Origin of the sequence: Pseudomonas sp. CCC3.1, from assembly GCF_034347405.1 — a bacterium.
Classification (GTDB): Bacteria; Pseudomonadota; Gammaproteobacteria; order Pseudomonadales; family Pseudomonadaceae; genus Aquipseudomonas.
Genome location: NZ_CP133778.1, coordinates 1,206,861 through 1,264,531, shown reverse-complemented (window position 1 = coordinate 1,264,531; position 57,671 = coordinate 1,206,861). Strand labels below are relative to the sequence as shown.

Below are 57,671 nucleotides of genomic sequence, written 5' to 3'. Positions count from 1 at the left end.
TCGCTGAACGGCATGTGAGTCAGCCAGTGCGGCAGGCTATCGGCAAGGCCAGCGCCTTTAAGGGCATCAACCGTACCGAAGATCAACGACACCAGCATTACCGGGCCTACGATGCGCGTCTGCACATTCCACCAGCCTTTGCAGAAGCTCAAGGCCACCAGCACGATGCACGGCGGATAGATCGCGGTCAGCAGCGGGATGGAGAACGCAATCAGCTTGGTCAAGCCAAGGTTCGACACCACCAGCGAGAACACAGCAAGGATAATCACCAGCGCCTTGTAGGACAGCGGCAAGACTTTGCTGAAGTATTCTGCGCACGCACAGGTCAGGCCTACCGCCGTTACCAGGCAAGCCAAGGCAATCAGCACGGCCAGGAAACCACTGCCGAGCGAGCCAAAGGTGTGCTGAACATAGGCGTGCAACACGGCCGCGCCGTTGGTTGCACCGGCGGCCACTTCATGGCTGCCCGAACCCAGGCGGAACAGACTGACATACACCAGGGCCAGGCCCACGCCGGCGATCAGGCCGGCAATGATCGCGTAGCGGGTGATCAACTTCGGTGACTCAACGCCACGGGAGCGGATCGCGTTCACGATCACGATGCCAAACACCAATGCGCCCAAAGTATCCATGGTCAGGTAACCATTGATGAACCCTTGCGAGAACGGCGATGCCACGTATTCAGGGGTCGCTACGCCGATATCACCGGCAGGCAAGGCGAATGCCGCGATACCGAGAATCGCCAGAGCGATGATTTTAAGCGGCGCCAGGAAACGCCCGACGGTGTCCAGCAAGCGGCCCGGATACAGCGAAACAAAGAACACGATCAGGAAGTACACCGAACTGTACAAGAACAGCGCCAGCGGGCTTTCGCCGGTCAGCGGGGCCAGCCCCACTTCAAACGACACAGTCGCTGTCCGCGGGGTGGCGAACAGAGGGCCAACGGCCAGGTAGGCCACAGCCGCCAACAAGCCGCCTGCAACTTTACCGATCGGGCTGCTCAGTGCATCCATACCGCCGCCGACTTTCGCCAAGGCAACAACAGTGACAACCGGTAGGCCCACAGCCGTAATCAAAAAGCCCAGCGCAGCGATCCAGACATTGGGGCCGGATTGCAAACCAACGATTGGCGGAAAAATGATATTGCCAGCCCCAACGAACAGGGCAAAGGTCATAAACCCAAGTGCCAGAATGTCCTGGCCTTTCAAAACTTTCATTACGGAAATACCACACTATTAAATCGGGATTTAGAGGGGAATTTCCCGTGCGGATATGGGAAATGTTGTCGGTCTGAATAAGTCCGACCCGTCTAGCGCGTGGCTTCCTTGTGGGACGCACACGCAGAAAAGCAGAATGGCGGCAAGATTACCGAGTTTTTAAGATAAGCGCACTGTTACAGGGCGGTCTGTCCGATGAACGAACGCAGTTGTCGCGTGGATGACATCGAAAAATGCTTTGGTGTGATTTTCCTACATTGGTCTTCCCAAATTAATGTAGGAGTTGGCGATCCCAAAACGCACAAAGGCCACCCGAAGGTGGCCTTTGTCTGGTGTAGCGATCAGTTAAGCGCGAGGCTTACTTGATTGCCCAGCCAGTCAGCTCGGACAGAGCCTTGCCGATGTCTGCCAGCGAACGCACGGTTTTAACGCCTGCGTCTTCCAGAGCAGCAAACTTCTCGTCTGCAGTGCCCTTGCCGCCAGAGATGATTGCGCCCGCATGGCCCATGCGCTTGCCAGCAGGGGCAGTCACACCAGCGATGTAGGAAACAACTGGCTTAGTCACGTGTGCCTTGATATAGGCAGCCGCTTCTTCTTCAGCCGAACCGCCGATCTCACCGATCATGACGATCGCTTCGGTCTTCGGGTCTTCCTGGAACAACTTCAGGATGTCGATGAAGTTAGAACCCGGGATCGGGTCACCACCGATACCTACGCACGTCGACTGACCGAAACCAGCATCAGTAGTCTGCTTGACCGCTTCGTAAGTCAGGGTGCCGGAACGCGACACGATGCCTACTTTGCCTGGCAAGTGAATGTGACCTGGCATGATGCCGATCTTGCATTCGCCTGGGGTGATAACGCCTGGGCAGTTAGGGCCGATCAGGGTAACACCCAGCTCGTCGCACTTAACTTTAGCGTCCAGCATGTCCAGGGTAGGAATGCCTTCAGTGATGCAAACGATCAGCTTGATGCCGCCGAACGCTGCTTCAAGGATGGAGTCCTTGCAGAAAGGAGCCGGTACGTAGATAACGCTGGCAGTTGCGCCAGTGGCCGCTACGGCTTCTTTTACAGTGTTGAAAACAGGCAGGTCCAGGTGAGTGGTGCCGCCTTTGCCCGGAGTCACGCCACCGACCATCTTGGTGCCGTATTCAATGGCTTGCTGGGTGTGGAAGCTGCCCTGCGAGCCAGTGATGCCTTGGCAGATAACTTTGGTGTCTTTATTGATCAGGACGCTCATTACTTGCCCTCCGCAGCTTTAACTACTTGTTGAGCAGCGTCGGTCAAGCTGGTAGCAGCGATGATGTTCAAGCCGCTTTCTGCCAGTACTTTAGCGCCCAGTTCAGCGTTGTTGCCTTCAAGGCGCACAACCACCGGGATTTTAACGCCGACTTCTTTCACTGCACCGATGATGCCTTCGGCAATCATGTCGCAACGAACGATGCCGCCGAAGATGTTGACCAATACTGCAGCGACATTGCTGTCGGACAGGATGATCTTGAACGCTTCGGTAACGCGTTCTTTGGTAGCACCGCCGCCAACGTCGAGGAAGTTGGCTGGCTTGCCGCCATGCAGGTTAACGATGTCCATGGTGCCCATGGCCAGACCAGCGCCGTTCACCATGCAGCCGATGTTGCCTTCCAGGGCTACGTAGTTCAGTTCGAACTTGGCAGCGTGCGCTTCGCGCGGATCGTCTTGCGACGGATCGTGGAAAGTTTTCAGCTTAGGCTGACGGTACATGGCGTTTGCGTCGATGTTGATTTTCGCATCGAGGCAGTGCAGATCGCCGTCAGTCTTGATAACCAGCGGGTTTACTTCCAGCAGGGCCAGATCGTGGTCCTGGAACAGTTTGGCCAGACCAACGAAGATCTTGGCGAACTGGGAAACTTGCTTGCCTTCCAGACCCAGCTGGAAAGCCAACTCGCGACCCTGGAATGGCTGAGCGCCAACCAGTGGATCGATCGTTGCTTTCAGAATTTTTTCTGGTGTGTCGTGTGCGATCTTCTCGATGTCCACGCCACCTTCGGTGGAAGCCATGAACACGATACGACGGCTTGAACGGTCAACGACAGCGCCCAGGTACAGCTCTTTAGCGATATCAGTGCACGATTCAACCAGGATCTTGGTGACCGGCTGACCATTGGCATCAGTCTGGTAAGTCACCAGACGCTTGCCCAACCACTGTTGTGCAAATGCTTTAGCGTCTTCTTTGCTGCGAACCAGCTTAACGCCGCCCGCTTTACCGCGACCGCCTGCGTGAACCTGGGCTTTTACAACCCATTCGGTCCCGCCGATTTTGTCGCAAGCTTCTGCCGCCGCTTCCGGGGTATCTACTGCATAACCCTTGGATACTGGCAGGCCGTACTCAGCGAACAGCTGCTTACCCTGATACTCGTGAAGATTCATGCTTTTTACCGTCTTCGTTAGGTACTGCGCATTCGGCGCTGCACTTTAATTAGTGCCGCACCACCTGTGACTGCTGCTTGTGCTGCTTTGACAAACCCGATTCGCGCAGAGCGTGAATCGGGCATGGTTCAAACAAGACAAGACTGCGTCCGGCGGAAGTTCCGCGGTGAGGCTTGCTAGCAAGGCTCACGACGGGCAAACCGCCGTGGTTTCTTATTGTCTGGTCTTAACGTTTCTTACGGTTGGCGATGTGAATGGCGCCGCCATTCACTGCCAGCGCTGCTTCGTGCAACGCTTCGGACAGGGTTGGATGGGAGAAAACCATCATGCCCAGATCCTCGGCACTGGTGCCGAATTCCATACCGATTGCGCCTTGCTGTACCAGCTCTGCTGCGCTCGGGCCAATCACGTGGACGCCCAATACGCGGTCAGTTTTGGCATCAGCAATGACTTTTACAAAGCCACCGGTGTCGTTTGCTGCCATGGCACGGCCACTGGCTGCGAACGGGAAGGTGCCGACGTTAACTTCAACGCCTTCAGCTTTCAAGACCTGTTCGGTTTTACCGACCCACGCGATCTCCGGGTGAGTGTAAATAACCGATGGAATCAGGTCGTAGTTCATCTCGGTCTTGTGACCTTTGATGCGCTCAACAACCATGATGCCTTCTTCGGAAGCCTTGTGCGCCAGCATCATGCCACGAACCACGTCACCGATAGCGTAAACGCCCGGTACGCTGGTCGCGCAATGATCGTCAACAAACACGAAACCGCGCTCGTCGATGGTCACGCCGCTGTCAGCTGCCAGCAGTTCGGTGGTCACTGGACGACGGCCGACCGCAACGATCAGCTTGTCGAAAGTGATGGTCTGTTCGCCGTTGGCGTCGGTGTAGGTCACAACGACTTCTTCGCCGTTCACCTTGGAGCCGGTCACGCGAGCGCCCAGCTTGATGTCCAGACCTTGTTTGGTCAGGGTTTTGTAGGCTTCTTTGGACACGGCAGCGTCAGCCGCCATCAGGAACGTGTCCAGCGCTTCCAGAACCGTTACCTGAGCGCCCAGACGGGACCATACCGAACCCAGTTCCAGACCGATCACGCCAGCGCCGATAACGCCCAGACGCTTAGGTACAGACTGGAATTCCAGTGCGCCGGTCGAATCAACGATCACGTTGTTATCAACTGGAGCCGGTGGAATGTCGATTGGACGCGAACCGGAAGCCAGAATCACGTTCTCGGCTTCGATGATTTCAACGCTGCCGTCTGGCTTGGTCAGTTCAACACGCTTGCCGGCCAGCAGTTTGCCGTGGCCTTGCAGGGAAGTAACGCCGTTAGCCTTGAACAGGGTAGCAACACCGGAGGTCAGGCCTTTAACGATGTTGGCTTTACGGCCAACCATCGCTGGCACGTCCATGTTCACTTCACCGGTGGTGATGCCGTGGATAGCGAACGCATCCTTGGCTTCGTGATACTTCCAGGAGCTGTCCAGCAGCGCCTTGGATGGAATGCAACCAACGTTCAGGCAAGTACCGCCCAATGCCAGTTTGCCTTCCTTGTCGGTGTATTTTTCGATGCAAGCAGTGGAAAGACCCAGTTGCGCGGCCTTGATGGCAGCAACGTAGCCGCCAGGGCCGGCACCAATCACTACAACGTCAAATTTCTGAGACATGGGGAAAGAATCCTCTTTAGCTACAAGCTTTGAGCAGCAAGCTGCAAGTTAAAAGCAAAACCACATCAATGGCAGTGTTCAACTCACAGCTTGTCGCTGTTTCCTATGAAGTGAGTCTCAAGTCAAGCTGCTGTAACTTGCAGCTTGTCGCCTGAAACTCGCAGCTGCCTCTCTTAAATATCCAGAAGCAAGCGTGCTGGGTCTTCCAGCAGGTTTTTGATTGCGACCAGGAAACTTACAGCTTCTTTGCCGTCGATCAAGCGGTGATCGTAAGACAGAGCCAAATACATCATCGGACGGATTACTACCTGACCGTTGACTGCCATTGGACGCTGAAGGATGTTGTGCATGCCCAGGATCGCGGCTTGCGGCGGGTTAACGATCGGGGTCGACATCATCGAACCGAAAGTACCACCGTTGGTGATGGTGAACGTGCCGCCGGTCATTTCGTCGATCGACAGTTTGCCGTCACGGGCTTTCTTGCCGTAGGCAGCGATGCCGCCTTCGATTTCAGCCAGGCTCATCAGCTCTGCGTTACGCAGGACTGGAACCACCAGGCCACGGTCGCTGGACACTGCAACACCGATGTCAGCGTAGCCGTGGTAAACGATGTCAGTGCCGTCGATCGACGCGTTCACAGCCGGGAAGCGCTTCAGCGATTCAGTTGCAGCTTTAACGAAGAACGACATGAAGCCCAGGCGTACGCCGTTGTGGGACTTCTCGAACAGATCCTTGTACTTCGAACGCAGTGCCATGATTTCGGTCATGTCAACTTCGTTGAAGGTCGTCAGCATCGCCATGTTCGACTGAGCTTCTACCAGACGCTTGGCCACAGTAGCGCGAACGCGGGTCATCGGAACGCGTTTTTCAACACGGTCGCCAGCAGCGAACACCGGTGCCGCTGCGGCAGGAGCAGCAGGCTTGGCAGGTGCAGCAGCCGGAGCGGCTTTCTTGGCAGCAACAGCCGCTACCACGTCTTCTTTGGTGACACGACCGCCTTTGCCAGTGCCGGCAACGGAAGCGATGTTGATGCCGTTTTCTTCAGCGATCTTGCGAGCAGCAGGCGCTGCCACCGGATCGTCTTCGCCATCAGCAGTCGGGGCAGCAGCTTGAGCAACCGGTGCAGCAGCGGCGGCCGGAGCGGCAGCAGCGCCGCCTTCAACGATGGAGCCCAGGACTTCGTCAGACAGAACGGTGTCGCCTTCGTTCTTGACGATAGCGCCCAGCACGCCGTCAGCAGTTGCCAGAACTTCCAGCACGACTTTGTCGGTTTCGATATCAACGATCAGGTCGTCACGCTTTACAGCGTCGCCTGGTTGCTTGTGCCAGGTGGCAACGGTGCCATCGGCAACCGACTCCGGAAATGTTGGGGCTTTGATCTCGATAGCCATGTTCTTTGGTTCCTTAAATTCGGTTTCAGTGCGCGAAGGCGTTAAACAGTGAACGCGTCTTGCAACAGTTTGGCCTGTTGCTCGGCGTGCATCGATGCGTAACCACAAGCAGGTGCAGCAGAAGCGTCACGGCCCGCGTACTCAAGTACGAGAGATTTATCGTGACCGCCAATGATGCGGCGCATGTGATGCTGGCTGCAGTACCAGGCACCCTGGTTCATCGGCTCTTCCTGACACCAGACAATGTGTTTGGCGTTTTTGTACGGGGCCAGGACTTCAATCAAGTCGTCCTCAGGGAATGGGTACAGCTGCTCAAGACGCACGATGGCGATGTCATCACGACCTTCGGCACGGCGTTTTTCCAACAGGTCGTAGTAGACCTTGCCGCTACACAGCACGATACGACCGACGTTGGCCGGATCTTGTGCATCGATTTCTGGAATAACGGTCTGGAACGAACCTTCGGCCAGATCTTCCAGTGTCGAGATTGCCAATTTGTGACGCAGCAACGACTTCGGTGTCAGAACTACCAGCGGCTTGCGCAGCGGGCGGATGACCTGACGGCGCAGCAGGTGGTAGATCTGCGCTGGCGTGGTAGGCACGCACACCTGAATGTTGTGCTCGGCGCACAGTTGCAGGTAACGCTCAAGACGTGCAGAGGAGTGCTCTGGGCCCTGACCTTCGTAGCCGTGTGGCAACAGCATGGTCAGACCGCACAGACGGCCCCACTTGTGCTCGCCGCTGGTGATGAACTGGTCGATAACAACCTGAGCACCGTTGGCGAAGTCGCCGAACTGGGCTTCCCAGATAACCAGCGCGTTTGGCGTGGTTGTCGAGTAGCCATATTCAAACGCCAATACCGCTTCTTCGGACAGCAGCGAGTCGTACAGGTCAAAGCGAGGCTGACCTTCGTACAAGTGCTGCAGCGGAATGTAGGTGCTGGCATCTTTCTGGTTGTGCAACACAGCGTGACGGTGCGAGAACGTACCGCGGCCGATGTCTTGACCGGTCATGCGAATCGGGTGACCTTCGAATGCTAGGGTCGCGTATGCCATGGTTTCGGCATAACCCCAGTTGATCGGCAGGCCGCCGGCTTGCATTTTTTGACGGTCTTCGTAGATCTTCGACACCTGGCGCTGCATGACGAAGCCTTCTGGAATTTCCAGCAGCTTGGCCGACAGTTCTTGCAGGGTCTTGAGATCGAAACGCGTGTCGTGGCGCGCAGTCCAGGCGTGGCCCAGGTACGGACGCCAGTCAACGAACAGTTCTTTGTTCGGCTCTTTGACCAGACTTTTCACAACATGCAGACCGTTGTCCAGCGCGTTGCGGTATTCGTCGATCTTGGCCTGAACGCGATCTGCGTCAACCACGCTTTCGTGTGTCAGACGCTCGGCATACAGCTCACGGGTGGTGCGCTGTTTGGCGATTTGCTGATACATCAACGGCTGAGTACCGTTTGGCTCGTCGGCCTCGTTGTGACCGCGACGGCGGTAGCAGAACAGGTCGATCACGACGTCACGCTTGAACTGCATGCGGTAGTCGATAGCCAACTGGGTCACGAACAATACGGCTTCCGGATCATCACCATTTACATGGAGGATCGGCGCCTGGATCATTTTCGCGACGTCGGTGCAGTACTCGGTCGAACGGGAGTCTTCCGGATTGCTGATGGTGAAGCCAACCTGGTTGTTGATCACCAGGTGAACGGTACCGCCAGTCTTGAAGCCGCGTGTTTGCGACATCTGGAAGGTTTCCATGACCACGCCCTGACCTGCGAATGCAGCGTCACCGTGGATGGAAATAGGCAGCACTTTTTCGCCAGTGGTGTCGTTACGACGGTCTTGGCGGGCACGTACCGAACCTTCAACCACTGGAGAAACGATTTCCAGGTGGGAAGGGTTAAACGCCATCGCCAGGTGAACTTCGCCACCCGAGGTCATGACGTTGGAGGAGAAGCCCTGGTGGTATTTAACGTCACCGGAACCCAGCTCGATCTTCTTCTTGCCTTCGAACTCGTCGAACAGGTCGCGCGGGTTTTTACCGAAGGTGTTGACCAGTACGTTCAGACGACCACGGTGGGCCATGCCGATAACGATTTCTTTGGTGCCGTAGTTGCCCGAACGCTGGATCAGCTCGTCCAGCAAAGGAATCAGGCTCTCGCCGCCTTCCAGGCCGAAACGTTTAGTGCCCGGGTACTTGGTGCCCAAGTACTTTTCCAGACCTTCAGCCGCAGTCACGCGCTCAAGCAGATGGCTCTTGATGTCAGCTGAGTAGGTCGGACGGCCACGTACGCTTTCGAGACGCTGTTCAAACCAGTGGCGTTGCTCGGAATCGACGATGTGCGTGAACTCGGCGCCAATGGTGCGGCAATATGTCTGCTGCAACGCTTCGAGAATTTCGCGTAGGCTCGCTTCCTCTTTGCCGATATACAGGTCGCCGGCACGGAAGGTCGTATCAAGATCGGCATTGGTCAAGCCGTAATGATTGATCGACAGGTCTGCAGGTGCAGGACGCTGCCACAGCCCCAGCGGATCAAGCTGGGCTGCCTGGTGGCCGCGCATCCGATAGGCCTGGATCAATCGCAGCACTTCAACCTGCTTCTTCTCGTGCTCACTGCTCACGCTCCCGGCAGATACCGGTTGAGCACGGCGCTGGTTCTTTGCCAGCAGCACGAAATGGTCGCGGATTGTGGAGTGCGAAACATCGTTGGCAGAGTTGCCGTCAGTAGGCAACGTCTGAAATTTGGTGCGCCATTCTTCTGGCACAGCGTTAGGGTCGTGCAGGTAGAGCTCATAGAGCTCTTCCACATAGGCAGCGTTACCACCTGAAAGATAGCCGCTGTTCCACATGCGCTGCATCACGCTTTCTTGCATGCTTGGTCACCCTCGGTTAGGGGACACCATCGGCGAAAACACCACAGCACACTTGAGAAAGTCCGAATACAGCGACTAAAACAAGCCACTTAGGATCACGCTGATAGTCCGGGTACCAGCCCGGATGCCCCTGCTGGTCTCATTTCTTCAAAATAAGAGCCGCAACTTTGTGAGCTGCTGCTCAGGTTATAACTACGGCGCCGGTTGAAGCCTGCGCCGTAGCATCTACGGGTATAGCGGTGTTGCGTTACAGCTTTGAATCACACGCCGCTTTGCAGCAGCATGCTACGCACGTGACCGATGGCCTTAGTCGGGTTCAGGCCCTTCGGACACACGTTGACGCAGTTCATGATCCCGCGGCAGCGGAATACGCTGAACGGGTCATCCAGTGAAGCCAGACGCTCGCTGGTCTTGGTGTCACGGCTGTCAGCCAGGAAACGATAGGCTTGCAGCAGCGCAGCAGGGCCCAGGAACTTGTCCGGGTTCCACCAGAAGGACGGACACGAAGTCGAGCAGCACGCGCACAGGATGCACTCGTACAGACCGTCGAGCTTTTCACGCTCTTCTGGCGATTGCAGACGCTCAATGGCCGGAGCCGGCGTATCGTTCTGCAGGAACGGCTTCACCTTCTCGTATTGCTTGTAGAAGATGCTCATATCGACGACCAGGTCACGGATAACCGGCAAACCTGGCAGAGGACGAACGATCAACTTGTTACCTTTTACAACGGAGGACAGCGGCGTTACGCACGCCAGGCCGTTCTTACCGTTGATGTTCATGCCGTCGGAGCCGCAAACGCCCTCACGGCAAGAGCGACGATAGGAGAAACCTTCGTCCTGCTCTTTGATCAGGGCCAGTACGTCCAGCACCATCAGGTCTTTACCGTGGGTATTAACCTGAAACTCTTGCATGAACGGCGCGGAGTCTTGATCCGGGTTGTAGCGATAAACACTGACTTTCAACATATCGGCCACCCTTAGTAAGTCCGAATCATAGGTTCAAAGGTCGGAACGGTTTTCGGCGAGAAGTTCACCGCACGCTTGGCTACGCGCTTGTCACCCGGGAAGTACAGGGTGTGGCACAGCCAGTTAACGTCGTCACGATCTTCGAAGTCTTCACGGGCGTGAGCACCGCGCGATTCTTTACGAACTTCAGCAGCGATTGCAGTCGCTTCAGCCACTTCGAGCAGGTTTTGCAGCTCAAGGGCTTCGATACGGGCCGTGTTGAATGCCTGGCTCTTATCGTTGATTTTCACGTTAGCGATACGCTTGCGCAGATCAGCCAGCTGGGCAATGCCCTTCTGCATGTATTCGCCAGTACGGAATACACCGAAGTAGTTCTGCATGCAGCTTTGCAGCTCTTTACGCAGGGTTGCTACGTCTTCGCCATCTGTACGCGAGTTCAGGCCATCCAGACGCGCCAGAGCAGCGTCGATGTCGGATTGACGTGGACGCGCGTAATCAACGCCTTCTTTCAGGGTCTGCTCAAGGAACAGGCCGGCTGCACGGCCGAATACCACCAGGTCGAGCAACGAGTTGCCGCCCAGACGGTTGGCACCGTGAACCGATACGCACGCCACTTCTCCTACTGCGAACAGGCCAGGGATGATCTGGTCGTTGCCGTCGGCGTCCTGAGTGATTGCCTGGCCATGAATGTTGGTGGCAACGCCGCCCATCATATAGTGGCAAGTTGGAACAACCGGGATCGGCGCCAAGGCCGGATCGACGTGAGCGAAGGTCTTGGACAGCTCCATGATGCCTGGCAGACGGCTGTGCAGAACTTCTTCACCCAGGTGATCAAGTTTCAGCATTACGTGGTCGCCATCTGGACCGCAACCGTTGCCCGCGATGATTTCTTTAACCATCGAGCGCGCAACAACGTCACGACCCGCAAGGTCTTTGGCGTTCGGAGCGTAACGCTCCATGAAACGCTCGCCGTGCTTGTTGATCAGGTATCCACCTTCACCACGGCAACCTTCAGTAACCAGTACACCGGCGCCGGCAATACCGGTTGGGTGGAACTGCCACATTTCGATGTCTTGCACCGGTACGCCTGCACGCAGGGCCATGCCGATACCGTCACCGGTGTTGATCAGGGCGTTGGTCGTCGAGGAGTAGATACGGCCTGCACCGCCAGTCGCCAATACGGTGGCGTTAGCACGAACGTACGAAGTCTCGCCGGTTTCGATGCAGATAACGATCATGCCGACGAAATCGCCCGCTTCGTTCTTCACCAGATCGACGCCGTAGTATTCGTTGAGGAATACAGTGCCCGCCTTGAGGTTAGCCTGGTACAGGGTGTGCAGCAGTGCGTGACCGGTACGGTCAGCAGCAGCGCAAGTACGCGCAGCCTGGCCACCTTTACCAAAGTCCTTGGACTGACCGCCGAAAGGACGCTGGTAGATACGGCCTTGCTCGGTACGGGAGAACGGCAGACCCATGTGCTCAAGTTCAAACACGGCTTCCGGGCCTACGGAACACATGTATTCGATAGCGTCCTGGTCACCGATATAGTCGGAACCCTTGACGGTATCGTACATGTGCCAGCGCCAGTCATCGTTTGGATCCGCGGACGCGATCGCGCAGGTGATACCACCCTGAGCCGATACGGTGTGGGAACGAGTCGGGAAAACCTTGGTGATTACGGCAGTCTTGTGACCGCCCTGAGCCAGCTGCAGCGCAGCGCGCATGCCAGCACCGCCGCCGCCAATGATAATGGCGTCGAACGAAAGTGTATTAACTGTGTTAGCCATGAATCAGATACCCCAAAGAATCTGCACACCCCAGACGAAGTAAGCGAACATTGCAACGCCGCAGACTGCCTGGAAGAGGAAACGTACTGCTGTCGCGGACTTGCCCAGCGCCATTGGCGTCAGGTAGTCAGTCGCGATGGTCCACATGCCGACCCAGGCGTGAGCGCCCAGAGCAACCAGGGCCAGCAGGCTGAAGATACGCATCCAGTTGCTTGCGAACAGTTCGTGCCATTGGGCGTAGCCAATGCCAGGGTTCGCAACGAGGTATCCGATCAGGAAAATGAAGTAAGCCGCTAGAACGACCGCAGAGACACGTTGTGCCATCCAGTCATAGAGGCCCGAACGCGACAGGTTCGTAACGCTGGTTACCATATCCAAACTCCCGCCAGAACAATCATCACCACAGAAATGACGATTACGATTTTTGAGCCCAGCTTGCCGCCTTCCAGCGTCTCACCGATGCCCATATCCATGATCAAGTGGCGCACACCGGCAACCAAGTGATACAGCAAGGCAGATAGCAGGCCCCATGCAATGAATTTGGCCAGCGGGCTGGTCAAGCATGCCTTCACCTCAGCAAAACCTTCTTCTGAACCCAGGGATTTGCTCAATGCATAAAGCATGAAGCCCAGGCCGAGAAAAAGAATGATGCCCGATACGCGGTGCAGAAACGACGTAACGCCGGTGATGGGGAGTTTGATGGTCCTTAGGTCTAGGTTTACAGGTCGTTGGCTATTCACGGCTTTTTTCACACTGAAGAGCCCCTAACAATCAGGGCAAGTTTGTTGGGATGCGCACTGGTCAGGTACCCACCACCCGGGAGTGACGACCCCCATCTAAACAGGCCCAAAAGCCTCTGGCGGTCGGCTGCCGAGTATAGACAGTTAGGTTACTAATGACAACGCAATCACCTCCCCCCTAATAGCTCATTGCGCTTGCGCTATAAAAGGCGTAAATGGCAGGGATAATCGCCCAAAATGACTCCCCAAAGCCTTGTACAGCAAGACTTTAGGCAAATTGACATTCAAATTTATCTCACTATAGTGGTGCGGGCCCTGCGTGGGGGGTCTGTCTGATGATTTCAAGCATAAATAGGAGGCCACATGGCTGACAAAAAAGCGCAGTTGATCATCGAGGGCGCAGCCCCCGTCGAGCTGCCCATTTTAACTGGCACCGTTGGTCCCGATGTAATCGATGTGCGAGGCCTGACGGCCACGGGCCGGTTCACATTTGACCCTGGTTTCATGTCGACCGCGTCCTGCGAGTCGAAGATCACCTATATTGATGGTGACAACGGGATCCTGCTGCATCGCGGCTACCCGATCGAACAACTGGCTGAACACTCTGACTACCTCGAAACTGCCTACCTGCTGCTGAATGGCGAACTGCCGACCGTAGAACAGAAGGCTCAGTTTGTCAGCACCGTAAAAAACCACACCATGGTTCACGAACAGTTGAAGACGTTCTTCAACGGCTTCCGTCGTGACGCCCACCCGATGGCGGTCATGTGCGGTGTAGTTGGCGCACTCTCGGCCTTCTACCACGACTCCCTGGACATCAATAACCCGCAGCATCGCGAAATTTCCGCGATCCGTCTGGTTGCCAAGATGCCAACCCTGGCGGCAATGGTTTACAAGTACTCCATGGGGCAACCCATGATGTACCCGCGTAACGACCTGAGCTACGCCGAAAACTTCCTGCACATGATGTTCAACACACCGTGCGAGATCAAACCGATCAGCCCGGTGCTGGCCAAGGCCATGGATAAGATCTTTATCCTGCACGCCGACCACGAACAGAATGCCTCGACGTCCACTGTACGTCTGGCAGGTTCTTCGGGGGCCAACCCGTTCGCCTGTATCGCTGCGGGCATCGCGGCACTGTGGGGCCCTGCTCACGGCGGCGCCAACGAAGCTGTTCTGACCATGCTCGACGAAATTGGCGATGTGTCCAACATCGACACGTTCATCGCCAAGGCCAAGGACAAGAACGATCCATTCAAACTGATGGGCTTTGGTCACCGCGTTTATAAAAACCGCGACCCACGCGCCACAGTGATGAAAAAAACCTGCGACGAAGTGCTTAAAGAGCTGGGAATCAAAAACGACCCGCAACTCGAACTGGCCATGCGCCTCGAAGAGATCGCGCTGACCGACCCGTACTTCATCGAGCGCTCGCTGTACCCGAACGTCGACTTCTACTCGGGAATCATCCTCAAGGCGATCGGCATTCCAACCAGCATGTTCACCGTAATCTTCGCCCTGGCGCGGACAGTCGGCTGGATCTCGCACTGGAAAGAAATGCTCTCCAGCCCGTACAAGATTGGCCGCCCGCGCCAGCTGTACACCGGCTACGAGTCGCGTGACATCACCAAGCTTGAAGACCGCAAGTAAGACCCGTCATTCCACGATAGTGTCTTAGCTGCACCGAATACGGCCTCTATTTAATAGAGGCCGTATTTTTTTGCGCCCACAAAAACCAAGCCAATTTCGTAGCAGTTGTCGAGCCTGCGAGGCTACGTCCGATTGCGAAGCAGTCGTAAAGTCATACGCTGCGGTGTATCAGTTCAACCTAGCATTAGCGTTTGCGACTGCTGCGCAGCCGGACGTAGCCTCGCAGGCTCGGCAACTGCTACGGGTTTTGCAGTTGCCATAAATGTCGCAGTAAATAAAAAATCCCCCTGCCTCACGACAGGGGGATCTCATTAAACAGACCGCTTCTAAACTTGCAGCTAAAAACTTGCCGCTGCTTTAGTGATCCACCGCCCCACTCGCCCCAAGACCCGTCTGCGAACGCACAAACTGCGGGAAGAACAGCGCACGCTCTTTCTCTGCCGCCTTGGATTTGTCAGTGATCGAGAAGAACCAGATACCCACAAACGCAATGATCATGGAGAACAGTGCCGGGTATTCGTAAGGGAAGATCGCCTTTTCATGGTGCAGGATCTGTACCCAAATGGTTGGGCCCAGAACCATCAAGCCAACAGCGCTTATCAGACCCAACCAGCCACCAATCATGGCACCGCGTGTGGTCAGGTTTTTCCAGTACATGGAAAGCAGCAGTACCGGGAAGTTGCAGCTCGCCGCAATGGAGAACGCAAGGCCCACCATAAACGCGATGTTTTGGCTTTCAAACAGAATGCCCAGACCAATCGCCAGCACGCCGAGCGCAACGGTGGTGATTTTGGAGACGCGAATTTCTTCTTTGTCGTTGGCCTTGCCCTTCTTGATCACACTGGCATACAAGTCGTGAGAAACCGCCGATGCACCCGCCAGCGTCAGACCCGCAACCACCGCCAGAATCGTGGCGAAGGCTACCGCGGAGATAAAGCCCAGGAAGATACTGCCGCCCACCGCGTCCGCCAAATGCACGGCCGCCATGTTGTTACCACCCAGCAAAGCGCCTGCTGCGTCTTTGAAGTCCGGGTTGGTGCTCACCAGAATGATCGCGCCGAAACCGATGATGAACGTCAGGATGTAGAAGTAGCCGATAAAGCCAGTGGCATAGAACACGCTCTTACGGGCTTCTTTCGCATCACTCACGGTGAAGAAGCGCATCAGAATGTGCGGCAGGCCAGCAGTACCAAACATCAACGCCAAGCCTAGGGAGAATGCCGAAATCGGATCCTTCACCAAACCGCCAGGGCTCATGATCGCTTCACCTTTAGGGTGAATTTTGACCGCTTCGGCAAACAGCGAGTTGAAATCAAAGTTCACGTGTTTCATGACCATCACAGCCATGAACGTCGCGCCGGACAGCAACAACACGGCCTTGATGATCTGCACCCATGTGGTTGCCAGCATGCCGCCGAACAACACGTACAGGCACATCAGGATGCCCACCAAAATCACCGCAACGTGGTAATCCAGACCGAACAGCAACTGAATGAGCTTGCCCGCGCCTACCATTTGCGCGATCAGGTAAAACGCCACCACCACCAGCGAACCGCAGGCAGACAGCGAGCGGATCTGGGTTTGACCCAAGCGGTATGAGGCGACGTCAGCAAAGGTGTACTTGCCCAGATTACGCAGACGCTCTGCGATCAGGAACAAGATGATCGGCCAGCCCACCAGGAAGCCGATCGAATAGATCAGGCCATCGTAGCCAGAGGTGTAAACCAGCGCGGAAATACCCAAGAAGGACGCGGCAGACATATAGTCGCCGGCAATCGCCAGGCCATTCTGAAAGCCAGTGATCTTGCCGCCCGCTGCATAGTAGTCCGCCGCCGACTTATTACGCTTTGATGCCCAGTAAGTGATGCAGAGGGTCGCGCCTACAAACACGACGAACATGATGATCGCCGAGATATTAAGCGGTTGTTTTTGCACTTCACCAGTCAGGGCATCAGCCGCCCAGACCGCCGGTGCAAAGGCAGCAATGCCCAGTGTTGCCAATAGACGCCCGATCATTGCCCCGCCTCCTTGAGAATCGCATTGTTCAGCTCATCAAACTCGCCATTGGCCCGACGTACATAGATACCGGTCAGAACAAAGGCCGAAAGAATCAGCCCCACACCGATCGGAATACCCCAGGTAATAGACGAAGTCGGGCTTAACTTAGCCCCCATGATGTGCGACCCATAAGCAATTAACAGGATAAAGGCGGCATATAACCCGAGCATGATTGCCGAGAGAATCCAGGCGAATCGTTCTCTTTTTTTGACCAGCTCCTTAAAACGCGGGCTGTTTTGAATCGAGAGGTAGATGCTGTCGTTCATTATTTTTGTCCTCGCAGCACAGATGAGATGGAACGGTTTCACTATTAGGGGGCTTGAAAATCTAAGCCAGACGACTTTAGTAGTAGAACCCAGACCCCTCTGCAGCCCGCGTATTATCTAGTCTGCGCGGACGATGACATCATTGCGCCAGTGCCAAAAACAGAAAAACCGCCTGTCAAAAAAACCAGGCGGTTCTGTGTGCTGCGAGCTAGACACGTCGCGATTATTTAGCGGTCCACTCGGCGACACGCTCAGGGTGTTTGGCAACCCAATCCTTAGCGGCGGCTTCGGGCTTCGCGCCCTCTTGAATAGCCAGCATGACTTCACCAATTTCGTCTTTTGAAGCCCAAGAAAAATGCTTCAAGAAGGCAGCCACTTCAGGCGCTTTCTTATTCAATTCCTCACTGCCGATGCTATTAACCGTTTCTGCGGCTCCAAATACACCCTTAGGGTCATCCAGGAAGCGCAACTTCCACTTGGCGAACATCCAGTGCGGCACCCACCCAGTGACCACAATGGGTTCATTTTTAGCATAAGCACGTCCAAGTTCAGACGTCATCGCAGCCCCGGAACTCGCCTGCAACTTGTAATCCAGGCCGTAGTCCTTAATAGCCTCATCCGCTTTCAACATCACGCCTGAACCGGCATCAATCCCGACTATTTTATTTTTAAAGCCTTTATCGTCTTTCAAATCGGCAATCGATTTCGCCGCCACATACTCCGGCACGATCAAACCAATTTTTGCGTCTTTAAAGTTGGGCCCGTAATCAACCACTTTGTCTTTGTTCTTGGCCCAGTATTCGCCGTGAGTCACTGGCAACCAAGCCGACAACATCGCATCGAGCTTGCCGGTAGCAACGCCCTGCCACATGATCCCGGTGGCAACCGGCATCAGTTTCACCCCATAACCCAGCTTCTGCTTAATAACCTCTGCGGCCACAAACGTCGTGGCCACGCTGTCAGACCAGCCATCTACATAGCCAATGTTGAGGGTCGGCTTGCTCTCTGCACTTGCCAAACCTGCACTCATCGCCAGCACCAAGGCAGCTCCCGCGCTCAAGAGTCGTCGCATCTTCATCTTTGATTCCCCACAGTGCCGGGCCCGACGAGTGCCGGACCACATCAGGATTTCAGGGTTTTATCGACACCCCGTCATAACATGCACCCTGATCATCAACCTCGCCCGCTTAGCGTCCTGCTCTGACGACGACGCTCAGGCAGCCACGAGCGACATCATCAACAACTCCACGCCCGTTGCTCGCGCGGCCGCCCAAACTTTGCATGTCAAAATTATACGGAGCCGCTACCCCTCGCTCATTGCAGGTAAGATGCGCGGCTTTGTTCTTATACGGCCTGACCATGTCTGCGACTGCCCGATTTGCTGTGCTGCCTTATCTCTTCGCCTGCTTACTGGGCGTGTTTGCCATTGCCGGTTTTTGGTATGGGCTGGGTCGGCCAGTAATACTGCCCGATGCCGCCACCCCCACCCATAAACTGCAATGTGCGTCCTACACACCGTTCGATAAGGACCAATCCCCGTTCGACCAGCCTTTTGTGCCGCGCATTGAACGCATGGATGCAGATCTGGCGTTGCTGGCGACGCGCTTTCAATGCATTCGCACGTATTCGCAGACAGGCCTCGAAGCCTTGCCGGAGCTCGCACGCAAACATGGTCTGAAAATCATGAGCGGCATCTGGGTTAACGGTAATGAGGCCGACACCCAAAAAGAAATCAGCGCCCTGGTCGCATCCGCCAACGCCAACTCAGACGTCGTCAGCGCGGTGATCGTCGGTAACGAGACCTTGCTGCGCAAAGAAATCACCGCTTCGAAGCTGGTCGAATTGATCAAGCAAGTTAAAAGCCAGGTCAAACAACCTGTGACCTACGCCGATGTTTGGGAGTTCTGGTTGCAACACCCGGAGGTCGCATCGGCAGTGGACTTTCTGACCATTCACCTGCTGCCTTATTGGGAAGATGATCCGGCAGGTATCGAGCGTGCCCTTAACCATGTCGCAGAAATACGCCAGGTGTTTGGTCTTAAGTTCGCGCCCAAAGACATTTTGATCGGCGAAACCGGCTGGCCAAGCGAAGGCCGTCAGCGCGAAACCGCCCTGCCGAGCCGGGTCAATGAAGCTAGATTCATTCGCGGCTTTGTCACCCTCGCCGAACAAAACGACTGGAAGTACAACCTGATCGAAGCCTTCGACCAACCCTGGAAACGCGCCAGTGAAGGTGCTGTTGGTGGTTACTGGGGACTGTTCGATGCCGACCGCCAAGACAAAGGCATTCTTGCCGGCCCGGTCTCCAATCTGCCGCACTGGCCCGCCTGGTTAGGTGTGGGCGTAGCCCTGTTTCTCGGCACCCTGATCATCGGCGGACGCGTACGCACCACACGCTCCGCCCTGCTGCTGCCCGCTCTGGGCGCCGTAGCAGGATGCAGCATCGTGGCTTGGGCCGAATTGGCCTCGGTGACCAGCCGCTTCGTCGGAGAATGGACATGGGCCGGTGTATTGATAGCGCTTAATCTGATCGTACTCGCCCACGGCGCGTTGGCGCTGGGGCAAAAAGAGGGCTGGCGTGGACGCCTGTTTAACCTGCTGGAGCGCCGTGGCGGCGGGTGGTTGGCAGCAGCGGGGTTCGCGGGTGCGGTCATGATGCTGGGCTTGGTGTTCGAACCGCGCTATCGCAGCTTCCCCAGTGCCGCGCTGATCTTGCCAGCACTGGTCTACCTGCTGCACCCCGTCACCGGACCGCGCCGAGAGTTCGGTCTGCTGGCCTTTATTATTGGCGCGGGCATCCCGCTGCAGCTGTACCGCGAAGGGTTGAATAATGAACAAGCCTGGGGCTGGGCCTTGGTGTGTGTATTGATGGTTATCGCACTGTGGCGCAGCTTGCGTACTTCACACAGACCATAAACCTCGGCAACTCCGGGTTTCCACACCTCCTGTGGGAGCCTGGCTTGCCAGCGATGCAGACAAGGCGGCCCGCAAGCCCCTGTGGGAGCTGGCTTGCTCGCGAATGTATCGACGCGACTCAACAGAAAAAACGCATCGCCTGCATCGCTGGCAAGCCTGGTTCCCACAGGTTTCTGGCTGTATTTGAAGCCTCACAGATCAGCTCTCGCCCGTAAAAAAATACGCAGACTCAGCCTTTAAGCCTTCTTGGCGCGAACCAATCGCAACCCTGCAATCACCACGGCAAACACAGCCAAACTAGCGTTGTAGAGCGCCAATGCGGGCAAACCAAACAGTAAAGCCAGAACTGCCAGCCCACTGCCAAAACGCCCGCGCACAAAAAAAGCAATGACTGACGTTACCAGCGCCGCCCAGCCCATGACCCTGAAGTGAATCAACCAGCCCAGGTTTGAGCGCAACTGGCACTCCCAACGCGTAGCTTCGGCAGCACACGCCCCCACCCATTGCGGGTCTTCCATAAAGCCGTAACGCAGGCCATAACTGACCGCCAACCAAACAGGCAAGGCTATTAGCAGCATGACCAACGGCAAACGCGGACGCATAGATAACTCCAATAGACAAAAGCGGCGCCCAGCTTAATCGCCCCTAATGGGTATGCAACCCTTGCAAACAGATAACTGTTCACTAAAGTCATTCAACGTGTATCTTCAGGCGACAATTTGCCTGTGTGGGTCTGTACGAAATGTTTTCGAGCGAAGGTTAATTCTGTTTTCAACGCCGCATAACCGAGAGCAGATACATTTCGTACAGAGCCTAGGTACAGTCTTGGGGATTTATTTAGTGCCAGACCATGGCACTTCGACTGTAGCCCTGTGGTCATAGCCTGCGAATCTTTTCCGCACCTCTTCTAGGGATAGTCGTCATGCTTCGTTCTCTGCCCTTCGCCGCCTTGCTCTGCGGCCTTATTTTGAGTGCGTCCGCACAGGCGGTCGATGTCGACCCCACAACGTATGGCTACCCCCTTAAAAACCCGTTTGAGGCCACGATTGCCACAACTCCGCCAGAGATGCGCCCGCTGCTTCCAAGTGTGGATGACATCAATCAGTCGGATTACACCCTGCAGTTGCGCCCGGAACGCGAGTTCACGCTGCCGGCCAACTTCTGGGCGGTTAAAAAGCTCACTTACCGGATGGCCAAGCAAGACCACCCCGCCCCCTTGATGTTTCTGATTGCAGGCACCGGCGCGCCCTATGACAGCAGCCTCAACGAATACCTGAAAAAGCTCTTCTATCAAGCCGGCTACCATGTGGTGCAACTGTCATCGCCCACCAGCTATGACTTCATGAGCGCGGCCTCACGTTTTGCCACCCCAGGTATCAGCCAATACGACGCCGAAGACCTGTACCACGTGATGCAAGCCGTGCGCGCGCAACAGGCCAATGTTCCCGTTACCGAGTATTACCTTGCCGGTTATAGCCTGGGCGCACTGGATGCAGCCTTCGTCAGCCACCTCGACGAAACGCGCAAAAGTTTCAACTTCAAAAAAGTGCTGATGCTCAACCCGCCGGTCAACCTCTACACCTCTATCAGCAACCTCGACAGACTGGTGCAGACCGAAGTCAAAGGCATCAATAACAGCACCACGTTCTACGAACTGGTACTGAACAAACTCACCGAGTACTTCAAGCAAAAAGGTTACGTCGATATCAATGCCGCGCTGGTCTACGACCTGCAGAACTCTAAAGAACGCCTGACCAACGAACAGATGGCGATGCTGATCGGCACCATGTTCCGCTTCTCGTCGGCCGACATTGTGTTCACCTCGGACCTGATCAACCGCCGCGGTCTGATCACGCCACCCAACTACCCGATTACCGAAGGCACCAGCCTGACGCCGTTTCTCAAGCGCTCACTGCTATGCGACTTCGATTGCTACCTGACAGAACAAGTGATCCCCATGTGGCGCGCCCGGACCGACGGCGGCAGCTTGTTGCAACTGATCGACCAGGTCAGCCTGTATGCCCTGCAGGACTATCTCAAAAACAGCCCGAAGATTGCCGTCATGCACAATGCCGACGACATCATCCTGGGCCCTGGCGATCTTGGATTTCTGCGCAAAACCTTCGGCAACCGCCTGACCGTCTACCCGTATGGTGGCCACTGCGGCAACCTCAACTACCGCGTCAACGCCGACGATATGCTGGAGTTCTTCCGTGGCTAAACATCTATGGCTTCTCGCCGCCTTACTCAGCGCTGGTTACGCCCAGGCAGACAACAGCAAGGCCAATATCGAACCCACTCACGACGTTGACGGCTTTACCCAGCCGTTAAAACTGTTGAAATTCAACCCCGGTCTGGACCAGCGCGAATTTGAACGCGCAACCATGAACGCGCTCAACGTCTATGACCCGCTGGAATCGATCAATCGGCGTATTTATCACTTCAACTACCGCTTCGATCAGTGGGTATTCCTGCCTGTGGTGGATGGCTATCGCTATGTCACGCCGAGCTTTCTGCGTACCGGTGTGAGTAACTTTTTCAACAACCTTGGCGATGTGCCCAACCTGTTTAACAGCTTGCTGCAACTCAAAGGCCAGCGCTCTATGCAAACCACCGGGCGTTTGCTGTTGAACACGACGCTGGGTATTGGCGGACTGTGGGACCCAGCCACCGCCATGGGCCTGCCGCGCCAGAGCGAAGACTTCGGGCAAACACTGGGGTTTTATGGCGTGCCTGGAGGGGCGTACCTGATGCTGCCGATCCTGGGCCCGTCAAACCTGCGGGACACCACCGGGTTGGTGGTCGACTATGGCGCCAATCAGGAAATCAACTTCCTTAATGTGCCGCACGAAAGCACCCGCCATCCGGAAATCTGGGTGTTGCAAGCCATCGACAAACGCTACAGCACCAGTTTCCGATATGGGCAATTCGACTCGCCATTTGAATATGACAAATTGAGGTATATCTATACCGCAGCACGAAAACTGCAGATTGCCGAGTAAAAAGCTGGGGCTGAACGACTTGGCTCAGTCCCAGCACATCAAGTGCTTTAACTCCAATATCACAAGTTAAAAAACCTCCAGCACATAGGGGAGAGGCTGATCACGTTTGAATGCTTACACTTGAGCCGTCGTTACCTTCTTCAATCTATTAAGCGAGTCATATTCAAGCGTCCGACCTGCCTCATCCACTCTCAAGTTGCCATGACTGTCATAGTCCAACACGATTTCAGCCGGATAAATCTGATCATGTGTATTAAGAATCCGTGTTAACTGTACAGGGTCAGCGTCACATTCGTAGAAATATCTGGCCACGTTAGTGATATCCCCAGAAGTAGTGATAACCCGCGTAATGTTATCTAGATCATCAAAGAAAAACTCCTGCTTGGTGATCACCTGCCCATATGGGTCCACTGGAGACTGTATACCTTCACAGGTATAGCGTTGCAGGCGTGAGCGTGGTTCATATTCATACGTTTCTTTACGCAACAGGGTTTCCCCTTCACTCAAGACACGCGAAGCAATTGCGTCGGCCTTGCTGTATGTCTGAGCCAACGCTTGCTGGGTACCGTTAAGGTCAAACTTACGTAGTATTTCACGACCAAACTCATCATAGCCAAGCTCAATGATGACGGACAGTGCAGGTGTTGTTGATGAATCAACTGTCGCAATCGTTTTAGTTTGACCCAAACCGTCATAGGTAAAACTCGATACTAAATTATCTCCCAAGCGAGTAGAGATGATACGACCAGCTGTGTCGTATTCGTAGTTCTGAACCTGACCCAACACATCGGTATAGCTAAGCAGCAACCCTTGCAAGCTATGAACGTAGGTCATATTATTCACGACACCATTTTGCTCAAAGCTCTCACTTTTCAGTTGCCCGGTACTGAAATATTCGCGAGTTAACTTGGACCCCTCTTTCCCCGACATGCTGCAATTGAGCATCCGTGCATTGCGGGGATCATATTCATAGATAGCGGGTGAATCCTCATCGGGCAATATACGCTGAGTTGGTTCTTCACCCAGTTGTGGATTGTACTTATATTCTATTGTTTGAAGACTGGGTGTGGTGACATATCTGGGTTGGGTCTGACCTTCCTCATAGGTATACAGCTGGACTCGGCCGCCTGTGACAGACTTTGTCATTCGATCCAGACCATCAAACTCCTGAAGCCCCAAAACACTGCTATTGACTTTGATCAGCGTGGGCAAATCCTCGGCACTGTGCCGTGCATATTCACGCACTTCTATCGCTCCGCCAGGCAAAGTTCGACTCGTCATTCGATTGAAAGCGTCATACTCATAGGCCGTTGCATGATTGAGCGCATTGATCTCACGGGCTAGGCGGCCCAAACCATCGTATTCTTTTTTATCAATACTGTAGCTAGTGCCGTTCAGGAAAAAACGGCTAACACGCTCCACTTTGCCCAGCAGGTTCATCCAGGCCACAACTTCACCAGTCCTCAACGGCACACTATCGAGTGTAGATTCCTGCCAACTTCTTACGATAGGCCCCCTCCACTCTGCAGACCCAATGGGATCCGTTATTTCCCAGGCTCTAACGTTGTCAGGCCCTACAACACTTTGCTGTTGCCCCCAATCGTCATAATCAAACGTGCTGAGCAAAGGTATATTCTCTGTGCCTCTCCAATCGTAGTTGGTTTCTGAGCTCATATCGCCCAGCGCGTTGTAAGTAGCTTCATAAGTCATACGGAATATTCCGTTTGACTCCGGATTATCAGCGTCATGGCGTTCTTCTTGAACCGGCCGGTTCAGTCCGTCTACATAACTACGCGTTTGCACACCTTTAACATTGGTCGACAACTGGCTAGCACGCTGATTGTCAGCAGAGGTCAAAGAGTAAGAATAATAACGGCTTGCACTGTACTGGGCGTCATTAGGTGCAACTGTTTCACTGGTTACTCGTTGCAAAGCATCATAGGTATAGAGTATTTCTATATCATTGTCGTCTCGAGTCAAAACCGGCTGACCACTGAACAATGAATACTGCAACGTAATGATCTTGCTCTCATTGTCATAACCGGTCACGGTCTGCACCGTTTGAACGACAGGCTCAGCAGCCAAGAGACTATTGAGTACGCTGTATGAATATGTCGTGCACGTTTGCTTAGGTTTCTCATCATCCGGAGAGTTAAAAATGCTCAATTGACTTTCAGACTGGCCATGAGCAAGTACATCATCCGGTTTATTTATCCAGACGTTTTTGGTTTTAAGCAACTCAACAGGCGCCCTACTGCTCAGATCAAATACGCTTTCTGAGCTTGAAACCAACCAGTACTTTTGATCACTCCCGGAGATTGCCGGTAAACTCTTATAGCTATAATGAGTCTCCAACACGTGGGCGCCGGGCGAAAAATCAGCACTTGGAGTAACTCTTTGCATTTTAAGGTTGCGTACGAAACCGTGTGGATCGGCCGGACAGTCATTACCATCACCGTTCGCTGGATAATAATCGTACTCCGTGATGGTGCCACTGACCTCTACTTCTTTCGTCGGATTACCATGTTCATCAAAACTGGATAAAACCGACTGTACACGAGAACGTGTAGCATCATTCTCCAGCGACCACTCGGTATCTATTTGTTTCGGTAACTGGAATTGAGGTGGCTGCTGGTCGAATTCGGCATTGGTGCTATGGTAAGTGGTGGTCACCGTCTGGATACAGTTATTCTGTTTGGTCAGCTCTTCGATCAGCAAGTGAAATCGGTTATACGTGTTTTTGGTAGTCCGTATTGGCTTACCTTTGACCATTACTATACTGGTCGAACTGTAGGTGTAATTACTGGGGGCTTTATAGAGGTTATCAACACCACCCTGCTCCCAACTCACCTGCGCGCCAGCCCCCAAGAAGTTATGCCCGTTTTGATCACCTATACCGGTATAAGCATATTCAGTATGCAGCGCATCTGGATCTGACTCTAGACCGGGATACGACATATGGCGCGTCACGCGAGGCAGATTTCTATCATTACCCGCACCGGTCGGATAAGTATGACCTTCATCATCATAATGAATAGTTTCGCGCCCCCCCACAGGCGTTTTTATTTCTGACAGGCACAAAAAAAAGTCATGAACAAGCATGTAACTCAAGCGCCATGATGCTTTATCGTCTGAGGGTAATACGATGACATTCAGCAATCGCTCCGTTAATCCCAACTCGTAGCGGGCTCTAGGGTTACTCACTCCATCGGGATCGGGTGCAATATCAATCTTTATCGAGTTATCACTGGCATAGTCAATCTCTAGCAACAGACCTTGCTCATCCCGGATGCTCTTTAGGCGCCTGCCAAATTTAGAGGGATCGTAGTCCAGATAAATCGCGTGCCCTGACGCGGCGTAGATGGTGTGTGGCAGGGCGACTAGATTGTCCCCGGAACCATAGTTTTTCAATTCCTCGACCAGCCCGGATTTATGTACAATCCGGTAAGTTTTATTTGCCAAAAAACTGAAGTGAAAGGAGTCAATTTTACGCTCTTTTATCGCGGCATTTTCTCCGCTGCCAGTCACCTTAAAACTTTCCCCCGTACTCAGCGCCAACATCTTGCTGGAGGGTATATATTGGGACAGATTAAGACTCCAGCCTTTGCCAAACCCTGTATCCAGTGTATTAAGCGGGCTGAAGGCAAGTTGTAATGGAAATGAGGGCCCTCGTAAATTATTAGCATTCAATACAGGAAAATTAATACTTACAGTATATTGTCCGGTGCGGGGATCGACACCGTTCTGGAGATAGCTCATAAAATTGAATGCATTGGAATGCACAACACTTGATGCGACCATAGCGATAATCTCTTAGCACGTTAAAGTATAATTCAAGCCTAACCTTTTATAAATCCAAGCAGCAATTTATTACGACTATCAGGCAGGGTTGTGGATTCAAACGAAATCTGCAATCTATGTCGATTACCCTCAACATCAAACAATAAAACCTTCAATACTTTGCTTAAATGCTCACGAGTTTCATTATCCAATGCATCTCCATTTGCTACACCTGGAATACTTGTAAAATAAGGAATATTTGCTTCTCGATTCAATGTTATGACTAATTGCCCAGGGGAGACCGGCGCATCTGCCTCGCTCAGCATCGTGTTCAATTTTGATTGTCGGCGCAGAGCAAACGCACTCAGTGCCGAATCATAGACAATCATGGTGGGCTTGTCGTTGATATCATAATATGGCGCCGGATAAAAAACATAGCCGGTATAACTTAAGAAAACCTCATCGCGCTGCTCACTTTCCCAGCGAATCAATGATACATTATCCTCAAATTCGACACTCACAAACCTCTTCGGATATAACCCCAACCTCTTATAACCAAGAGCCCAGTAATCTATTGAGTCCAGTACATAGCTAAATTCATCTTCATCGCTATAGCCTTCAGCGCCCTCCCCATTGAACACACGTTTTCCAACAAAGCCATAATCTGTCAAGGCGGGCGTGGGAACGTTTACTGCTGTTAATCTAACAGTCGTATTTCCCGTGCCGTGATCTTCGGATCGAAAGCTCTGACCATTATCCTTCTTAAAACGTGCTGCTAACGTTCGGGTACCCTGAGAGTTACAGTGAATATATACATCTTTAATCCGTTCACCCTCTCCTATCAAGGTAGACGCTGGCTCAAATGAAGCAGTGTTCATTAGATCAAATCGATTTCGCTGCAAATTCACGGCCCACTTATCATCATTTTCGTCGGGAATACCCTCCTGGTACTCTTCAATGAAGTCCAAATCGCTATTATTACTTTCATCATAAATTACTAGCGTCGCTAACTCCTTATCGCTGACCGGGATAAATACAGTTTCTTTATTACCCTCATCGTCCTCAATCTCGATGGAAGCTGTCCCGATGGTAATTCTGACAGGAATTTGCTGATAGCCATTGGCGTAGCACGTCGGAGATGGCTCGATTGCCTCAACTTTGAATGTATCCAACCCTATCCAAGTGGGTGGCGGAGGGTCAATGTGCCGCAGCAAGGGTTGAGCAATTGCAAAGCTACTAAATGCTAGTCCATCATTTACTTTTAGATCGCAGGTTATGATGTTGACGGCAATCCCTTCGTCCAAGGTCGCTGGCGCTTCATATAAACCGTCTGCTATCGTGCCTTGCCCTAGCACCCCCCACACTAATTCCGCTTGATGATATAAATTTTGATCAACCATTTTTAACTGCACGGTGCCAGTCAGTTTGGAAATATGTTCTGTATAGGAAGGTGTTAATTCAAATTCTAACCTGCCACTCAACAGGGCTACAGAAGTATGGGCAACGTTACCCAGGGTGTCCTCTACCCGGATTCGCTGCAACCTCACTAACGGCACACCGGCCATGGGGGCTGGGGGTGTATAACTCGCACGGTTCTCGCTTGTAACGTCGAGTTTGCCAAGCCCAGGTTGCCCGGGTGCATAATCCAGTAATGTCCAGGTCAACTTAGCCCCCTTGGCACTGGTGGCGACTAAATCAAAAGGTTGATCGCCCAACGTTATCGTACGCACAAAAGGAGCAACGCTCACCCCTTCAAAGTTACTCAATACCATTGCGGTGGTTTTTCGCGTAAAACCGTTAATTGCTTTTTTAGAGGTAGCCGTCACTGCGGTCGGCAGCAAATCTTGATCCATCAGTGTCGAACGGAAAGCGGTATAGTGCCCAGTGTCACTAATCTCGCCAACCGCCAAGGGGCTGGATACACTGCTCACAGACCAATTAACGGCTGTGACCTCTTTCCCCGCTGCATCCCGCACAACGAACTGTTGTGAATCCCCGCCTTTCAACTGCAGAAACTGAGGCTCGATTGTTAAGTTTTCTGCGGTTAGTTTCGTGTTACCTAACAACAACAAATCGCAGGGCTCTCTTCGCGGACCCGGTACTTCTACAAATTCATGCTTGCGCCCCAACCCAATATTTTTGAGCAACCCCAATTGCATCTCATCGGCGAAGCCTAACAACTGATGATTTAACACTAATGCAACGCTGTAGAGGTCTTTCTTATCGTTTTTATCATCCGGTATAAAATAAGGAAACCCTGAACCATCCGTTGGCAGCCCAGGTGTTCCCTTTGTCCCTTTTAGCCTGATAAAAAATACGACCGCTCCCTCAGAGGTGCCCTCTGGATTAGGGCTAGGGTTAATCTGGGTTCTGATAAAAAACTCTACGGGACTCAGTACATGGTTACGTCTAAAAGCCATATGCCCAAGCTCATAACTGAAGCGAAAATCTTTTTGTGCCTGGAGAAACGCCTTGAACACACCGCCCAAAGCTTCTTGAAATACCTCAGACCGCTCAAGGTTAGAATAAAAGCGCGTATCGTCATCGACTTTAAAATCGAGCTTAGCAATACCGTAATTATCGACTTGCCCGAATGCCTGGCTCAGCGATAGGCTCGCTTGTACATAAAACCCCATACCCGCGGTCATACGCTGGGAGGCAATGACCGTGGTTTCAGATGATCCAACATCACGCCGTGAAGTCGTGTATGTACCCCCGACAATATTTAAGCGGATTGTCAAAACTGAACTTTGCAAACTAGAGTGTTCAAAATCAAACAGCACTTCCAGTGGTCCTAATACAACACCCTTCAGCTGTGCTTTTATCGTTTGCCCTGAGTCCAGATATAGCTCATCAGTCAACGGCGGCAAAAACTGTAACTCACTGAAGGCATCAGCATACTGTTGCGTGAATAAAGCGTTCACTTGGCTTTGCCCCACTACCAGGATTGCCCCCCACCCAACGGTAGACGGCGTATCCTTCATCCGGAGTAATAATTGCTCTAAACTATTAGACATGACACACCTCATTAATTGAATAACAGCCGACTGTTATCAGCTTCGGCGTTCACCGTAGAACCGCCACCTGCCTATGCAACCACTTTAACATCTAACAATTGCACAAATGGATAGAGGGGGTCAGGCTCACTATTATCAAAGCTGACAAAAAACTTAAGTGCCATGTTTTCACCCAGATCCAAAGTCCGCAAGAAGTCCATAGTGACTTGCGCACTAACTTCTTCACTTTCAATTTCGAGCGCAGAAACACTCGTGGCATTGCGCAGGATGACCTCTACTGCGCCGCCCTCAGACACACCACTGGCCTTAATCGTCAGCAATTGACCAACGGCCACAAACATCCACAAATCACTGTATGCTTTTGCTCCGTCTTCGCCCAAACGGGCCAACGATAAGGTTTTTCTGCCGCCTAACTCCTTACATTGAACACTCGGGTAATACAACACCGCCACTGGGATTATCCGCAGTTCAAATTCGATGGACTCATTCTTGGTTATTTCACCGTCTTTAATTCGGTAAAACACGGGAAAACGCTTGTCCGCATTGCCCATATTGGCGGCGACATACTCAGGCGCAATGTAGAACTTTTTGCCGACACCATTGATTGGCCCAACTATTGTATTTCCACCGTTGGGGTGGCCTTGCCAATGCAACTCAAGTGTCTCGCCCGGCTTTAAAACCACTTCATTAGGTACATGTATAGTGACCCCACTGGCCGCTATCAATGCTTCCAGCGTTCCTTTATTCACCCCACCCGCTACCGCGTCTTTAATGATAGGAGGTGGCAAGATCTGGGACGCTTCAATCAACACGCTTATTAACTCGCTGCTCAAGGCACTCCCAAAGCGCGCATATTGATAACCCATTGTAATAGTTCGACCTACATTGTCGTTTAATATTTGCACCGGCACGATGCATTCGAGCATGTCACTGCCCAACGTTGAAGGATCTACCCGCTGCCAATACACTTGACTAAGTGAAACGTCAGAAGAATCAAAATAAAACAAAACATCGTCGCCGGGCTGAATGGTTGGGTACAGCGGGATCACTTGCAGCCGCAAACCATCAGGGTATTGTTTAGGGTCGATCGTTCCACCTGCATACCCTTTAATCTGAATAGCGGGAAGGCGGTCTGTACCCTGCGCAACAATATCGAAACGCTGCACGTCCGAAAGACTTACGTCACGACTTTCATTGTGCTCAACACTGTAGAAGAGTTCGGCATACCCCTCGTAGATTTGAGCAACCTGACCTCTAGGCAGATTAAACAGCAATGGTTTTCCAACATAATCTTCTTTAACTTCAACCGTCAAAGTCCAAGGGTCCTCGTCCCAACCATCAGAATACCCTTGCCATGTCAAGCTTACTTTATCCCCCACGGCCATCGCCTGATAAGGCACCACAACAACTGTCGCGCCGTTGGTAGTAACACTATCTCCATTAATTTCCAGCCCATGGGACTCTTTGATCTGCGCTACTGGAAGTTTCATTGATCGCGCTCCTATGTACATGAATAACCGTTGTGACTCAGGAAGTAATACATCACACTCAGTCTGGCCTACGCTGTAGGAATAAAAGGCCCAGCCTTGGTCCAACGCTCTAACAATGTGATTAGGCACTCTTATCAGCATACCCAGTTTTTCGGTGTAGTCAGGTGTCTACACAATAACCAGAGAGTTAGCGACATCAGCGGGTGTACCATTCACCGAACAGCCACGCCAGTTAGGGTTCAGCTTGTCGCCTTCTGCAATACCGTCATACTTTATATACGTCAGTAAAGGCCCATCACCCAATTCCGACAGATCAATCCAGCGCTTATTTTTTTAACGCTGGAACAGAAGGCGGCGCAAACAAATCATTCATTTTTTTCACTCGTAAAATTAAACGTATTGACTCACTCTGCGGAGTGACTCAGTCAGTGCTGATGCTCAGTCTAGTTTTACACTTACCCATGTGCGTTGCCTACTGGCAAAACGAACAGGTATTCAACAAACAATTTATTGGTGCCGTATAGGGGCAGCGATTTTTTCATGTAACGTTCTAAACACCTGCAACCCCAGCAACACACACCCTTGTTCAGCCGTTCAGCAACTCCACTGCACGATCAATGGTGAGTAACGGTAACGGCAAAATAATGTGCCCCAGCAGTGTTATTATTCCCGGTATAACTAAGGTACCTGTAACCACTGCATAGCGATAAGAGCCCTGCGGATTCACCGTGAATACACCCGTATTCTCATTCACGCTGCCAGAGCCTGTGAGCAAGGCCCACTTGACACCAGGAATGGGACTACCTCCATTGTTTAGCGCAACCAATGTAACTGACTCAACAGCCTTTTCGCTGCGTACGCTGTCAGCGTCTATAGTAATGCTCAGATTTTGTTGCCCGTTAAACACTACAACCGCGCAACTCGAAGAATCATTACCATAAGAGGCGACAACCGTATCAACCCAAGAATATTTACCTGTAACAGGGGGGCCAGCCTGATAAGTACATGTGCCGTCAAGATTCGAAGTGATTATTGCCCCGGTGGCGTCATCTTCTATATCCCAAACAATATCTTTGGGCTGCCCTTTTACACTGCCGGCTGTCAGAGTCAGTTTTAGATCGAGACCGGCCGTTGCCACTTGGACCAATGGATTAACGTTAAGCGACGTTTTCACCACTGAAATCAGCCCGGAACTTTTGTAACCGTTTAAGGCGTTCGTTGCGGTTACGCGGACACGAGTCATCGGGCCCGTAATCTGAGCAGCTGCTGGTGCCGTATATTTACCGCTTATAGAATCAATGGTACCAATAGCGTTGTCGCCCCCCAAGGCTGTTATTGTCCATACAAGCCCGGTTACGGGAGGCTCAGTGACACAGGTGTGTACTTCACCGGCAACAACAATAGGGGATATCGGAGACACACTAAAACTGGTTTCTTGTGGTGAGATATCACCAAACAGAGCCAAATCACCCGTAAAGCATGTAGCACTATATCCTATTACATCTTCATTCCCAAACAACAAACTCTTAAGACCCAGCACGTTAATACTATTTAATGCAGACACCAAATCCGAAGTTCTGAGAAAGAATCCTTTATCAATTTCACCTTCATACTGTGTGCATATAGCACGTTTTATATCATCGTAATATTCATCCTCTATCTGCCAACTGAGCACCTGATCCATCCATGCACGACTTTCAGCTTTGTCAAAATCCATGTACTGCACAAGGTATGCACCCTGATGGTCAATATAAAACGCACAATGACAAATATAATCCCACTTCGCATGATACGTTACTCTAAAACTCCTACCCTCAATCCCCAGCCCCCCACCCCCTTCGACTCCCCTTTCCAATGCAAAGTCAGCCCTCCATCCACCCTCCCCTCCAACGCCTCCAAACTCGGATTCGGAGTCATAGCAAATGTGGATTCTCGCTCGCTTTCATCGCCCTTCAAATAAGGCTCCATGTTTACAGGACCGCAATGTGCGTCATAGAACTCTTGATGTACAGCAGCAAAATGCATATTAGTCTGACCAGCAACACCGGTTACAACAGTCACATGTTCACCGTCTGGCTGTACAATTTCAAATCCTGGCAGTTCTAACAGCCAGTCATCTGATGTTTTTAAGCCTTCTACAAATAATCTTGAATAGATATAATCTGAACCGAACAATAATGTTGTCGAATACCCAGGCTCATCAGGAATCAGATAAGCCATGTCACCGTCTTTCGCCGGCAGGCTACCACTCTCCCTCCCCTTCATCGCCATAAACACTAAGATCTGCCCATCTTCCTCATCAACACCTTCGGCATCAAGACCTATAAGACTGGACCCTTTTTTTGGTTGTACGCGAATTTCAAAATCCCCTGGATTGGCTAATGGACTGTCGTTATTTTTTATAGTATTGAGTACAAACACTTGGTACTTCGGCTCCAGCTCCGCAAATAAGTCATGAAAATACTCGGCGACCCGTTGGCGATTTTGTTCGGTCGCCCCGAGTGAGGATCTCCAGACCGCGGCTCCTACCTTACTCAAATCCAGCTGCACATTCCTTTCACCTGTTACGGTGCCCGGTGCTTGCTCCAAGCCGATATTCAGCCAGATTTTTTCTCCGGCCAACGGGCTAAACTCACTGATCTGAGTCACCTCTTTGACTGTTCCACCAGTGGGTATCGACATCGTAATATGGCTACCACCGACCAGATCAAACGTTAATTTTGCGTCACTGGAAGCAATCGTAGAGTTTTCAAATGACAACACAGGGGTAGATACAATAACCCCATAAAAATGTTCAGAAGGACTCGTTTCCGGGACCACGCTCGTAATAGGGGCGAGATAACCACTCGGATTGTCAAAACGCCCGATATACTCCTGCATCAACATTTGGTTAGTTTTCACGCGATCGTAAGCCAGGATTGCATCCCACCCCAGGGTGCGAGGTTGTTGTTTCATCCACGCTTTAATCGATGCCATTGAGTTAACTGAATTATCGGACATTGCATTACTCCATTTATGCCGCAGTATTATTACGCACCCTAGTTTCATGGCGACCACAGTTGCCCCTGATGATGGCAGGTGTCACAGAGCCCATAACACGCCCCTGAATATTGACCATCGGCTACAGGCACTGAGTGAGTCAGACCGCTTATGTCTGTTCTACACCCCTCACGGCAATCTTGATACTGGTAGAAATGCTAGGTTATTCGACAAAACAGTACACCGCTTGCAACCCTGCGCCTTGCTGAACCTAGCAGTTCTAACAGGTATACAGATAACGGCTTGAAGTATTTACTAGAGGTATGAGCCCTTAGAAAACAAGGGTTATCCAATGCCTCCCTTTAACCTTGATCGTATCTGCCCAGCTTTGCATGCACCGTCCGGACACTATGTGAGCCCAATCAACCTATTAAAGGATTTTCAAATGAAAAACTTCACAATCGCAACCTGCATCCTCAGTTGTTCACTGACATTGATATTACCCGCGGGGGTTAATGCGGCAGATCCCGAGCCTGCTCAAAATACAAATGACGACTATGGCACTATTATATTACTGGACAAGGATAATAAAAAATGCACTATCGCTCTCCCACCCCCTACCACAGGTAGAGTTTGGGAGTATGACTTTGATCACATAGGCCTTGATTGTGAGGACAATACAGCCGAGAAGATCATTTTTACAAACATCCCTTCTGCTACTAAAATACTGCTAGCCGACACCAGTTTTTGCGCTAGAAAACTCGCCCCCAAAGACCATCTTGATTTTTTCAAAAGCACCTTTTGGGTTGAATTTAAGACAACAAAAAATCATTTCTCAACCCCTTACGACCCTGCGCTTACACTTGAGACTATTGCGATCCCTGCTAAAAACAAGATAGTTACCCCCGGCCTTCAAATGCTGGATAAAGAATTATTTGACGGTGTTCATTCACTGCGCGAATCGTTATCCTGTATACGTATTACCACCTCAGCGCCTAACATCCCCCCATCACCGCTTCCTGTTCAATTGTCTGAACCGGCATGGGAAGATGCAGGCTCTTCTTTTAGCTACATAAAAACCTGCGACCCAAACGAAGTGATAGGCGACATTAAATTAACTGAAGGAGATAATAGAAGGACATTGATTACCTGCCAAAAAGTCTTACACAACTCAATCCCGCTAAGTGTAACTAACGAAAGTTGGAAAAAAGGAGAAATCCATAATAACAACGTAAAACTTGTGTGCGATGAAGACTCGATGATTACGGGTATTGAACACTCCCAGGGCCGACATTTATTTAAAGTTAGATGCGGAAAAGTCCACGACAACAACAATAACAACATGATTGTTGTTAATGATTCATCATGGGGATTAAACCCTCCCACCAGTGAGTCCTGCCCTGGCAATCAAGTCCTTGTTGGCGAACGCGTTCGATACGATTCAGGCGTGCCATTTACCGCTTATCATCGCTGCGCCACTCTAATATATCCAGTTGCGACCCCCACTCAGACAACACCATGATAACTCTTCATTAACCGTCACCTCGCACTCACTTTGAGGACCTCTTCATGGCCAGTTCCAATACTGTACATTCCAACGCATTTGGCTTTATGAGCTTTCTAAATAACTCCGTTGATCCGAGAACCGGGCAGTATGTACTTTCAATAAACCTCCCTACCCTGAACGCCAATGCTTTGCGCGGGCCTTCGCAACCTTTGCAGTTGGCCTTTAGTCCGCTCAATACTCAGGACGCCGGTTTTGGCAAAGGCTGGAGCCTCAACCTGTCCCAATACACCCCGTCCAGTAAAATGGTGGCGCTGAGTACGGGCGAAAGTTTCAAGGTGACTGGCAGCGGAGAAAACGCCGCCATTAGAGAGCATAAACTCGACTCTTTTCACTTCAGCTTTCTGAACAATAACAAGTATCGGATTGTGCATAAATCCGGGCTGGTCGAGGAATTGAAAAACTATGGTTCCGGGGACAATCTAGTCGCCCTGCCACATACCATCTACGCCGCGTCAGGGCACGCGATTTATCTGGACTACGATCCCTCTGAATTTGGCAGGCGCCTAAAGAGCATCCGGGATGAGCAAGGTCTGTTGCTAGAGATTGACTATGCCAGTATTAACCAGATCGATATTAATATTGCTCCAGAGGCAGGTGGCAGCGGTATCCCTAAAGCCCGCTACCAATTGAAACTCGTCAATCGCGAACTGACAGAAATCGTGCTGCCTTCTGACGATAAAGCTTCATGGCGCCTGAAATACACGTCCTTTGGCGACTTTTTGTGTGTGAACAGAGTCCTCACACCTACGGGAGGGCGGGAAACTATTCATTATGATGATGAAGGTCATGCTTATCCGGACAATGCCGAGAGGAAAGATAATCTGCCTCGCGTCACTCGCCACATGACCTACCCCGGATCTGCGTCAGACCCTGGAACGCTGCAGGTGAACTATGTTTATACCGGCACAGAGAATCAAAACGGGCACAATTTTTTGGGCGCGGGCGCCGACGTAAGCTGGGAGCCGGACGGGGTGGACAACCTCTATAAAGCACCCAGTAGCTACACCTATAGTTCGACCAGCCAGTTGATGGTGGCGCCCAATAAGATTGGGCGTAGCGTCAAGCGGATCTATAACCGCTTTCACTTGCTGATTGAAGAAGAAACCACGCAAAACAATTGCGTCCAGAAAGTGACGACCACTTACCACAACACGAATGAGAGCTTTGACTATCAACCGCCGCAGTTCCAGGCCCCCAAACAGGTTGTGACGCGCTGGTCTCTGCGGGATAACGCGACCCAATTTCGCGAGGAAACGGTCACCACCTCATTCGATGAGTACGGAAACCCGTTGCAAGAGATCAAAAGCAGTGGTGTCACCGTTGACTACTGCTACTACCCAGCGGACTACGTAGGCGACGATTGCCCGCCTGATCCGCACTGCTTTGTACGCAATCTGAGATCGCAAACGGTAACCCCCAGCGGCGACATGCTCCCTGGCGCTCAGATTTTGCAAACTTTCTACAGCTATCAGGCACTGCCAGCACTCAATGGCAGCGAACAACCTGCGTTTCTGGTGATCGCAAAAGAGCGTCTGGTAGAGATCAGATCGGGGCAAAAGATCGAGTTGCAACTCACATCGCGAGATTGGTTCGACCAACCAGACGATGCGTTGATTCATGGACAAGCCAAATCCCAATGCACCGTGATCAACAACCTGCAAACTGAAAGTCTGTTTGACTACTCGCCCGTAATGTTTGCTGTCAAACAAGAACAGAGCCGTACGCACGTTACTGTTTCACCTCTGGACATTCGCACGCTCAAAGGTCTTCGTGCTGATCAGTTTGCCCTGCAGATTAAAGAAACATTGGTCGGCTTCGACGACACCAGCAAACAACCCATACGTAAAACCAGTACCCGGCAATATTCTCCTGTAAGCGGCCAGCTATTAATGGCCCCAGATCTGCATGGCACTCCCGTTCTCTATCTCTACGACAGCATGGATCGTGTAGTAAAAGAAATAGTTGCGCCGGGACAAGAAGAAGATGAAACCAGCATTAGCTATACCTACACGCTTTCACAGGCCGCAGGGCAATATGCCAGTCAAATACACCGGGATGCAAAGGGTGTCGAAACCCATATTCAGTGCGACGGCCTTAACCGCGTATTGTCTGAAGCACGCTTGATACCCAGTGACACTGTCCCGACGCCACAGCCTCGGCAAACCTACGCCGCGACCTGGGATGCCTGGGGCAATTTGAGTGAGGAAACCAGCATCGACTGGCTCAATGAACAAAATATGAACTTGAGGACGTCCTATACATACGACGATTGGGGCCAGCTGGAATTCAAAATTGACAGCAGCGGCCTGAAATCGGTGCAACAAACTACACCGACCAATAACACCGGACCTATTCAAACCAGTTGGTTTGAAAGCAATAGCACGCCCATTCTCATCAGCGACCTCAACGTTACCCACTTCAACGCGTTGAACAAACCAACGCTAGTCAAGCGCCTGGATACACAGGCATTTAACAGCCGCATGCAAACCATGACGCCGCCCCCGACAGAGGCAGAGGTCAGAACAGCACTTAAAATGGCCATGCTTCTCAATGAACTGCCAGCCCAAGGCAGCGTTGAATACAGCTATGACGGTTTAGGGAACTGTTTGCTACAGACCGAAAAATTCACGGGTCAACAGCGTTTAACACGCTTTGAATATGACAGCTGGGGTCGGCAAATCAGTTCAGTCTTACCTGATGGATCTCGCGTTCATCGAGTCTTTGCCGAACATTCAGAACTGGAACTGGTAAGCCAGTTACAGGTTTTCCCTGCCAATACATCGGTACCGGCCACCATCGTTGGGCGCCAGCACTACGACGGTCTGTTGCGTCTGACGGAGGTATCAACCGGCCCCCTGAGCCACCCCCGAACGCAGAAGTATCGATACAAGGAAGGTCAGGCACTGGTGAGTGAATGTCTTACACCCGAAGGTAATACCATCAAATACAGCTATAACACGCTACTGACCGAGCGACCCACTCAGATCGATATCCTGAGCAAGACCACAGCCCTCATCGACTCCACGACCTACACCTATGACCCGAAAACTGCTGACATCACGGGCATGAGTAAAAGCGGGGGACAACGCACATACCTGTATGACAGTAACAATCACTTGCGCAAAGAATCATTTTTTGACAACTCCCCAATTCCCCACGAAGTCGTGTACAACAACTCGTTGCAAGGGCGCAACATTTGGCGCAGTGATGGCGCAGTGGAGACTAAAAGCGAGTATGACAAGTACGGTCGATTGTTCAGCATCTCTCAAAACAATGTGAGTGCAACGTTCAGCTACAACGCTTTTGGGTTGCTCCACAGCACCGTCACAACTGCCAACCCAGACAATCAGCAGAACAAAAGCACACTGACGACGACACTCGACTACGACACGATGAATCGTGAAATCAAACGTACCTTCGAACTTGATCAACAACCGCTCTATACAGTGAGCCAAACCTGGTTTGAAGATGATCAGTTGCAAAGTCGCACCCTGGAACATCAAGGCAACATCCTGCTTAAAGAAACCTACCTATATGACCCTCGTGGACGCCTGCAAGAACATGTATGCGAGGGGGAGATGGCGTATTTGCCAAAAGACCAATTTGGGAATGCAATAGAGAGACAGATTTTCATTTTTGATGAGCTGGACAATATCAAACGTTGCATCAGTAAATTCCTAACCGCGGAGGGTAAAAAAGATGACATCGCGTTCTTTTCATACGATGAAGATGATCGATTCAAGCTCATAAAAGTCACACACACCTATACTGACGGCGGCTATCCAGCCTCTCAAACATTCGAGTACGACGCCAATGGAAACATGCTGAACGATGAACTGGGACAACGTTTTAAGTATGACAATCAAGGACGATTGACCGAAGTCAAATCCGCCGTTGATGACACCGTCAGCAGTCAATATCGCTATGACGGACATAATCATCTGGTGGGCGTTATTCATGAACAAGAAAATGAGTGCTTGCGCTTTTATCAAGGCACTCAATTGAGCCATACACTACAAGATAATAAATACACACACTTTCTATTAAGTGGCGGGGTAGCGTTGAGCCAGCAATTGGATGACCACAACCAGACCCTGCTGTTGCTCACAGATGCCAGCCCAAGCGTAATTGGCGAAAGTCTTAACGGTCAGATCCACCTGGTCAGCTACAGCGCTTACGGCGAACAAGATAAGACTGCCCGGTTGCAGACCTTACTGGCCTTTAACAGCGAAGTCTGTGAACCGCTGTCAGGCTGGTACCTGCTGGGCCGTGGTTACCGCGCCTACAACCCGGGCTTGATGCGCTTTCACTCGCCGGACTCGCTCAGCCCGTTCGGTGCGGGCGGAGTCAACCCTTATGTTTATTGCTTGGGCAACCCAATCCGCTTCCGCGATCCAACAGGGCATTACATCGGTGATCGAGGCAATCTACCGCAGTACTACGAACCTCTTCCTGAACCTGAAGGTCCGAGCTTCCTGGAAAAATGGCTGTATGTGGGGCTGGCCGCTCTAGGTGTCATTGCCTCAATAATTTTTCTACCCATCTCTGCCCCCATGATTGCGGGTGCAGTCATGCAAATCGTTGGCTTAGGACTGCAAATAGCTGGCACTGCCTCAGAAAACGGTGAACTTACAGCCGCTGGGGTAGCGCTCGGCGCCATAGGCGGGATGATTTCATTCATGGGTGCTGGCAAAGCCGCTGCCATGCAGCTAGCGACAAAAGCAAGTGCAGTTGCGAAACCGGGCGCCACGGCAGTGCAGTCCACTCAAACCTCGATGGGATTCCTCCCAAGGGCTCGTTTGATATCTAACCTTGGCGGCGCCAGTAAAGCCAGCAAAGCCAGCACATCCGGAGCAATCCTCAAGCCGGCCAGCTTTGTTCGCAAACCCCCAACAACCAGCTCTAGTCCTGCGCCAAGTATTCGTTCATCAAGTAGCAATACAAGTGCGGCACCTAGGTCAAGTTCCCCCGCCATGGAAACTGCTGCGCCTCTAGAGAACCTCTCTAAGGTGCCTGTTGCACCGCCAGCGCCTGCTCTACAACCACCAAGTGCGCTTGATATCTCAAACGCGGGGTATCAATCCACCGGGCGTAGCGGTGATGCAGTCTCTAGGTTGTTCGCCTCTTTTGGGTTAGGCCCATCCAGCTTTAAAGTTCCTAAAGACATCGCTCATCTTTTTGTTTAAACGCCGCCCCCTTAGCCCGTGTAGCGCTCAAGCGCTACACGGGCTTTTTCGTTGTGCTTCGCTTTGTCGTGCTCGCTGGAAATCACTTCGCTGTACACCCGAAAAGTGAGAGTTCTCTCATATTCACGCCCCAAGAGTCTCCTTAGTATTCCGATAGAAACCAAACAGCTCCAGTCGATCAACCCGTTAGCCGTGCCCGTGCGACGCATAATCAGGCTTAACCGCGTTCGCGAAGGGTATCGACTGCAAACGCTGACGTGTCTCTGAATCGCCACCGCCAATATTCGGCTGGATGGGCTCAATGGCTCGGTACCTGTTACTCCGCCTGTCAGTGGCGTATTCACCTTAAGTTCAGACTCGACTGCAGAGGGCGTAGGTATTCAAATCCTTAAAGAGGATGGTGTAACCCCTATAGAACTCAGCACAGAAGTGCCACTGATTCCTATCATTGACGGTGTTACCAGCCTTCCATTCAACGCCCGGTTCTATCAAACGGGACAACCTGAGGATGTTGAACCGGGCTTGGCTAAAGGGGCACTAAACTTTTCAATTACTTATCGGTGAAAACGCGCTCAGAGAGATGCCTGCCCACCGCGACAAAGCGAACGTATCAGTCACTCAACTTTATGTATAACTTGGTAAAGTTTTCAATTATAGGCCACGTTACTCCTTGATCAAAACTGACAAACACACGCACCGTAAGATTTTCACCGCGCTTGAGCTTATTAAAGAAGGATTTTTCAACGCGAATCGTTCTGCCCAAACCAATACCGTGTGTCAAATCAGACTCAACCACTGAGTATTCAGGCAAATACAGCACTTCTGCCTCGTTACCGACATTGGACACCCCTGTAATCTTAATCTGCACAACCTGATCCGTTGTCATTAAGGACCATTGTTCTATCGTCAGTGCAGCACCATCGGCTTTAATATTTGAATATTTCAGGGTTGACCCAGAAGTACCTTCGCATTGAATAGGCGGATAACTAGTAGGCTCAACTTTCATGACCCTTAAACGAGTCTGATCGGAGGTTTCAAGCACCCCCTCAACACCGTAGTAAACCTGCAATGTTTTACCCAAGTAAGCCGCCACTGATGGCATGGGAATTTTAAAGTGCAAGGGATTGGATGACAAAGGGACATCGAATCGACCGGCGCCAAACGTGTTCGGATCCCCCCACTGAACCCAGAGCTTATCATCGGGGTAAATCACGGCAGACTCCGGAACCTCTACGACATAGTAGTTATAGGGAATCAAGGGATTAAGGATCTGATTTTTCCCCGTGCTGTCGGCATTTTGGATCGTGGGCCATGGGAACACGCGTGGTATTGGATCAGCATTCACATTCAGCTCGGCCGCATCAGAGAGCACGCTGATATTGCCGGCACGGTCTTCAATTTGATAAAGGGCAAAACGCTGGCCGTCGCCGCTGTCGCGGATCATGTCCCCGGTAAACGTTAACTTCGGCAACACTCCATTAATATCGTCTATAGCCAGCGTGAGTGTATCAACCTGCTCAAAATCGGAATCAGATATGCCCCAGTACCACGTAATGACATCCCCCACCTTTTTGTCGGTGTAGTCCGGCAGACTGGCCAATACTTGATCGTTGTTGAGTGGATGTGCCAGATAGGCAGCGGTGATACTTTGGGGAGGTTTTACTTCGGAGGGGAAAATCAAGGCGCTGTCAGCTGCAAGACGGGGGGAAGTTTTATCGACTGTGAGGGTGAATGGATAAGATCGCGCTGGTAACTCAAGGAAATTAGTCATGATATAACTCAGGGCATGCTCACCTTCAGGCAATTTATGAGCACCAAGCTCAATGTAATAATCGTCCTCACTCATAGGTAAAGTCCACGTTCTGGTTTCGATGATAGTACTTTCATCATCATCCAAAAACACATCAACCCGTTCGGTGCCTGAATCGAGCGGAAACTCATACCAAGGGCAAATCTCAATCCTCAGCGGCTTATCGACATCACTCCAGGCAGAACGATGCAACAAGTTAGTTTCGCCATCTGGTATATCAGGTAAAGGCTCAGGATTGGTCCAAGGGGCCTTCATAGTAAGAGGTAGTTTGTTTAATTTTGTAGACGGCATATTTATATCTCCGTATCGAAAACTTACCCACTACGGGCATAGATAGCCCCGGATAACACCCTGTGCCTGCCACAAAAATGCCGGAAAGAATTCCGGCATTTTTGCCCCTACCCCAAGAACTACCAGAGATAGCGCAGGCCCACATTGGCACCCCATGGCTGTTCAATTTTATCGCCATTGCTGTAATCGAAATCGGCGTGCAGCGAGACCTTGTCGGTCAGCGTCATGGCCACGCCAGCCCCTAACTCCCCACGAGAACCCGAGAGGTCGTTATTGAAGGAGTAGTCATTGACTTCAACTTTATTGTTTCTGGCAAACTCATGCACATACGCAGCGCGCACATAAGGTTGCACTGTTTTTCCTTCACCAAGATTGAAGTTTCGCCCCGCAGTGGCACCGGCTTTGGCCAGCAACGAATGCGTGCGGCTGCCTTCAGCGGCCAAGCCATTGTCCAGGTCGTAATCTTTACCTTGAATCACCACACCCGACACTTGTGCATAGGGTTCAACGAAGTAATCGTCGGCCAACTTGATATGGCGGCCGAACTCCAGAGAGGCACCGGTGCCATAGTTGTTGTATTTGCCCTTGGTTTTATCACCACCGGTCAGTTCTACATCGGATGAATTCTGGAATCGGTTGAACTTGAGCACGCCGTCAACGTAATAACCGCTCTGCTCGTCCAGCCAAGTGGTGTAGGCGCCCACGTAGTAACTGTTGACCGTGCCACTGGTGCCCTGGCTCAAGTCCAAGTCCGACTTGCTGTAACCACCCAGCACGCCCACCAACCACTGACCGTCGCCTATCGGCAAAGGCGCATCCGCACCAAATGACAGACCTTGTTGCACTTGCTGATAACCCACGCCGGAACTGGCACTCACATCAAACTTGTTGCCGTAGGCGCGCATCCATCCACCCGCCTTGTCCCCGTTCGTGCGCAGTTCACCCATGCGGCTACGCAACGTGCTGAGTTCGCCGTACCACACGGTAGGCGCCGTATTGAACAAGGCCAGTACCGAACGTGTGCCTGGGCTGACCACGCGGCTACTGGTATCCAAATACCACTCTTGATTGTTGTCGGTATGCTGGATCAAATTGTAGTCAAAAGCCCCCATGCTGACGCCACCGCCTACCAAAGCAAAAGAGGCATCGCCTGAAGCAATTTGCACCACTGGCGTAGACCCCGCAGCCACAGGCTCTGTGCCCATGCTGTCAAGCTTGATCAAATGGTCGCCAGTCGCGGTTCCGGTCACCACCAAGGTATTGACCAGGCCTTGGGCGAAGTCGTTGTACATGTAGAACGTACCGCCGGTACCGGACAGATTTTCTACCTGCAAGGCGTAGAATTCCCCCGGCTTACCGAACTGCACACCGCCGCCATTAAGTGAGAGATTCTCAACACTCTCGTGACCAACCATCACCCAACGTGCATTGCTGTTGACGCTCAGGCTCTGCACGTTTTCCAGATGCCCGGTCAGTGTCGCGGAGTCTTCGAGCAGCACATTGGCGGTACTCATCCCATCCGCGATGATGTCACCGGTCAGTTGGGTGTTGCTGCCCCCCACACGCAAGTTACCTTCTGCGCCATTGCGAACATCCATCAACACACCGTTGCTGCCAGACAACTCAGAGCCATTAAGCACAGCAATATTGGCTTTGACGGGGCCTTGAGCCAAGGTATCGAGATAAATGGCCGAGCCATCGAGACCTTCAACCTTGGTATCGCTCAAAATCAGTGTGGTGTCTGCATTATTTTTATCACCTCCTATTCGAATCCCGTTCGCGTTCCCGGTGATGGTGCTTCCTATGGCGTTAACCGTTCCGGAAGCGAGCCACAGAGCGTCAGAGCTTGCGCCGGTGCCTTTGACTGTAGACCTCTCAAGCGTTAATTCACTTGCCCCGCTGACGAGCACACCTTGTGATCCACCACTTATTGTACTGTCGCTTACCTTCGCAACACCCTTCTCCCCCGTACTAGCGACAGTCACTGTCAAACCTGTCCGGTCACTGGTAATGACGCTATTGCCGGTAATGTTCGCCTCGCCGCCAATGAGCCAAACACCTGTAGCACCCGAGGCCTGCACATTAGTGTGATTCAAGTTCAAAGTGGCATTATTCACCGTGATATCCAACGTCTCTGCGCCATCAGCATTCAACGTCGATGGGCCGTTCAGCACGTAGTTATCAAGGGCGTTATCGCCATCTATGTCCTTCGTATTACCAGGGTCTACAAAAACTGTCGCGTACCCCATTTGGGCAACCATCAATAAGGGTGCAACGCTCAGTAACTTCAACGCACGATACAAAGGATGCAACGGCATGGAATTGATCTTAGACATACAAGTACTCTCTGAAGCTGGAGACAGAAAAGCCGCGAAGACTACAGAGCGAATACCAAACAGTATGTAGGTCTTTTCTGATAAGACAGGCCGAAAACCGGAAGCGCTACAGAGCGCGGAAAACGAACCCCGCCCTCTGAAGACACGACCTTCATACGTATAAATTCAAGGAATTGGAAACTGATCAAGGTCGCAAGTAGCCCCACCATGCGCCATCGATATCCGGTCATTAGTCGGCTTGGATTTGCCAGATTTACCCGTGATGCTATAGATCACTTCACCTTTACCTACCTGTGCAGTCGCCAGCCAAGTGGGCAAAATATGTGTGTCGTAAGGCTCGACAAGCCAAACAATTCCGTTGGTCGCCTGCTCAGCCGTAATACTCGAAAAAGTTTCCGTTTTTTCCGCACCGTTTACCTCCTGCGGATTATTAAAGTTTGTATAGGCCGTCCAGGTAACGGTGACGTCATCCCCTTGCGTCAAATTCGTGCCTGGAATCTTATACTCAACTCCAAAACTTGATTCATCCGCATTAAAACGTAATGAGGAACACGTTATATATCCACCAGGGTTGAGATTTAGAGGTACAGCCTCCTCATATTCAAGTACTAGAAAATCGATATCAACTGCAGTACGCGCTTTGGGCTCTTGCGGATTTGCATGGGTAGGGCTTGTAAGCAGGTACCAAACCGGCATGGCAGAGTTAGCGCCATGAAGACGAATGTCATCCCAATTGAGCTGAATATCGATATCCGCACCCGAGGTCTCGGTTGTAATGACATAGGGGGAGCTTATTGCTGTCCCGTTCCATACCACTTGATAACTATCGCCCGCAACCACAGGGTCGACCAACAATATCTTGGCAAAAATATCTTCGTCTTCATCTTCTTCAACTAATACGTTCTCAACGTTGGATTCACCCACCACCCGAACAAGTTCAAGGTTAGGGTTAGCCGGATCAGGATCGGGGTTTGTCGGCCCTGCACCGGAAAAGTTGCAATAAACCGTTGTTTCCGGGGCGTCAAAAGGTTCTACACCACGTATCACCGCATAAGAAACAACCGTTTCTACAGGGCCTGCTGCAGCGTCAGTGTATTGTTCCCAAAGAACGGACCAAGGAACTGAGATATTGAATCCACCTGGTGGGTTACTGCCAACAGGTAGACCAGGTGTTAATTCATGATCTTTCCATTTAACAACGATAGTGTCGGTGTCCTTGCCATTAGTCACCTGAGGCACATTTACAATAACGTGTCCATCAATGACATCCGAACGCAGTAAATCAGTGCCGCTGGTAGGGTCTGTCACCGTTAGTGCTATTAATGACGAGGGCAAATCACCGAGCGCAACGGACATAAGTTCGTACTTGGACGGGCAACCGACGTTACCCGCCTTATCGACCAGCACGTAACCACCACAGCACAAACCATCCCCTGCCGCATAAATATCAGCTTTAGGGATATGCACCTGACCACCGGGGGTAATAGGTAGCGGGCCGATCAACGTGTCCGGATCAGGAGTGAGTGGAAGTTCACCTTTGTACCAGCCAAAATAGACGCTAACATCCGCTTGATCTTCACCCGCCCAAGCCGGAATTGTAGCTACAAGTTCAGTAGCCGTCGCAAAAGTTGCATCGGTGATCGGCGCAGTGACACTAAATACCATCTTTTCGGGAGCAACAACCCCATTGGGCGGTATCTTGTCGATATGAATAGTTACGGCAGCTGAATACGCAGGTGGCTCCTGAATAAAATTCACATGTTTGTATTTCAGATAGAAAGTGCCTTCATTCTCTGTGGCAAGCAAAAACGAGCTGGGAATAGTGAATTTTAGTGGTATCCAAGGCCCACCCGCCCAAGGATGTTCTTCAAACAACTCCCACTCATTACTATCTTCATTTCGCGACCAGAGCAGACTGAAATACTCCGTGTCAAAAGGTGGCGGCGCCCCATCCCACGTTTCCATGGTGATGACTAAGTCTGCATCCAGATCTTTTCTTAGAATAAGCCCCTCCGGTAAACCGGCCTGAATCAAGTCCGACACATTCGGCTCGGGAATCGAAAAAAGCTCAGGCCCACCCGATACGCCGTTACTCGCACTAAATCCCTGTTTTTTTATACCTGAACCCGCCATGTTGTCGCTCTCCGCGCTCACAGTAGGTCGCCATGAGTTTTCCAGGGCGCCTGAGTTTAAAAAGTAGACCGATGTCCGGCGGGCATTGCGTTTGCCTCAACGTACTGCGGTTAAACTTATTTAGCGCTTATTTGAACAATCGCGTAACTGTCAGATCTGACAGGTATTTATACATACAGCCCTTTGCGCCAAGGCCTTGAAAATCAACCATTTCATGCAACGTATCGCTTTCAGCATTTGATCGTGTGCCTGGGCAGCGCCAACGTGACGAGCCTGTTCGTAGCCGTTGACGAGTCTTGCGAGGGCTACGTCCGATTGCGAGGCGATCGTAAACGCAATGCACTCGTTCTAATTGGCAATCCGAGGTGCCTGGTGTTACGACTGCTGCGCAATCGGACGTAGCCTCGCGGTGCTCGTCATCGACTACAACATGCTAACGCCCAAAAACCCCACCAACGCCTCACGCTGCGCCAACGCATCCTTGCGCCCCAGCTCAATCAATTCGCTGCAATAACCCGCCTCGAACAACAAATAACTCAGCACCCCCGCGCCACTGGTTTTGGTAGCGCCCGGCCCGCGCAAAAACAGGCGCAAGGCGGCGGGTAATTCATGCCGATGCCGGGCCGCAATTTCGTCAATGGGTTGGCTGGGCGCGATGACCAGCACGTCGACCGGTGCCAGCCCCAGGTTGTCGGCAGGCCGTGGCAGCAAGCGGCCGAAGTGATTGAGGCGTTCCAGCAGTTCGAGGTCGCTTTCAAGGCTATCGATGAACGTGCTGTTGAGCATGTGCCCACCGATTTGAGCCAATGTGGGCTGCTGCGCGTTGAAGTGGCGCTGCTGGTCGGTGGTCGGCGCCGGGCCGCGCGGGTTGCCGCTGACCCCAACTACCAGCACCCGATTGGCACCCAGGTGCAGCGCCGGGCTGATGGGCGCCGATTGCCGCACGGCGCCATCACCAAAGTATTCTTCGCCAATTTTGATCGGGGCAAACAGCAGCGGGATGGCTGAACTGGCCAGCAGGTGTTCAACGGTCAAGGCGGTGGGCAGGCCGATACGCCGATGGCGCAACCAGCCATCAATGGTGCCGGGGCCTTGGTAAAAGGTCACGGCTTGCGCCGATGAGTAACCGAAGGCGGTCACGGCCACCGCGCGCAGTTGCTGCGCAGCTATGGCGTGGTCAATGCCGGCAAAGTCGATTTTATCGGTGAGCAAATCGCGTAATGGCGAGCTGTCAAGCAGCGCAACAGGCACATGCGCGCCCAACCCAAGCAAGCTGTGACCCAAAAAGCGGCTGGCCTGACGCATTACCCCCGGCCAGTCGCTGCGCAATACCCTATGGCTTTCAAAACTCTGCCAGAACGCAGTCAAGTGTTCGACTGCGCTGGCAAAATCGGTGGCGCGGCTGGCGAGGCTGACGGCATTGATCGCCCCGGCCGAGGTGCCGACGATCACCGGAAACGGATTAGCTGCCCCCGCTGGCAGCAATTGGGCAATCGCCGCCAGCACCCCGACCTGATAGGCGGCACGGGCGCCGCCGCCAGACAGAATCAGCCCTGTGACTGGTTCTGTGGTGTTCATTGCGCACCCTTGGGTAACGTCGTATCAGCGGCGCTTGTCGTACAGTTTGGGCTCACCCGGCGGGCGGGTCTTGAAACGGCGATGCGCCCACAAGTACTGCTCGGGGCATTCACGTATCGCCCGTTCGACCCATTGATTGATTCGCAGGCAGTCCGCCTCATCGCTTTCTCCGGGGAAATCGTCCAGCGGCGGATGAATCACCAGTTTGTACCCACGGCCATCCGCCAGTCGTTGTTGAGTAAAGGGCACAACCTGCGCTTTGCCCAACTTGGCGAATTTGCTGGTGGCGGTGACGGTTGCCGCCTGAATGCCGAACAACGGTACAAAAATGCTTTGCTTGGCGCCGTAGTCCTGGTCGGGCGCGTACCAGATGGCGCGCCCAGAGCGCAGTAGTTTCAGCATGCCGCGCACGTCATCACGCTCTACGGCCAACGAATCCAGGTTGTGCCGCTCGCGACCGCGACGCTGAATAAAGTCGAACAGTGGGTTTTTGTGTTCGCGGTACATGCCGTCAATGGTGTGCTGCTGGCCGAGCAGCGCGGCGCCGATTTCCAGGGTGGTGAAGTGGAACGCCATCAAGATCACGCCCTTGCCTTCGCGCTGCGCCTGCTTGAGGTGCTCAAGCCCTTCAACGTGGGCCAGTTTGGCCAGACGCGGCTTGGACCACCACCAGCTCATGGCCATCTCGAAAAAGGCGATGCCGGTTGAGGCGAAGTTCTGTTTGAGCAGCATTGTGCGCTCGGCTGCGGTTTTTTCAGGAAAACACAGCTCAAGGTTACGCGCCGCAATCCGCCGCCGATCACCGGCCACCCGGTACATCAGCGAGCCCAGCAAACGGCCGATCCCCAACTGCCATTTATAAGGCAACTGAACCACCAGCCACAGTACGCCTAGCCCTAACCAGAGCAGCCAGAAACGCGGATGAAAAAAAGCAGCACGAAATTGCGGGCGATCCATTAATGATTCCGGACAGACACTAGGGGCCGGGCATTCTACATCGTTAGACCCGGCTTGCGGCTCGCGGGCGTTCTCGTTATAAGTCTCTGCACTTTAAGTGACAAGCCGCATTAAGCCGACCATGAGCCAAACCGAATCGCAAGACCAAGCCCCCGTGTTTCAGCTTAAGGGCAGTATGCTCGCCATTACGGTGCTGGAACTGGCCCAAAACAACCTTGAAGCCCTCGATCGCCAACTGGCCGCCAAGGTGGCCCAGGCGCCTAATTTTTTCAGTAATACCCCGCTGGTGCTGGCGCTCGACAAGTTGCCCATAGGCGCTGGCGCCATCGATTTGCCGGGGCTGATGCGTGTATGCCGCCAACATGGCCTGCGCACCCTGGCCATTCGCGCTAACCGAATCGAAGACATCGCCGCGGCCATCGCCATCGACTTGCCGGTACTCCCGCCTTCCGGCGCCCGCGAACGCCTGATTGAACCGGCAGTCGAAGTGGTGCCAGAGCCTAAAAAGCCGGAAAAACCGCCCGAGCCGACCATTCGACCGACCAAGATCATCACCAGTCCGGTCCGTGGTGGCCAAATGGTGTATGCCGAAGGCAGCGACCTGGTGGTGATTTCTTCTGTCAGCCCCGGTGCGGAACTTATGGCCGATGGCAACATCCATGTTTACGGGCCGATGCGTGGCCGTGCACTTGCCGGACACAAAGGTAATACCAAGGCGCGGATTTTCTGCCAGCAACTGAGCGCCGAACTGGTGTCCATTGCCGGTAAGTACAAAGTGTCTGAAGACCTGCGACGCGATCCTTTATGGGGCGCCGGGGTTCAAATCAGTCTGTCAAGTGACATGTTGAACATCACCCGTCTTTAACGGATACTCTCGCCATTTTCCAACCATCTCAAAAACGTAGAGAAAACAGGCTAATTCTTGTAGGAAATCATTATTCAGCCAGCGTTTACGCTCTGTAAGCCTAAGCTGGGAGATGACCGCAAAAAAACTGTGCATCTGCTGTCGTTTATTTAGAGATGTTATTCAGGGACTAAAAAGTCCTTTTTTCTTAGGGGTGAAGCACCTTGGCCAAGATTCTAGTGGTTACATCCGGCAAGGGTGGTGTGGGTAAGACCACCACCAGCGCCGCTATCGGCACCGGCCTCGCGCTGCGCGGCCACAAAACAGTCATCGTCGACTTCGACGTTGGCTTGCGTAACCTTGACTTGATCATGGGCTGCGAACGTCGCGTGGTGTATGACTTCGTCAACGTGGTCAATGGCGAAGCCAACCTGCAACAGGCCCTGATCAAAGACAAGCGCCTTGAAAACCTGTACGTATTGGCTGCCAGCCAGACCCGTGACAAGGATGCACTGACCAAAGAAGGCGTCGAAAAAGTTCTGATGGAACTGAAAGAGACCTTCGAATTCGTGGTCTGTGACTCCCCGGCCGGCATCGAGACCGGTGCTCACCTGGCCATGTACTTCGCCGATGAAGCGATTGTCGTGACCAACCCGGAAGTGTCTTCGGTACGTGACTCGGACCGCATGCTGGGCCTGCTGGCCAGCAAATCGCGCCGCGCCGAACTGAACGAAGACCCGATCAAGGAACACCTGCTGCTGACCCGCTATAACCCGGATCGCGTGAGCAAGGGTGAAATGCTGGGCGTTGAAGACGTCAAGGAAATCCTGGCGGTAGCGCTGCTGGGAGTGATCCCGGAATCCCAGGCGGTACTCAAGGCTTCCAACCAAGGCGTGCCGGTGATCCTCGATGATCAAAGCGACGCCGGTCAGGCCTACAGCGATGCGGTTGATCGCTTGCTGGGCAAAACCGTGGAGCATCGGTTCCTCGATGTACAGAAGAAGGGATTCTTCGAGCGCCTGTTTGGAGGCAACTAAACAATGAACATTTTTGACTTCTTTCGTACCCGCAAAACGCCAACCACCGCGTCGGTCGCGAAAGAGCGTCTACAGATCATCGTGGCGCACGAGCGCGGCCAACGCAGCACCCCGGACTACCTGCCTGCCCTGCAAAAAGAGCTGGTTGAGGTGATCCGCAAATACGTCAACATCGGCGATGATCAAGTACAGATCGCCCTTGAAAACGAGGGCAGCTGCTCGATTCTGGAACTCAACATCACCTTGCCAGATCGTTAACCGATCCGGCTGATACCACGGCGGCTTGGAGGTCTCTCTGCAAAGGGGGATTTGCAAGCCGCCGTTGGCGTTTGTTAAGAGGCTGTTTTAATGCCGTTGTCGAACATTCACATCATCCATCAGGACGCGGGCGTTCTGGTCGTCAATAAGCCGACCTTGCTGCTCTCAGTGCCGGGCCGCGCCGAAGACAACAAAGACTGCCTGATCACCCGCCTGCAAGAAAACGGCTACCCCGAAGCGCGCATCGTGCACCGTCTGGATTGGGAAACCTCGGGGATCATCCTGCTGGCCCGCGATGCGGATACGCACCGCGAACTGTCGCGTCAGTTTCATGATCGCGAAACCGAAAAGGCCTACACCGCACTCGCTTGGGGTCAACCGGAACTGGACAGCGGCAGCATCGACTTGCCACTGCGCTACGACCCGCCGACCAAACCTCGGCACGTGGTCGATCACGAGTTCGGTAAAAACGCGCTGACCTTCTGGAAAGTGCTGGAGCGTTGCGGCGATTACTGCCGGGTTGAACTGACACCCATTACCGGGCGCTCGCACCAGTTGCGCGTGCACATGCTGTCCATCGGCCACCCGCTGTTGGGCGATGGCCTGTATGCGCATGCACAAGCATTGGCGGCATACCCGCGCCTGTGCCTGCACGCCAGCATGCTGAGCTTCACCCACCCGCAGACGGGCGAACGCCTGCGCTTTGAGTGCCCCGCGCCGTTTTAACTCTAGGCACAAAAAACTCGTAGTCGCTGACGAGGAACGAAGGCTGCGATCCATTACACGGCCGATCGCAGCCTTCGTTCCTCGTCAGCGACTACGGGAATTGAGTTTTATTGGGATCAATTTTTGGGATCAATGCGCTAAACTCGCGGCCTTGCTGTCTGGAGTAACTTATGCGCGAAGAGCTGAACCAAGGCCTGATCGACTTTCTCAAGGCCTCCCCTACCCCGTTTCATGCCACTGCCAGCCTTGTTCAACGTCTGGAGGCCGCCGGTTTTCAGCGTCTCGATGAACGCGAAACCTGGTACACCGAAGCCAACGGTCGCTATTACGTCACCCGCAATGACTCCTCCATTGTTGCCTTCAAGCTGGGCCGTCATTCGCCTCTGCACGGTGGCATCCGCATGGTCGGCGCTCATACAGACAGCCCCTGCCTGCGGGTCAAGCCGCAGCCTGAATTGCAACGCCAGGGCTTTTGGCAGTTGGGTGTTGAAGTCTACGGCGGGGCCTTGCTCGCCCCCTGGTTTGACCGCGACCTGTCACTCGCCGGGCGTGTCACCTTCCGCCGCGACGGCAAGGTCGAAAGCCAACTGATCGACTTCAGGGCGCCAATCGCGACCATTCCCAACCTGGCCATCCACCTCAACCGTGGCGCCAACGAAGGCTGGGCGATTAATCAGCAGAACGAACTCCCGCCGATCCTGGCGCAGGTCGCGGGCGATGAGCGTGTGGACTTCCGCGCATTGCTCACCGACCAGTTGGCGCGCGAACACGGCCTCAACGCTGACGTGGTGCTCGACTATGAGCTGAGCTTCTACGACACCCAAAGTGCCGCAGTCATCGGCCTCAACGGAGACTTCATTGCCGGTGCACGCCTCGACAACTTGCTGTCGTGCTACGCGGGCCTGCAAGCGCTGCTCAACGCCGATACCGAAGAAACCTGCCTGCTGGTCGCCAATGACCATGAAGAAGTCGGCTCGTGTTCGGCGTGCGGTGCCGATGGCCCGATGCTGGAGCAGATCCTGCAACGTGTGTTGCCCGAAGGCGACGAGTTTGTACGCACGATTCAAAAGTCGCTGCTGGTCTCGGCCGACAACGCGCACGGCGTACACCCCAACTACGCTGACAAGCACGACGCCAACCACGGCCCCAAACTCAATGCCGGGCCGGTGATCAAGGTCAACAGCAACCAGCGCTACGCCACCAACAGCGAAACCGCAGGCTTCTTCCGGCATCTGTGCATGGCGGTCGAAGTGCCGGTGCAAAGTTTTGTGGTGCGCAGCGACATGGGATGCGGCTCGACCATCGGCCCGATCACCGCCAGCCACCTGGGTGTACGCACTGTCGACATTGGCCTGCCGACATTTGCCATGCACTCGATTCGCGAGCTGGCTGGCAGCCATGACCTGGCGCACCTGGTGAAAGTGCTGAGCGCGTTCTACGCCAGTCACGAACTGCCGTAAAACAGCCCACCTGTGTAGGAGCGAGCTTGCCTCGCGATCTTTTGATCTTAAAAAAGATCGCGAGGCAAGCTCGCTCCTACAGAGGCAGAGTGCCAAGGCGGTTCATTTTTGATACACATCACCCCACTTCTGCGTAAAGCCACCTAGACTTGAGGCATTAACTTCTTCAGGTCCAGAACATGTTCGAAATATCCGCCTTTAATTCCATGTTGATTCCCATTGTGTTGGGCATGCTGCTGCTAACCATCGGGTTCAACTTTCGCGACAGCAAGCCCGGCGTTCTGTCGATCTGGTTTGGCATGTTGCTGATTTTCGGCACCATCGTTTTTAAAATCCTCGCCAAACTCAATCAGTAAATAGCACTGCGCCCGCGATCACTTATTTATGCACAACATGAAATGAATGATCGCGGGGCCTAGCGTACACTCGTCCGATCCGTACTTTCCGAGGGTGATCGCCTAGTGTTTCTTCGTCTCTTTGCCCGGCCCTATTGGCTACTGATTTGTTTGCTGAGCCTGTTGCCGCTCACTTCGGCCCAGGCCGTCGGCATCACCAGCCTGCTGCCCAGTTCGGATAAAACCCAAACGCAACCCACCGAGCCTTTGGGCCAATCGCTGGACGAGGTGATCAAAAACCTGGAGAACGATCAGCAACGCAGCAAGCTGCTGACCGACCTTAAAAAGCTTCGTGACGCGACTAAAAAAGCCCAGCCCGAAGCTGAAATAGGTGTACTGGGCCTGATTGGCAGCACCCTCGCCGACCTCGAAAAACAGTTTTCCGGCAGCGACAGCCCGACCTCGCGCTGGACCACCGAAATCGAACAAGCCAAAGATGAGCTAGTGGCCTTAATGCTCCCGGCCAATGAATGGGTGCCCATCATTTTCGCCTTTGCGCTGATCATCATGGTCTGGAGCCTGCTGGCCGCGCTGCTGATTTGGGTCAGCCATCGTGTGCGCCTGCGCTTTGGCCTCAGTGAAGAACTGCCGCAGCACCCCAGAGCCGTCGATATGCTGCGCTTTGCCTTGCGCAAACTGGGCCCGTGGCTGGTGGCACTGGTGATCACGGTGTACATGAGCTACGCCTTGCCGTCTTCATTGGGCAAAGACCTGGCGATGGTGCTGGCCTATGCATTGGTGATCGGCACGTGTTTTTCAGCTACCTGCGTCATCCTGTTTTCGTTGCTCGACGGGCCGCATCGCCATCGAGCCCTGCATATTTTGCGGCATCAAGCTTTTCGCCCTCTGTGGTGGATCGGCAGCTTCGCCGCCTTTGGCGAAGCGCTCAGCGACCCACGACTGGTGGCGACTCTTGGCGTGCATCTGGCGCACACGGCTGCCACCTTCGCCAATGTGATGGCCGCGCTGTCGACCGGGCTGTTTATCATCCGCTTCCGTCGCCCCATCGCGCACCTGATCCGCAACCAGCCACTGTCGCGCCGCCTCACGCGCCGCGCCTTGAGCGACAGCATCGATATTCTCGGCACTTACTGGTACATAGCGGCGCTGATTCTGGTGGGCATTTCACTGTTCGCCACCTTCCTCTCGGCGGGCGACACCAGCACCGCCTTGCGCCAGTCGCTGATCTGCGCCGTGCTGGTGGTGCTGTGCATGGTGATCAACGGGCTGGTGCGCCGCCATTCACAAAAGCCGCAACGCGGCCCTAAACGCCACGCCCTGTACTCCGAACGACTCAAGAGCTTTGTCTACACCTTGGCGCACCTGGTGGTCTGGCTGGTGTTCATCGAACTCGGGTTGCGGGTGTGGGGCTTGTCGCTGATCACCTTTACCGAAGGCGATGGGCATGAAATCAGCGTCAAACTGTTTGGGCTGGCCGGCACCTTGCTGTTTGCCTGGTTGGTCTGGATTCTGGCCGACACCGCCATCCACCATGCCTTGACACGCTCACGCAAAGGCGTGGCCAACGCCCGTGCACAAACCATGATGCCGCTGATTCGCAACGTACTGTTTGCGGCCATTTTCATCATCGCGCTGATTGTCGCCCTGGCAAACATGGGCATGAACGTCACGCCACTGCTGGCCGGTGCCGGTGTGATCGGTCTGGCCATTGGTTTCGGTGCCCAGTCGCTGGTGGCTGACTTGATCACTGGCTTGTTCATCATTATTGAAGACTCGCTGGCCATCGACGATTACGTGGATGTCGGCGGGCACCTGGGGACAGTTGAAGGACTGACCATTCGCACTGTGCGCCTGCGCGATATTGACGGCATCGTGCACACCATTCCGTTCAGCGAAATCAAAAGCATCAAAAACTATTCCCGAGAGTTCGGCTACGCGATTTTCCGCGTGGCGATCCCCTACAACATGGAAATCGACGACGCGATCAAATTGATGCGTGATGTGGGGCAAAAGATGCGCACCGACCCGTTGCAACGTCGCAACATCTGGTCGCCACTGGAGATCCAGGGTGTCGAAAGTTTTGAGTCAGGCAGCGCGATTTTGCGCGCACGCTTCAAAACCGCGCCGATCAAACAGTGGGAAGTGTCGCGGGCGTTCAACTTGTCGCTCAAGCGCCATCTGGACGAAGCCGGGCTGGACCTGGCTACGCCGCGCCTCAGTGTGCAAGTCGTGACGGCAAGCAGCGGGACGTTGCAAAAAGACTAATCCCCGGCCCTTGTAGGAGCGAGCTTGCCTCGCGATCTTTTGATCTTTTAAAAGCTCGCTTCTACAAGGGTTAGGTTCAACGCTCCAGCACATCCACCCCGACATGAATCGCGTCATGTCGCCAATACTCCAGGTCACAGTCGATCAAGCGTTCGTGCTGATCGTAGTTGATCCGCTCAATCCTCAATCCAGGGCTGCCCGTCGAGACTTTGAGCGTTGCTGCCGCTTCTGCGGGCAATGCCGTCGGGACGATTTCAAAGCGCACCCGCCCGTAGTGCAAGTCGTAGTGCCGGGCATACAGCTCAGTGATCGACTGGGTCAGGTCGAACTGCAGAATGTCAGGGAAGTATTGCGGGTTCAGGTAGTGCTCGACATACAGCACCAAACGCCCATCAATCCGCCGTCCTCGGCAAATCTGGATCACGCTGGAAAACGCCGGCAGTTGCAAGCGCGCGCACACCGCGGCCGAAGCGGGCTGCAAACGCGCGCTAATCACCTCAGTGGTCGGTACCCGTCCCTGGGCGCTGACCATTGCATGGAAGTGACTGCGCTGCATGAGGTTGTAAGCCAGGCGCGGCGGCGAAATAAACCACCCCCGACGCTCCTCGCGGTACACCAGGCCTTGGGCTTCGAGCTGTAGCAACGCTTCGCGAACGGTAATACG

General features: G+C 53.1%; 38 protein-coding genes and 1 pseudogene (2 of these 39 cut by a window edge). 14 read left to right on the top strand and 25 right to left on the bottom strand.

Annotation, left to right across the window (positions count from 1 at the left end):
• The 10 genes from brnQ to sdhC form a co-directional block, all read right to left on the bottom strand.
• A protein-coding gene (gene brnQ, locus RHM56_RS05720; protein ID WP_322239429.1) for a branched-chain amino acid transport system II carrier protein crosses the window boundary here: on the bottom strand, window positions 1–1,217 show its 5' portion. The gene continues 97 nt to the left of window position 1, outside the view; 1,217 of the gene's 1,314 nt are visible here — the first part of the coding sequence; the start codon lies at window positions 1,215–1,217; its stop codon lies off the left edge, out of view.
• Window positions 1,218–1,575: 358 nt separating this feature from the next.
• Complete coding sequence (gene sucD, locus RHM56_RS05715; protein ID WP_019408932.1) at window positions 1,576–2,457, bottom strand: succinate--CoA ligase subunit alpha; 882 nt, start codon at window positions 2,455–2,457, stop codon at window positions 1,576–1,578.
• On the bottom strand, window positions 2,457–3,623 hold the full coding sequence (sucC, locus tag RHM56_RS05710) for an ADP-forming succinate--CoA ligase subunit beta (protein ID WP_131653169.1): 1,167 nt from the start codon (window positions 3,621–3,623) through the stop codon (window positions 2,457–2,459). Before sucC ends, sucD begins: the two co-directional genes overlap by 1 nt.
• Before the next feature lie 226 nt (window positions 3,624–3,849).
• The gene (gene lpdA, locus RHM56_RS05705) at window positions 3,850–5,286 is read right to left on the bottom strand and encodes a dihydrolipoyl dehydrogenase (RefSeq protein ID WP_322239426.1); all 1,437 of its coding nucleotides are present in this window, start codon (window positions 5,284–5,286) and stop codon (window positions 3,850–3,852) included.
• A gap of 173 nt (window positions 5,287–5,459) precedes the next feature.
• Complete coding sequence (gene odhB / locus RHM56_RS05700) at window positions 5,460–6,677, bottom strand: 2-oxoglutarate dehydrogenase complex dihydrolipoyllysine-residue succinyltransferase (protein WP_322239424.1); 1,218 nt, start codon at window positions 6,675–6,677, stop codon at window positions 5,460–5,462.
• 41 nt (window positions 6,678–6,718) lie between these two features.
• On the bottom strand, window positions 6,719–9,550 hold the full coding sequence (locus RHM56_RS05695; protein ID WP_322239422.1) for a 2-oxoglutarate dehydrogenase E1 component: 2,832 nt from the start codon (window positions 9,548–9,550) through the stop codon (window positions 6,719–6,721).
• A 260-nt stretch (window positions 9,551–9,810) separates the two neighbouring features.
• Window positions 9,811–10,515, bottom strand: a complete 705-nt coding sequence (locus RHM56_RS05690) for a succinate dehydrogenase iron-sulfur subunit (protein WP_322239420.1) — start codon at window positions 10,513–10,515, stop codon at window positions 9,811–9,813.
• An 11-nt stretch (window positions 10,516–10,526) separates the two neighbouring features.
• Window positions 10,527–12,302, bottom strand: a complete 1,776-nt coding sequence (sdhA, locus tag RHM56_RS05685; protein WP_322239418.1) for a succinate dehydrogenase flavoprotein subunit — start codon at window positions 12,300–12,302, stop codon at window positions 10,527–10,529.
• Between the two features lie 3 nt (window positions 12,303–12,305).
• Entirely contained in the window at window positions 12,306–12,674 is a 369-nt protein-coding gene (sdhD, locus tag RHM56_RS05680; RefSeq protein ID WP_003446906.1) for a succinate dehydrogenase, hydrophobic membrane anchor protein, read from the bottom strand.
• Window positions 12,668–13,054: a succinate dehydrogenase, cytochrome b556 subunit gene (sdhC, locus tag RHM56_RS05675; protein ID WP_019408939.1), complete on the bottom strand. Its 387-nt coding sequence runs from the start codon at window positions 13,052–13,054 to the stop codon at window positions 12,668–12,670. Before sdhC ends, sdhD begins: the two co-directional genes overlap by 7 nt.
• A gap of 351 nt (window positions 13,055–13,405) precedes the next feature.
• On the opposite strand from sdhC, the gene gltA reads away from it, so the two are divergent.
• The gene (gene gltA, locus RHM56_RS05670) at window positions 13,406–14,695 is read left to right on the top strand and encodes a citrate synthase (protein ID WP_019408940.1); all 1,290 of its coding nucleotides are present in this window, start codon (window positions 13,406–13,408) and stop codon (window positions 14,693–14,695) included.
• Window positions 14,696–15,052: 357 nt separating this feature from the next.
• Here the strand turns inward: gltA and RHM56_RS05665 are convergent, their stop codons facing one another.
• The 3 genes from RHM56_RS05665 to RHM56_RS05655 all read right to left on the bottom strand — a co-directional run bounded on the left by RHM56_RS05665 (window position 15,053) and on the right by RHM56_RS05655 (window position 18,097).
• Complete coding sequence (locus RHM56_RS05665) at window positions 15,053–16,711, bottom strand: cation acetate symporter (protein ID WP_322239415.1); 1,659 nt, start codon at window positions 16,709–16,711, stop codon at window positions 15,053–15,055.
• The gene (locus RHM56_RS05660; RefSeq protein WP_322239413.1) at window positions 16,708–17,019 is read right to left on the bottom strand and encodes a DUF485 domain-containing protein; all 312 of its coding nucleotides are present in this window, start codon (window positions 17,017–17,019) and stop codon (window positions 16,708–16,710) included. The genes RHM56_RS05665 and RHM56_RS05660 overlap by 4 nt, the downstream gene beginning before the upstream one ends.
• A gap of 223 nt (window positions 17,020–17,242) precedes the next feature.
• Window positions 17,243–18,097 carry a glycine betaine ABC transporter substrate-binding protein gene (locus RHM56_RS05655; RefSeq protein WP_322239411.1) on the bottom strand — a complete coding sequence of 285 codons (855 nt, stop codon included), beginning with the start codon at window positions 18,095–18,097 and terminating at the stop codon, window positions 17,243–17,245.
• Between the two features lie 281 nt (window positions 18,098–18,378).
• Between RHM56_RS05655 and RHM56_RS05650 the strand changes: the two genes are divergently transcribed.
• Window positions 18,379–19,935 carry a beta (1-6) glucans synthase gene (locus tag RHM56_RS05650; protein WP_322239409.1) on the top strand — a complete coding sequence of 519 codons (1,557 nt, stop codon included), beginning with the start codon at window positions 18,379–18,381 and terminating at the stop codon, window positions 19,933–19,935.
• A 236-nt stretch (window positions 19,936–20,171) separates the two neighbouring features.
• Here the strand turns inward: RHM56_RS05650 and RHM56_RS05645 are convergent, their stop codons facing one another.
• Window positions 20,172–20,537 (bottom strand): hypothetical protein, encoded by a 366-nt coding sequence (locus RHM56_RS05645; RefSeq protein WP_322239407.1) that lies wholly within the window; start codon window positions 20,535–20,537, stop codon window positions 20,172–20,174.
• A gap of 320 nt (window positions 20,538–20,857) precedes the next feature.
• On the opposite strand from RHM56_RS05645, the gene RHM56_RS05640 reads away from it, so the two are divergent.
• Window positions 20,858–22,156, top strand: a complete 1,299-nt coding sequence (locus RHM56_RS05640) for a serine/threonine protein kinase (RefSeq protein WP_322239406.1) — start codon at window positions 20,858–20,860, stop codon at window positions 22,154–22,156.
• Window positions 22,149–22,937: a VacJ family lipoprotein gene (locus RHM56_RS05635; protein ID WP_322239404.1), complete on the top strand. Its 789-nt coding sequence runs from the start codon at window positions 22,149–22,151 to the stop codon at window positions 22,935–22,937. Before RHM56_RS05640 ends, RHM56_RS05635 begins: the two co-directional genes overlap by 8 nt.
• Before the next feature lie 114 nt (window positions 22,938–23,051).
• Here the strand turns inward: RHM56_RS05635 and RHM56_RS05630 are convergent, their stop codons facing one another.
• The 5 genes from RHM56_RS05630 to RHM56_RS05610 all read right to left on the bottom strand — a co-directional run bounded on the left by RHM56_RS05630 (window position 23,052) and on the right by RHM56_RS05610 (window position 34,224).
• Window positions 23,052–26,738, bottom strand: a complete 3,687-nt coding sequence (locus RHM56_RS05630) for a sugar-binding protein (protein ID WP_322239402.1) — start codon at window positions 26,736–26,738, stop codon at window positions 23,052–23,054.
• A 38-nt stretch (window positions 26,739–26,776) separates the two neighbouring features.
• Window positions 26,777–29,734, bottom strand: coding sequence for a hypothetical protein (locus RHM56_RS05625; protein WP_322239400.1), 2,958 nt, complete (start codon window positions 29,732–29,734; stop codon window positions 26,777–26,779).
• Window positions 29,735–29,805: 71 nt separating this feature from the next.
• Window positions 29,806–31,224, bottom strand: coding sequence for a hypothetical protein (locus RHM56_RS05620; protein WP_322239398.1), 1,419 nt, complete (start codon window positions 31,222–31,224; stop codon window positions 29,806–29,808).
• 586 nt (window positions 31,225–31,810) lie between these two features.
• Window positions 31,811–32,941, bottom strand: a complete 1,131-nt coding sequence (locus RHM56_RS05615) for a hypothetical protein (RefSeq protein ID WP_322239396.1) — start codon at window positions 32,939–32,941, stop codon at window positions 31,811–31,813.
• 77 nt (window positions 32,942–33,018) lie between these two features.
• A complete protein-coding gene (locus RHM56_RS05610) occupies window positions 33,019–34,224 on the bottom strand; it encodes a hypothetical protein (RefSeq protein ID WP_322239394.1) in 1,206 nt (401 codons plus the stop codon).
• Window positions 34,225–34,648: 424 nt separating this feature from the next.
• Here RHM56_RS05610 and RHM56_RS05605 point away from each other — a divergent pair, with 424 nt between their 5' ends.
• The 3 genes and pseudogenes from RHM56_RS05605 to RHM56_RS05595 form a co-directional block, all read left to right on the top strand.
• The gene (locus tag RHM56_RS05605) at window positions 34,649–35,725 is read left to right on the top strand and encodes a hypothetical protein (RefSeq protein WP_322239392.1); all 1,077 of its coding nucleotides are present in this window, start codon (window positions 34,649–34,651) and stop codon (window positions 35,723–35,725) included.
• Between the two features lie 47 nt (window positions 35,726–35,772).
• A complete protein-coding gene (locus RHM56_RS05600; protein WP_322239390.1) occupies window positions 35,773–40,956 on the top strand; it encodes an RHS repeat-associated core domain-containing protein in 5,184 nt (1,727 codons plus the stop codon).
• Window positions 40,957–41,223: 267 nt separating this feature from the next.
• Window positions 41,224–41,520: pseudogene (locus tag RHM56_RS05595) on the top strand (fimbrial protein); the annotation flags it as partial.
• A gap of 46 nt (window positions 41,521–41,566) precedes the next feature.
• Here the strand turns inward: RHM56_RS05595 and RHM56_RS05590 are convergent.
• The 5 genes from RHM56_RS05590 to RHM56_RS05570 all read right to left on the bottom strand — a co-directional run bounded on the left by RHM56_RS05590 (window position 41,567) and on the right by RHM56_RS05570 (window position 50,061).
• Window positions 41,567–43,057 carry a hypothetical protein gene (locus tag RHM56_RS05590; RefSeq protein ID WP_322239388.1) on the bottom strand — a complete coding sequence of 497 codons (1,491 nt, stop codon included), beginning with the start codon at window positions 43,055–43,057 and terminating at the stop codon, window positions 41,567–41,569.
• A 119-nt stretch (window positions 43,058–43,176) separates the two neighbouring features.
• Entirely contained in the window at window positions 43,177–45,393 is a 2,217-nt protein-coding gene (locus RHM56_RS05585) for an autotransporter outer membrane beta-barrel domain-containing protein (protein WP_416194885.1), read from the bottom strand.
• 165 nt (window positions 45,394–45,558) lie between these two features.
• Window positions 45,559–47,526 carry a hypothetical protein gene (locus RHM56_RS05580; protein ID WP_322239384.1) on the bottom strand — a complete coding sequence of 656 codons (1,968 nt, stop codon included), beginning with the start codon at window positions 47,524–47,526 and terminating at the stop codon, window positions 45,559–45,561.
• Window positions 47,527–47,949: 423 nt separating this feature from the next.
• Complete coding sequence (locus tag RHM56_RS05575) at window positions 47,950–49,104, bottom strand: patatin-like phospholipase family protein (RefSeq protein ID WP_322239382.1); 1,155 nt, start codon at window positions 49,102–49,104, stop codon at window positions 47,950–47,952.
• Window positions 49,105–49,128: 24 nt separating this feature from the next.
• On the bottom strand, window positions 49,129–50,061 hold the full coding sequence (locus RHM56_RS05570; RefSeq protein WP_322239380.1) for a lipid A biosynthesis lauroyl acyltransferase: 933 nt from the start codon (window positions 50,059–50,061) through the stop codon (window positions 49,129–49,131).
• A gap of 121 nt (window positions 50,062–50,182) precedes the next feature.
• Between RHM56_RS05570 and minC the strand changes: the two genes are divergently transcribed.
• From minC to RHM56_RS05535, 7 genes are all read left to right on the top strand, one after another.
• On the top strand, window positions 50,183–50,926 hold the full coding sequence (minC, locus tag RHM56_RS05565; RefSeq protein WP_322239378.1) for a septum site-determining protein MinC: 744 nt from the start codon (window positions 50,183–50,185) through the stop codon (window positions 50,924–50,926).
• Between the two features lie 203 nt (window positions 50,927–51,129).
• Window positions 51,130–51,942, top strand: a complete 813-nt coding sequence (minD, locus tag RHM56_RS05560) for a septum site-determining protein MinD (protein WP_322239376.1) — start codon at window positions 51,130–51,132, stop codon at window positions 51,940–51,942.
• Window positions 51,943–51,945: 3 nt separating this feature from the next.
• Window positions 51,946–52,200 (top strand): cell division topological specificity factor MinE, encoded by a 255-nt coding sequence (minE, locus tag RHM56_RS05555; RefSeq protein ID WP_019410761.1) that lies wholly within the window; start codon window positions 51,946–51,948, stop codon window positions 52,198–52,200.
• A 90-nt stretch (window positions 52,201–52,290) separates the two neighbouring features.
• A complete protein-coding gene (locus RHM56_RS05550) occupies window positions 52,291–52,926 on the top strand; it encodes an RluA family pseudouridine synthase (RefSeq protein WP_322239374.1) in 636 nt (211 codons plus the stop codon).
• A gap of 170 nt (window positions 52,927–53,096) precedes the next feature.
• Complete coding sequence (locus RHM56_RS05545) at window positions 53,097–54,386, top strand: M18 family aminopeptidase (protein ID WP_322239372.1); 1,290 nt, start codon at window positions 53,097–53,099, stop codon at window positions 54,384–54,386.
• A 179-nt stretch (window positions 54,387–54,565) separates the two neighbouring features.
• Window positions 54,566–54,742 (top strand): hypothetical protein, encoded by a 177-nt coding sequence (locus RHM56_RS05540; protein WP_322239370.1) that lies wholly within the window; start codon window positions 54,566–54,568, stop codon window positions 54,740–54,742.
• 105 nt (window positions 54,743–54,847) lie between these two features.
• The gene (locus tag RHM56_RS05535) at window positions 54,848–57,007 is read left to right on the top strand and encodes a mechanosensitive ion channel family protein (RefSeq protein WP_322239368.1); all 2,160 of its coding nucleotides are present in this window, start codon (window positions 54,848–54,850) and stop codon (window positions 57,005–57,007) included.
• A 76-nt stretch (window positions 57,008–57,083) separates the two neighbouring features.
• On the opposite strand, the gene phnR is transcribed toward RHM56_RS05535, so the two are convergent.
• Window positions 57,084–57,671 carry the 3' portion of a phosphonate utilization transcriptional regulator PhnR gene (gene phnR / locus RHM56_RS05530; RefSeq protein ID WP_322239366.1) on the bottom strand. It continues 132 nt past the right edge of the window, so 588 of the gene's 720 nt are visible here — the last part of the coding sequence; its start codon lies beyond the right edge, outside the window; its stop codon occupies window positions 57,084–57,086.

Bases quoted from the DNA above. Each gene is read 5' to 3' on its own strand.
- minC (WP_322239378.1), top strand. From the start codon at position 50,183: ATGAGCCAAACCGAATCGCAAGACCAAGCCCCCGTGTTTCAGCTTAAG.
- RHM56_RS05545 (WP_322239372.1), top strand. From the start codon at position 53,097: ATGCGCGAAGAGCTGAACCAAGGCCTGATCGACTTTCTCAAGGCCTCC.
- RHM56_RS05660 (WP_322239413.1), bottom strand. From the start codon at position 17,019: ATGAACGACAGCATCTACCTCTCGATTCAAAACAGCCCGCGTTTTAAG.
- RHM56_RS05600 (WP_322239390.1), top strand. From the start codon at position 35,773: ATGGCCAGTTCCAATACTGTACATTCCAACGCATTTGGCTTTATGAGC.
- RHM56_RS05640 (WP_322239406.1), top strand. From the start codon at position 20,858: ATGCTTCGTTCTCTGCCCTTCGCCGCCTTGCTCTGCGGCCTTATTTTG.
- RHM56_RS05580 (WP_322239384.1), bottom strand. From the start codon at position 47,526: ATGGCGGGTTCAGGTATAAAAAAACAGGGATTTAGTGCGAGTAACGGC.
- RHM56_RS05585 (WP_416194885.1), bottom strand. From the start codon at position 45,393: ATGTCTAAGATCAATTCCATGCCGTTGCATCCTTTGTATCGTGCGTTG.
- sucC (WP_131653169.1), bottom strand. From the start codon at position 3,623: ATGAATCTTCACGAGTATCAGGGTAAGCAGCTGTTCGCTGAGTACGGC.
- odhB (WP_322239424.1), bottom strand. From the start codon at position 6,677: ATGGCTATCGAGATCAAAGCCCCAACATTTCCGGAGTCGGTTGCCGAT.
- sdhD (WP_003446906.1), bottom strand. From the start codon at position 12,674: ATGGTAACCAGCGTTACGAACCTGTCGCGTTCGGGCCTCTATGACTGG.
- RHM56_RS05625 (WP_322239400.1), bottom strand. From the start codon at position 29,734: ATGTCTAATAGTTTAGAGCAATTATTACTCCGGATGAAGGATACGCCG.
- RHM56_RS05605 (WP_322239392.1), top strand. From the start codon at position 34,649: ATGAAAAACTTCACAATCGCAACCTGCATCCTCAGTTGTTCACTGACA.
- RHM56_RS05540 (WP_322239370.1), top strand. From the start codon at position 54,566: ATGTTCGAAATATCCGCCTTTAATTCCATGTTGATTCCCATTGTGTTG.
- RHM56_RS05610 (WP_322239394.1), bottom strand. From the start codon at position 34,224: ATGTCCGATAATTCAGTTAACTCAATGGCATCGATTAAAGCGTGGATG.
- RHM56_RS05655 (WP_322239411.1), bottom strand. From the start codon at position 18,097: ATGAAGATGCGACGACTCTTGAGCGCGGGAGCTGCCTTGGTGCTGGCG.
- RHM56_RS05665 (WP_322239415.1), bottom strand. From the start codon at position 16,711: ATGATCGGGCGTCTATTGGCAACACTGGGCATTGCTGCCTTTGCACCG.
- RHM56_RS05620 (WP_322239398.1), bottom strand. From the start codon at position 31,224: ATGAAACTTCCAGTAGCGCAGATCAAAGAGTCCCATGGGCTGGAAATT.
- RHM56_RS05630 (WP_322239402.1), bottom strand. From the start codon at position 26,738: ATGGTCGCATCAAGTGTTGTGCATTCCAATGCATTCAATTTTATGAGC.
- sucD (WP_019408932.1), bottom strand. From the start codon at position 2,457: ATGAGCGTCCTGATCAATAAAGACACCAAAGTTATCTGCCAAGGCATC.
- RHM56_RS05575 (WP_322239382.1), bottom strand. From the start codon at position 49,104: ATGAACACCACAGAACCAGTCACAGGGCTGATTCTGTCTGGCGGCGGC.
- minE (WP_019410761.1), top strand. From the start codon at position 51,946: ATGAACATTTTTGACTTCTTTCGTACCCGCAAAACGCCAACCACCGCG.
- RHM56_RS05690 (WP_322239420.1), bottom strand. From the start codon at position 10,515: ATGTTGAAAGTCAGTGTTTATCGCTACAACCCGGATCAAGACTCCGCG.
- RHM56_RS05550 (WP_322239374.1), top strand. From the start codon at position 52,291: ATGCCGTTGTCGAACATTCACATCATCCATCAGGACGCGGGCGTTCTG.
- RHM56_RS05570 (WP_322239380.1), bottom strand. From the start codon at position 50,061: ATGGATCGCCCGCAATTTCGTGCTGCTTTTTTTCATCCGCGTTTCTGG.
- sdhA (WP_322239418.1), bottom strand. From the start codon at position 12,302: ATGGCTAACACAGTTAATACACTTTCGTTCGACGCCATTATCATTGGC.
- RHM56_RS05590 (WP_322239388.1), bottom strand. From the start codon at position 43,057: ATGCCGTCTACAAAATTAAACAAACTACCTCTTACTATGAAGGCCCCT.
- lpdA (WP_322239426.1), bottom strand. From the start codon at position 5,286: ATGTCTCAGAAATTTGACGTTGTAGTGATTGGTGCCGGCCCTGGCGGC.
- RHM56_RS05650 (WP_322239409.1), top strand. From the start codon at position 18,379: ATGTCTGCGACTGCCCGATTTGCTGTGCTGCCTTATCTCTTCGCCTGC.
- RHM56_RS05615 (WP_322239396.1), bottom strand. From the start codon at position 32,941: ATGGATTTTGACAAAGCTGAAAGTCGTGCATGGATGGATCAGGTGCTC.
- gltA (WP_019408940.1), top strand. From the start codon at position 13,406: ATGGCTGACAAAAAAGCGCAGTTGATCATCGAGGGCGCAGCCCCCGTC.
- RHM56_RS05695 (WP_322239422.1), bottom strand. From the start codon at position 9,550: ATGCAAGAAAGCGTGATGCAGCGCATGTGGAACAGCGGCTATCTTTCA.
- RHM56_RS05645 (WP_322239407.1), bottom strand. From the start codon at position 20,537: ATGCGTCCGCGTTTGCCGTTGGTCATGCTGCTAATAGCCTTGCCTGTT.